Source organism: Tistrella bauzanensis (assembly GCF_014636235.1).
Classification (GTDB): domain Bacteria; phylum Pseudomonadota; class Alphaproteobacteria; order Tistrellales; family Tistrellaceae; genus Tistrella; species Tistrella bauzanensis.
In genome coordinates this window covers 1-55,846 of sequence record NZ_BMDZ01000019.1, presented here as the reverse complement: position 1 = coordinate 55,846, position 55,846 = coordinate 1, and the positions used below count along the sequence as shown (strand labels likewise).

Below are 55,846 nucleotides of genomic sequence, written 5' to 3'. Positions count from 1 at the left end.
GCCGGGCCTCGACGATGGCGCGCCAGATGCGCCGGCGGGTGATGTGCTCGACGTACTGCCTCCCCAGGAGCCGGTGACGCGCTGATCGTCACCGCATGGTCTCATATCCCATGGCGAGCTTCCCCCGGTCGCGATAAACTATGTGCGTCCATTGGCTGAGGCGGGAAATGAGCGGTGATGTATTTCAGCACACAGACCCAGGGCCGGGTGATGATCAGCGGGCCTCTGGTCGATGCCGTCCAGACACTTCTGAACGCCACCGGCGACACGCTGGATGTCGACAGCCGGCTTGGACCGAACAGCTTGAAATGCCTGTGTTCATGGCAGGCGACATGCGGCTTCGGTGCGCCCGGCCTGTTTGATGAGCCGCAATGGGCCAGCCTTTCGGCGCTGCCGCCACTGATTCCCTTCGATCTGCTGGTCAACATCGCGGCCTCGTTCGAAGGCACCTATTTCACCGGCGCGGTCGGTGCCTTCGACAGCGGCGGGCTGACCTGGGGCATTCTGGGCTTCACCCTGTCGTCGGGTGAGATCGAGCGGGTGTTTCAGGATATCGAGGCCCGCGCCCCGGGGCTGATCGCGCGCATCTTCGGACCTGATCATGACACGATCATGCATGCGGTGGCCCTGCGCGGGCAGGCGGCCGTCGACTGGGCGCGAACCATTTCGACCGGGTCGAACAACACTGGCCTGATCAGCCCGTGGGACCGGTATTTCACCGATCTCGGCCGGATCGGCGCCGCAAAGGCCGCGCAGGTGGATCAGGCCTTCAAGACCTATTTCGCCGAGGCTTTGGGCTATGTGCAGGCCTATATGCCCGGCAAGGCGATCACCCTGCTGGATCTGGCGTTCTGGTTTGACGTTGCGATCCAGAATTCGATCGGTCACGACGAAGCGGCGGCATTGCATGCGGTGGATGTGTCTGCGCTCAGCAATATAGACTGTCGGCGCGCCTTCGCCCGGATCATCGCCAGCCACAGCGCGCCAGAATGGCAGGCCGATGTGCTCTCACGCAAGATGACCTTCGCCGAAGGCACCGGCACCGTTCACGGGTCGCACTACGATCTGTCGGATTGGGGGATCGTCGACCAGGTGGTGCCCATGCCGGACATGGCGACCGGGCCGGTTCTCATCGGTGTTTTCGCGCCGGCCACCGCTTGACGGAGGGGTTGCCCGGCGCCGGTGGCAAGACTTTCCGGGTCGATATCGGTCAGCGCGATCGCGCGTGCCAGGGCCGCAATGGCGCGCAGATAGTGTTGCAGAGCAGGATTGCGATCGTCGAAAATCGCGAGCGCCGCCTGGAGGTCGACCAGTTCGCGGTGATCCAGGCCGATATCGACGGCACCGGGTTGGCCAGTGGCACCCGACGGGCAGATGGCTGGCGGTTCGTCGAGCAGCCGGCCCACGGTCACGCCCAGCAGGCGGGCCAACGGCAGCACCATCACCGCAGGCATGCGGTTCACGCCGCGTTCGTATTTCTGAACCTGCTGAAACGACACCCCGATCGCGGCGGCAACATCGCTCTGGCTCAGATCCCGCAGGATCCTGAGCCGGCGGAGCCGGCGGCCAAGCGCCTGATCGTCGGCATTCGCACGTGCTTTGGGCATCAGTCGTCACTCCTGCGGGCGTCGTTGGCGACGCCTGCCATGAATTGGTCGAGCCGCGGGCCCGCTTCCGAGAAGTCCCCCAATGCGGAATAACCGTTGATCGCCTCCAACCTCAGCGCGTCGTCAAGCGGCCGGCCGATCAGATCCAGAATGGTTTCGCGGGCTGACTCGACGGCTGTTCGACCATTGGCCAGGATCATCCGCGCGGTGGTGTCGGCCGTCGCCATCAGCTGATCGCGCGGCACCACCTGCGACACCAGATGCAGCCGGCGCGCCTCGATGGCATCGACCGGCCGGCCGGTGAGGGTCAGGTCCAGCGCCGTGCCGATTCCGGCGACCGCCACCAGCCGCACCAGCCCGCCATCGCCCTGATGCAGCCCATAGCGCAGTTCAAAGACGCCGAACCGGGTGTCCTCGGCCGCAATCCGGATGTCGCAGGCCAGCGCCAGTTCAAAGCCGGCGCCGATGACGTGGCCGTGCAGCGCCGCGATCACCGGCTTGGCCAACCGGTGCCGGCCGCGGGTAAGACCGCCACCCAGCCCCATGCCGGCGTTGCGCCGCGGCGCCATCATGTCGGCGCCCCGCCAGCGCGGGATGAAGCTTTTGAGGTCCGCGCCGGCGCAGAAACTGCGTCCGGCCCCCGATAGAATGGCGACGCCGGCCTCGTCATCGGCGGCGAACCGGTCCCAGATCGCGGCCAGGGCGGTATTCATCCGGTCGTCGATGGCGTTCAGCGCCGCCGGCCGGTTCAGAACCACATGGGCGATCCCGTCGGTGACCGTGTAGCACGCTTCGGCGGCATCGGTGGTCGACATGGTCATGACAGACAGCTCCCCGGTCCTGCTGCGATCGAAACCGGCCGGACGACCGCTGGCCGCCAGACCCTGGCATGATCATAAGAACCGATGCTAATCTATGGAAAATGGATTGTTTGGATGGATAGCATCCAAAAAAACTTCTAACGGACCGGAGGCGGCGGTGAAGATCCGGCAGTTGCGTTATCTGACGGCGGTGGTGGAGGCGGGCAGTATCACGGAAGGGGCCCGGCGGCTGAACGTCTCGCAGCCGGCCCTGTCGGCCGGTCTGGCGGCACTGGAAGACGAATTGGGCGGGCCGCTGGTTGAGCGTCAGCGCGGCGCGGTCAGGTTGACGCCGCTGGGCCGGCGGTTTCATCGTCGCGCGCTGGGCATTCTGCGGGACTGCGATCTGGCGCGGGCCGAGTTCAGGCGCGGGCTCGATCAGCGGGTGCTGACCCTGGGCATGCTGCCGACCATCGCCATGCCGCTGGTGCTGGGTGTGATCGCGGGTGTGAAAGCGCGGGTGCCCGGCATTGAGGTAACGATGCGCGAGGCCCGCGAACCACAGCTGATGGACGCGCTGGGCCTGGGCCGGATGGATGCCGCCCTGACCATTTCAGACCTGAGCGCCGATGACAGCTGGGTGCCGCTGGCAGATGACCCGATGGCGGTGGTCTGCACGCCGGACCATCCATTCGCCCGGCGTGGATCGATCCGGCTGTCGCATCTGGATGGCACGGCCTTCGTGCTGCGGCTGCATTGCGAGCGGGGCACAGACGTACAGGGCCTGTTGCAGGCGCGCGGCGTGCGACCCCGCGCGGTGTTTGGAACCGATCAGGATGATCGGGCGTTTGCTGCCGTGCGCGCTGGAATCGGGATCACCATGGCGCCGCTGAGCCTGACGCCCCCCGGCCTGAGTTTCGTGCCGATCGAGGATCTTGGCCTGACCCGTCGCATCGGAGTGCAGCTTGCGGTAGGATTGGACAGTCGTTTGCATGAAGCCCTGGTTGCCGCGCTGCGGGAGGCAGGTGAGCGGTCCTGCGCGGCAAAGCTTGCGCGGTCCATAGTTAACTGAAAATAAGTTAATTGTTCATACCGCAGCGCAACACAAGGCTTTTCGCGGGTTCTTCACTTGCCAGGAATGGATGTCGCGCTTAGGTTCATCGCCATCCAGGCGCTTCGGGGCCGACCGGCCTGCCGCGCGACAATTCCGGGGAGGACCGCATGGCGACTACGCGCCGCAAAGCCTCGGGCACGCCGAGCAATCAGCTCGCGCCCGAGACGAGCTCCATCGATCAGCTGGTCCACTACTATCGCGAAATGCTGCTGATCCGGCGCTTCGAGGAGAAGGCCGGCCAGATGTATGGCATGGGCCTGATCGGCGGATTCTGCCATCTCTATATCGGCCAGGAAGCGGTCGTCATCGGCATGCAGGCGGGGCTAGAGGACGGCGACAGCGTCGTCACCAGCTATCGCGACCATGGCCATATGCTGGCCTGCGGCATGAGCCCCAAGGGTGTGATGGCCGAGTTGACCGGCCGCCGCGACGGGTATTCCCGCGGCAAGGGCGGGTCGATGCACATGTTCTCGGTCGAAAAAGGTTTCTTCGGCGGCCATGGCATCGTCGGCGCCCAGGTGCCGATCGGTACCGGCCTTGGCTTCGCCCATAAATACAAGAACGACGGCAAGGTCTCGATCACCTATCTGGGCGATGGCGCCGTCAACCAGGGCCAGGTCTATGAGAGCTTCAACATGGCGAGCCTCTGGCACCTGCCGGTGGTCTATGTCATCGAGAACAATCTCTACGGCATGGGCACCTCGGTCGCCCGCGCCAGTGCCGTCACCGAACTGCACCGCCGAGGCGAGAGCTTCGGCATCCCTGGCTATTCGGTCGACGGCATGGATGTGCGCAATGTCCGCGGCGCCGCCGATTTCGCCATCGAACATGCCCGCACCGGCAAGGGTCCGATCCTGCTGGAAATGAAAACCTATCGCTTCCGCGGCCATTCGATGTCCGATCCGGCTAAATACCGGTCGAAGGACGAGTTGAACCGCATGAAGGCCGAGCGCGACCCGATCGAGACGGTCAAGAAGCTGCTGATCGAAAGCGGCGAGTGGGATGAGGCCAAGCTGAAGGCGATCGATCGCGAGATCAAGGACGTGGTGGTCGACGCCGCCGACTTCGCCCAGGAAAACCCCGAGCCCGATCCGTCGGAGCTGTGGACCGACGTGCTGGTCGAAGCCTGATCGCCCGCCGGAGGCCGCGACCACGCCGCCACCGATGCCGCCGTCGAGCGGGCACGGGGCAGGGTGCTGACGCTTCCGGCCGATGCTGCGGATGTCCGACGGACAAGAGAGATACCGACACATGCCGAAGATTACGGTACGAGAAGCCCTCCGGGACGCCATGGCCGAAGAAATGCGTCGCGACGACGCCGTCTTCGTGATGGGCGAGGAGGTCGGGGAATATCAGGGCGCCTATAAGGTGACCCAGGGCCTGCTGGATGAATTCGGCCCCCGCCGGGTGGTCGACACCCCGATCACCGAGCATGGCTTTGCCGGCCTCGCGGTCGGCGCCGCCATGCGTGGCCTGAGGCCGATCGTCGAGTTCATGACCTTCAATTTCGCCATGCAGGCGATCGACCAGATCATCAACTCCGCCGCCAAGACGAACTATATGTCCGGCGGCCAGATGCGCTGCCCGATCGTGTTCCGCGGCCCCAATGGCGCGGCGGCCCGGGTCGGCGCTCAGCACAGCCAGGATTATGCCAGCTGGTATGCCCATGTGCCGGGGCTGATCGTGCTGGCGCCATGGTCGGCGGCCGACGCCAAGGGCCTGCTGAAGGCGGCGATCCGCAATCCGAACCCGGTGATCTTCCTTGAAAACGAGATCCTGTATGGCCAGGGCTTCGAGGTGCCCGAGGATGACGACCATGTGGTCGAGATCGGCAAGGCCAATGTCGTGCGTCAGGGCACCGACGTGACCATCACCGCCTGGTCGATCAATGTCGGCAAGGCCCTGGAAGCGGCCGAGGCGCTGGCGGCCGAGGGTATCGATGCCGAGGTGATCGATCTGCGCACCATCCGGCCGCTGGATGTCGACACCATCGTCGCCTCGGTGAAGAAGACCAACCGGCTGGTGACCGTGGAGGAGGGCTGGCCGACCGCCGGCATGGGTGCCGAACAGGCCGCCCTGATGATGGAGCACGCCTTCGATCATCTGGATGCGCCGGTTATCCGGGTCAGCGGCAAGGATGTGCCGCTGCCCTATGCCGCGAACCTTGAAAAGCTGGCGCTGCCCCAGGCCGACCATATCGTCGAGGCCGCGAAGCGCGCCGTCGGCTACGAATTCTGAGCCGGCATCGCCGGACATCCGATCAAGGACAACCCTGAGGCGGCGGCACCACGGCCGCCCACGGGCAGGAGAGGACCGAACATGGCTCAGACCATCCTGATGCCGGCCCTGTCGCCGACCATGACCGAAGGCACGCTTGCCAAATGGCTGGTCAATGAGGGCGATACGATCGAGAGCGGACAGGCCATCGCCGAAATCGAGACCGACAAGGCGACCATGGAGGTCGAGGCGGTCGAGGAAGGCGTGCTGGCGAAAATCATGGTGCCGGCCGGTACCGAGGCCGTGGCCGTGAATACGGTGATCGCGGTGCTGAAGGAAGAGGGCGACAGCGACGATGCGGTCGCGGCCCTGGCTGGTGGCGACGCCGCCGCCCCGGCTCCGGCCGCGGAGACGCCCGCCGAGGACGATGTCGCCGCCAAGGGCGATGCTGACGATCATGCCGAGGTGACGCCGGCCCCTGCCCCTGCCAGGGGGGAGGCGCCGGCCGCCACTGCCGGCTCCGATGACGGTGACCGGATCAAGGCGAGCCCGCTGGCCCGCCGCATGGCATCGCAGGCCGGGCTGGATCTGACCGGTCTTGCCGGCACCGGCCCCCATGGCCGGATCGTGAAGGCGGATATCGAGGCGGCCCTGGCTGACGGTGGCGCCCCGGCCGCGGCCGAAGTGGCACCGGCGGCAGAGGCGGCACCGACCGCCGCACCCGCAAAGGCGGCAGCGGCACCAGCCGCCGGCGGTGGCGGCTACAGCGTCGCGGCGATTTCGGCCGCGGCATCGGCCCAGACCCGCGATCTGGTCGACAAGCTGGGCATGGCGCATACCGCCGAGCCCAATAACGGCATGCGCAAGACCATCGCCCGCCGCCTGCTCGACGCCAAGCAGACCGTGCCGCATTTCTACCTGACCGTCGATTGCGTGATCGACCGGCTGATGGGTGTGCGCAAGGAGCTGAACGAGCGCGGCGGCGTGAAGGTCAGCGTCAATGATTTCGTGGTCCGCGCCAGCGCGCTGTCGCTGCGCAAGGTGCCGGCCGCCAATGCCGCCTGGACCGACGAGGCGATCCTGCGCTTCCACGATGTCGACGTCTCGGTGGCGGTGGCGATCGATGGCGGGCTGATCACGCCGATCATCAAGAAGGCCGACACTAAGGGTCTGGCCACCATTTCGTCGGAAATGCGCGATCTTGCCGAGCGCGCCCGCGCCGGCAAGCTGAAGCCAGAGGAATATCAGGGCGGCACCTTCTCGGTGTCGAACCTTGGCATGTACGGCATCAAGGAATTCTCGGCGATCATCAATCCGCCGCAATCGGCGATTCTGGCCGTCGGTGCCGCTGAACAGCGGCCGGTGGTGAAGGATGGCGCGCTGGCCGTGGCGACGGTGATGACCGCGACCTTGTCGTGCGACCATCGCGTGGTCGACGGCGCGGTCGGCGCCCAATTCCTGGCCGCCTTCAAGAAGCTGATCGAGGACCCGCTGTCTATGCTGCTCTGAGCGGCATCTGCGGCGACCTCGCGATCATCTCTGAAACACGCAAGACGGACGGGAGACCCAATCCCATGCCGATCAAGGTTCTGATGCCGGCGCTGTCGCCGACCATGACCGAAGGCACGCTGGCCCGCTGGATGGTCAAGGAGGGCGACACGGTCGAAAGCGGCCAGGTGATCGCCGAGATCGAGACCGACAAGGCCACCATGGAGGTCGAGTCGGCCGATGAGGGCATCCTCGCCAAGATCCTGGTACCGGACGGCACCGAGGGTGTGGCGGTCAACAGCCTGATCGCCGTTCTGGCGGAAGAGGGTGAAGACCCGAAGGTCGCCGCCGCCGCGCTCTCAGGTGGCGACGCCGCCAAGGCCGAACCCAAACCGGCGGCGGCGAAGCCGGATGCCAAGCCCGCGCCGAAGACCGAGGCGAAGCCCGCTGCCAAGACTGATGCCAAGACCGGGGCCCCCAAGGCGGCGGTGAAGCCGGCCGGCAGCGGCAAGAGCGGCGATGATTACGACGTGGCGGTCATCGGTGGCGGCCCCGGTGGCTATGTGGCGGCGATCCGTGCCGGTCAGCTTGGCCTGCGCACGGTGGTGATCGAGGAAAAGCACCTGGGCGGCATCTGCCTGAACTGGGGCTGCATTCCGACCAAGGCATTGCTGCGCGCCAGCGAGGTCTGGACGCTGATCAATCACGCCAAGGATTTCGGTATTTCTGTTGAAAAGCCGAGCTTCGACCTGGCCGCGATCGTCAAGCGCAGCCGCGATGTGGCGAAGACCCTGTCGCAGGGCGTGGCGCATCTGCTGAAGAAGAACAAGGTCGAGGTCATCGACGGCCGCGGCCGGCTGAAGGGCCCGGGCAAGGTCGAGGTCGACGGCGCCAAGGGTAAGCGGTCGATCTCCGCCGATCACGTCATTCTGGCGACCGGCGCGCGTCCACGGATCGTGAAAGGACTGGAGCCCGATGGCGAGCGGATCTGGACCTATCGCGAGGCGATGGTGCCGGAAAGCCTGCCGAAATCGCTGCTGGTGGTCGGGTCGGGCGCGATCGGCATCGAGTTCGCGAGCTTCTATCGCGCGCTTGGCGTCGAGGTGACCGTGGTCGAATTGCTGGACCGCATCCTGCCGGTGGAGGATGAGGAAATCTCCGCCATGGCCCGCAAGGCGTTTGAAAAGCAGGGGATCAAGATCCTGACCAGCACCCAGGTCAAGGGCCTTGACAAGAGCCGGGATGGTGTCTCGGCCCGGCTTGAAGACGCGAAGGGCAAGGCGCAGACCCTGACTGTCGACCGGGTGATCGTGGCGATCGGCATTGTCGGCAACACCGACGATCTGGGGCTTGAGACCACGAAGGTCGAGGTCGATCGCGGCCAGATCAAGGTGGGGCCGTATCTTGAGACCGCCGAGCCCGGCATCTATGCGATCGGCGACGTTGCCGGCGCGCCGTGGCTGGCCCATAAGGCGTCGCATGAAGGCGTGATCTGCGTCGAGGCGCTGGCCGGGGGCGAGCATGTCCATCCGATGACCCGCGAGAACATCCCCGGCTGCACCTATGCCACGCCGCAGGTCGCCTCGGTGGGCCTGACCGAGGCCAAGGCGAAGGAGACCGGGCGCGAGATCAAGGTCGGCCGCTTCCCCTATCGCGGTAACGGCAAGGCGCTGGCGATGGGCGAACCCGAGGGCATGGTGAAGACCATTTTCGACGCCGCGACCGGCGAGTTGCTGGGCGCCCATATGATCGGCGCCGAGGTGACCGAGCTGATCCAGGGCTATGTGGTTGCGAAGTCGATGGAAGGCACGGAACTGGATCTGATGCACGCGATCTTCCCGCATCCCACCCTGTCGGAGATGATGCATGAGTCGGTGCTTGACGCATTCGGGCGCGCCATCCATTTCTAAGCCATGAGACCGGTGGCCGGGGCGGCACCCACAGCGTGGGGTGCCGCCCCGGTTTTCCGCGTCGATATCCTGCCACGCCGCCGCCGGCCACCGGCCGCCCGGCGCCGTGACACAAACCCATCAGGCCGGGGACCGTTCAATCGTGGCCGTGATCATCCATCCCGTCGAGACGGCACCATCCGCCGCGAAGCCTTCCGCCATGATCGGCGCAGATGGCACCGCCGCGGCGCCAGCTCTCCGCCAGCGCAAGCCCGACTGGATCCGCGTGAAGGCGCCGACCTCGCCACAGGTGGCCGAGATGCGCCAGCGCATGCGGCGCCTGAACCTGTTCACGGTGTGTGAAGAGGCGGCCTGCCCGAATATCGGCGAGTGCTGGACCCAGAAGCACGCCACGGTGATGATTCTGGGCGATATCTGCACGCGCGCCTGCCGGTTCTGTAACATCGCGACCGGCATGCCGCGCAGCGTCGACCCCCAGGAGCCGGCGCATCTGGCGGAAGCCGTGGCCGAGATGGAACTGGCCCATGTGGTCGTCACCTCGGTCGACCGCGACGATCTGGATGATGGCGGCGCCAGCCAGTTCGTCGAGGTGATCCGCCGTATCCGCGATGCCTCGCCCATGACCACGATCGAGGTGCTGACCCCCGATTTCCAGCGCAAGAAGGGTGCGGTCCAGGCCGTCGCCGAGGCGCGGCCGGATGTGTTCAATCACAACCTGGAAACCGTACCGCGGCTGTATGGCGAGGTGCGGCCCGGCGCGCGCTATTTCCATTCGCTGAAAATTCTGTCGCAGGTCAAGGAGGTCAACCCGACGATCTTCACCAAATCCGGCATCATGGTGGGGTTGGGGGAGAGCAAGGTCGAGGTGCATCAGGTGATGAACGACCTGCGCGCGGCCGATGTCGACTTCATGACCATCGGCCAGTATCTTCAGCCGACACCGAAACATCTGGCCGTCGACCGCTTCGTGACGCCTGAGGAATTCAGCGCCTATGCCACCATGGGCCGGGCCAAGGGCTTCCTTCTGGTCTCGTCGAGCCCGCTGACCCGTTCGTCGCACCATGCCGACAAGGATTTCGCCCGGCTGAAGGCGGCCCGTGAGGCACAGCTTGCAGCCGGACCTGCTGAAATCGTATAGAGACTGCATTCCCGGTCATGCAGCGCCATGGCCGGGAACACCAGCCCGGCGGCATGTCGCCGCCGGCCTGACCGCGGAGATTGCGTTCGACGATGCCGTCCTTCAGCGAAAAGCGCGTATTGCCCTACGCGCCCGACCAGCTTTTCGACCTTGTTGCAGCCGTCGATCGTTACCCCGAATTCCTGCCCTGGTGCATTGCCTCGCGCATTCGCACGCGGGAAAGCTTCGTCGACACCGATGGCCGGGCGCGGGAACGCATGGAGGCCGATCTGGTGATCGGCTTCAAGATGATCCGCGAGCGTTTCACCTCGAAGGTCGAGCTTCTGCGCCCGCATGAGGTGCTGGTCACCGACGTGACCGGGCCGTTCGACCATCTGCGCAACCGGTGGACGTTCGAGCCGCACCCGGAAGGCTGCCTGATCGACTTCGAGGTCGATTTCAAGTTCCGTTCCCGCCTGCTCGACAATGTGATGGGCGCCTTGTTCGGCGAGGCGACCCGACGCATGGTCCGCGCCTTCGAGGCCCGCGCCGCCGATCTGTACGGCCGCCCCGGTCTGCAGCGCGGTCAGGCACCGCGCGCGGCCGAGCCCTGATCGGATCCTCGGAGCCAGGCAGGCCGATCGCATCGGTTGTGACATGATCCGGCTTGATGTCACACATCATGCGCCCCGGGCGTCTTTCCGACAGAATGCCCCTGTCAGAGGAAAGGCGAGGTCCGATGTCTGCAACTGCCATTGCCCCAGGTTTTAGCCGCGTCACGCGCACCGGCTTCACCGTCACCGGCCTGTCGGCCGTGGTGTCAAATGACGACCCGGCCGCGATCGGTGCCCTTTGGGGCCGCTGGTTTGACCGGTGGCCGCTGGCCGGGCTCGCCGACGAGGACGCAGCGACATTCGCGGTCTATGACCGGTATCAAGGCGACCATACCGCGCCCTTCCGGCTGACCATCGGCCGCCGGCTGGTTGCCAGCGTCGCGGTGCGCGCCGGGCTGACGCAAGTGACGGTGCCCGGCGGCGACTTTCTGGAGCTGGTCACGACCGGCGACCAGCCCGCGGCCGTGGCGGCGGGGTGGGCGCGGATCTGGCGCGAGGTGACGGGACGGTGCTTTGTGGCCGATGTCGACCGCTGGCCCGACGCGGCACCCGGCCGGGCCGAGATCCTGGTCGGGGTGTGGCCATGAGTGGCACCGAGGCCTTCCTGACCCATGCGCCGGCAGCCTGGGCACAGGCCTATCGGCTGACCGGCAGCGCCGCCGATGCCGATGACGTGATGCAGGATACCTGGCTGCGCTGGCAGCGGGCCGGCGATGGACCCGAAGAGGGGCGGCCGCGTGAACCCCGGGCTTTTCTGCTGAGTGTCGCCACGCGTCTGGCGCTGGATCGGTTGCGGCATCTGAAGCGTGCCCGTGTCGGCTATCCCGGACCATGGCTGCCGGAGCCGCTGGTGTCGGACATCGCCCTCCCTGAGCCCGGAGGCATCGAGGCGGCGGAGACCCTGTCGCTGGCGCTGTTGCGGCTGATGGAGCGCCTGCCGCCGTCGGAGCGCGCGGCGCTGCTGCTGGTCGAGGTGGCGGAGATGAGCCCGGCCGAGGCGGCTGCAGCACTCGGCATCCGTGATGCCTCGCTGCGCCAGCGCCTGTCGCGGGCGCGCCGCCGGCTGGCGGCGGCGCGGGCAGAGCTGCCGGCGCTGGCCGATCCCTTGCTCGACCGCAGCCCCGGCAGCCCGGCGGCCGACCCGGATGCGGCGCGGCGGCTGGCCGAAGCGGTGCTGGACGCGGTGGCCGCCGGTGACGACGCCGCCCTGCGGCGTCTGTTCGCGGCCGATGTGGTGCTGGAAAGCGATGGCGGCGGCAAGGCTGCGGCGGCCCTGAACCCGATCCGCGGCATCGACAAGGTGATCCGCTTCCTGCTGTCGATCCATCGCAAGAACCCGACCATGATGCTGCGGCTGGCATCGGTCAACGGCCATCCGGGGTTTGTACAGCACCTGACCGACGGCACCATATCGGTGACGGCGCTGGTGCCGGACGGGCAGGGGCGGGTTGGCGCCATTCTGACCATGCGCAATCCCGACAAGCTGACGGCGATCCGTCCCGTGCCGCCAATGGACCCTGTGCCGCCGACTGACTGAACCGGCTGGCCGGTTCAGTCAGTCGGCGCGAGAGCGTCGAGCAGCAGGTCGAGTGCTGCGGCAACACTCTGCAGGCGCACGGCCTGACGGTCGCCGGCGAAAACATGGCGGCGATGCACCACCGTGCCGTTGCGTCGGGCGCAGGCGAAATGCACCAGCCCCACAGGCTTGGTGGCGGTGGCGCCGCCGGGGCCGGCAATGCCGGTGACCGATACCGCCAGATCGGCCAGGGAATTGGCGATGCCGCCGGTGGCCATGGCCTCGGCGACCGGGCGGCTGACGGCACCGTCCGATGCGATCAGCGCCGCCGGCACGCCGACCATGGCGGTCTTGGCGTCATTCGAATAGGTCACGAAACCGCGGTCGACCACGTCGGACGATCCGGCAACCGTGGTCAGCGCGCCGGCGATCAGCCCGCCGGTGCAGCTTTCGACCGTGGCGATGCGCAGGCCTTGCGCGCGGGCGCGATCCAGCACGATGCCGGCGGTCTCGATCAGGTCATCGAAGGTCATGGGGGTGCGGGGCCTCCGGCCGGTGGGGATGAGGGTGGCGATGAGGGGCGACGATCACGGATATGATGATCAGGGAGTGTGCACAAGCGGCGACAGGCCCGCGGCGTCGAGGCCGGTGGCGATCAGCCCCAGCACGATCGCTGCATAGACCCCCGCGATCAGGTCGTCGAGGATCACCCCCAGCGCGCCGCGGACATGGCGATCGGCCCAGCCCACGGGAAAGGGCTTGGCGATATCGAAGGTGCGGAAGGCGATGAAGGCCAGGATCCACCACAGCCAGTCGCCCAGCCGGCCCAGCGGGGCCAGCGCCGCCAGAGTGATCCACAATCCGGCCAGTTCGTCGATGACCACCCGGCCGGGATCGTGGATGCCGTCATGGGCCGTGACCATGCGGATCGCCCACCAGCCGACCAGAATCGCCACCAGCGCCCCCAGCAGCAAGGCTTCGGCGCCCCCCGCCCAGGCGACGGGAATGCCCAGGAAGAGGGCTGCGACCGATCCCACCGTTCCCGGTGCGCGGCGGGCGTTGCCGCTGCCCAGCACGGTTGCGATCAGTTCGGCCGGATGATGTCGGGGCAGATGCTCGCGATGCCGGCGGGGGCTCATGGCGTCCGCTCCCAGATGATGGCTCCAGTGCCGGCTTCGGGTAGCAGCACGGTGGCACTGGCCATGGCGGCCAGCCCCTCGCCGCGGCCGGTGAAGCCCAGCTTTTCGGTGGTCGTTGCCTTTACGCCGATGCGTGTCGGCGGCAGGCCGGTCAGGTCGGCCAGACGCGCCCGCATCGCCGCGCGATGCGGGCCGATCTTCGGCCGTTCGCCGATGATGGTGACATCGCAATGCACCAGCCGTCCACCCATCGCCCCCATCAGGGCCAGCGCATGAACCAGAAACCGGTCCGACGATGCCCCCTTCCAGCGCGGATCGCTGGGCGGGAAATGCCGGCCGATATCGTCGGCGGCGATCGCCCCCAGTACCGCGTCGGTCAGGGCATGCAGCGCCACATCCGCATCGGAATGACCGTTCAGGCCGTGGCTGTGCGGCACCGCAACCCCGCACAGCCAGACATGGTTCCCCGGCCCGAAGCCGTGTACGTCGAAGCCGGTGCCGGTTGCCGGCAGCAGGGTTGCGGCCGGGCGGCTGCCGCTGGCCGCCAGCATCTGCCGCGCCCGATCGAAATCACCGGCGGTGGTGATCTTGAAGGCAGTCTCGCTGCCGGCGACCAGCCGGACGGCATGACCTGCGGCCTCCATCACCGCGGCATCATCCGTCAATGCCAGCCCCGCGACCGCGTGATGCGCCGCCAGCAGCAGATCCAGCCGCGCGCCCTGGGGCGTCTGTGCCCGCCACAATCCGTCACGGGCCATGGTGCCGGCAACCAGAGCCGCGCCATCCGCCGCCGCATCGGCGGCGCGCTTCAGCGTGTCGGTCACCGGCAATGCCGGTAATGCCGCCGGAGCATCGCCCAGCGCATCGATCACCCGGTCGATCATCGCCGCCGGCACGAAGGGCCGCGCCGCGTCATGCACCAGCACCAGATCGATACCGCCCGCCGCCGCCAGCGCCTCCAGGCCCAGCCGAACCGATGCCTGGCGCTCAGCGCCGCCGATCACCGCAGGCGCAAGCTTGCCCGACCGTGGGTCCAGGCCATCTGTGGTCAGATCGTACAGCACCTGATCATCGGCGCCGATCACCACCTGGACCCGGTCGATGCGCGGATGGTCCAGGAAGGCCCGCATCGGGTGACACAACACCGCCTGACCATCCAGTGCCTGATACTGTTTGGGAACCGCGGTGCCGAAGCGCCGGCCGCGACCGGCCGCCACGATCAGGACCGCCACCCGGGGCCGCACGGCCGATGCCGGATCGGCCGGGTCTGCATTGGCCGAAGCGGCATCGAACAAGGTGGCGGTCATCGGCGGATCTCCTCGGATGGCGGGCAGGACGCGCGGCGGCAGGCAGGCCCGCGTCCTTCGATACCGGGACAGGACCGGTCATGCAAGCGCGCCTTCAGCGATCGGCAGGCGCGGCCCCGTGGGGCCACGTCCAGTCCTCGACAGCCTGCCTCGCTTACGGGGCTGTGCGGCCAGAGCGCGCGCGACGCTTGCGCGGCGGGGGCCGGCTCAATACACTTCGCCTAAACTTTATGCACCCGGACAGGGCAACTGCCCACCCCATGATCAGGAACCCGATGACCGACCGGATCGCTTCCCCCGGAAATCCCATCGCCGCGCTGCTGTTTCCGGCCGCCGATGCACGACCGCCGGCGCCGGCGCCCGTGCTTCTGGCGCCGATGGCGGGCGTGACCGACCGGCCGTTCCGGGCAATGGTGCGCCGGTTCGGCGCGTCGATGATGGCATCCGAGATGATCGCCGGCGGCACGTTGGTGGAAGGGCGTGCCCGCACGCTGGCCATGATCGACCTCGACGGCGAGCCGGGGCCCATCGCCATTCAGTTGGCCGGCCGCGACCCGGCCGTGATGGCGGAGGCGGCGGCGCGGGCGGTGGAGGCGGGCGCCGCGATCGTGGATATCAATATGGGCTGTCCCGCCAAGAAGGTCACCAGCGGCGCCTGTGGCGCAGCATTGATGCGCGAGCCGGCGCTTGCCGAAACCATTCTGCGCGCGGTGATCGATGCGGCCGGCCCCGTGCCGGTCACCGTGAAGATGCGCCTGGGGTGGGACGAGGGCAGCCTGACGGCCCCGGACCTGGCTGCACGGCTTGAACAGGCCGGCGCGCGGCTGATCACCGTGCATGGCCGCACGCGCGCCCAGCTCTATCGCGGTGCCGCCGATCCGGCCGGCATCGCCGCCGTCCGCCGGCGTGTCCGGATACCGTTGATCGCCAATGGCGACGTGATCTGTACCGCCGATGCCCGGCGGCTGCTGATGCAGACCGGCGCCGACGGCGTGATGGTGGCCCGCGCGACCATGGGCCGGCCCTGGTTGCCGGCGCAGATCATGGCCGGGCTCAGCGGCATGGATGACGATGCGGTGGTGCCCGATACTGCCGGCATCTGGGCCCTGGCCCGTGATCATTTCGACCTGGCGCTGACGCATTATGGAGAACAGAAGGGCCGGCGGGTGATCCGCAAGCATCTCGATGCCTATGCGACATCGGCCGGTGCCGGGCGGATCGTGCGCGATGCCCTGGTCCGAACCGATGATGCCGGCGCCGTGCGCGACCGGCTGGCGGCATTGGCCGACGGACCGGTGGGCCCGGCCGATCTCGCCCGCATGTTTGGAGCGGCCGCATGACCGAGCGCCGTCGGGCTGTCACACCCGCAGATGATCGACCAACCCCCGACCCCGCCGCCATGGCCGCCGCACCCATGGAGACCGCCCGTGACCGCAATGGCCAGGACGGACCGGCGGAGGAGGGCCTGTCCACGCCAGCCGGAGAGGCCGACGGCCTGTCCGCCCCCCCCCGCCAGCGCATGTGGAAAGGTCTGGCCCAGACCATGGCTCTGACCAGTTTCGGCCGGAAGCGCCGGCCATCGAAATCGCCGGTTCCCGGCGATGCCATCCTCGACGCCTTGCCCCATCCGGTTCTGGTGGTGGCGAGTGACGACCGTATCCTTTATGGCAATCCCGCGGCCGAACAGTTTTTCGGCACCGGCATCTCGGTGCTGATCGGATCGGCGCTGACCGAGTTCATCCGCTATGACAGCCCGCTGATGGAACTGATCCGCAAGGGTCTGGCGGAAGGCGTATCGGGCCTGCATGAGTATGACATCGTGATCGACGGGCCGCGCACCGGCAGCCGGCTGGTCGATGTGCAGGTGGCGCCGATCGTCGACGCCAGCACGGCCGGTCCGGCGGTGCTGCTGTCGCTGATCGAACGCTCCATGGCCCACAAGATCGACCGCCAGTTGACCCATCGCGGCGCCGCGCGCTCGATCACCGGCATGGCCATGGCGCTGGCCCACGAGATCAAGAACCCGCTATCGGGTATCCGGGGCGCCGCACAGCTGCTGGAATACAATGTTCCGGAAGGCGACCGGATGCTGACTCAGCTGATCTGCAAGGAAGCCGACCGGATCGTGAACCTGATCGGCCGCATGGAACAGTTCTCGGACGGCCGGCCGATCGAACGCGAACCGGTGAACATCCATGTGGTTCTGGAACATGTCCGCCGGCTGGCGCAGAACGGCTTCGCCAGCCATGTCCGGTTCATCGAGCATTACGACCCGTCCCTGCCGCCGGTGTTCGGCCACCACGACATGCTGGTGCAGATCTTTCTGAATCTGGTGAAGAATGCCGCCGAGGCAGTGCCGGAGGAGGGTGGCGAGATCACCATGACCACCGCCTTCCAGCACGGTCTGCGGGTTCAGGTGCCCGGCACCCGCGAGCGGCTGGACCTGCCGCTGGTGGTGACAGTGCAGGACAATGGCCAGGGCGTCCCCGAAGACATCCGCGCCAACCTGTTCGATCCGTTCGTGACGACAAAGCCCTCGGGCACCGGCCTTGGCCTGTCGCTGGTCGCCAAGGCGGTCAACGATCATGGCGGGGTGATCGAGGTCGACAGCCGCCCCCGGCGCACCGTGTTCAAGGTGATGCTGCCCATGTACAACTCCAAGGCCTGAAGGAACGCAGACGCGATGGAGCCCGCAACCATCCTGGTCGCCGATGACGACCGCAGCATCTGCACCGTTCTGCATCAGGCGCTGAGCCGTGCCGGCCATACGGTCCGCACCACCGGCACCGCCGCATCCTTGTGGCGGATGGTGGAAGACGGCGACGGCGATCTGGTCATCACCGATGTGGTGATGCCCGACGAGAACGCGCTGGACCTGCTGCCGCGCATCAAACGCCTGCGCCCCAATCTGCCGGTTATCGTGATGACCGCGCAGAAGACCCTGTTGACCGCCGTGAAGGCCACTGAACGCGGCGCGTTCGAATATCTGCCCAAGCCTTTCGATCTGAACGAACTTCTGCGGATCGTGCAGCGGGCGCTGAACACCCGGCGTGGCGATGCGCCGCTGCCGGCGCTGGACCCGCGCAGCCAGCCGCAGGCCGATGAGGAAATGCCGCTGGTCGGCCGCTCGCCGTCGATGCAGGAAGTCTATCGGGTCATGGCCCGGATCATGGGCACCGACCTGACGGTGATGATCACCGGCGAAAGCGGCACCGGCAAAGAACTGGTGGCGCGGGCGCTGCATGACTATGGCAAGCGCCGGGGTGGACCCTTCGTCGCCATCAACATGGCGGCGATCCCGCGTGATCTGATCGAGAGTGAGATGTTCGGTCACGAGAAGGGCGCCTTCACCGGTGCCGCCCAGCGCAAGACCGGCCGCTTCGAACAGGCCCAGGGCGGCACGCTGTTCCTGGACGAGATCGGCGACATGCCGCTGGATGCGCAGACCCGGCTGTTGCGCGTGCTGCAGGAAGGCGAGTTCACCACCGTCGGCGGCCGCACGCCGATCCGGGCCGATGTGCGGATCATCGCCGCCACCCATCGCGATCTGCGCCAGCTGATCCAGCAGGGGCTGTTCCGCGAGGATCTGTTTTATCGCCTGAACGTGGTGCCGGTGCGTCTGCCCCCGTTGCGGGAACGGCGCGAGGACATCGCCGACCTCGCCCGCCATTTCCTGAAGCTGGCCTGCGACCAGGGACTGCCGCTGAAGAGCCTGTCCGCCGATGCAGTCGAGGTTTTGAGCGCCTATCACTGGCCGGGCAATGTCCGCGAGCTGGAAAACCTGATGCGGCGTCTGGCGGCGCTGTCGGCGGAAGACGTGATCTATCGCCCCGATATCGAAGGCGAATTCGCCGAGCCGCTGCCGGCCGACGACGATCGCCGTCGGGGCGGCAGCCTGGGCGAGGCGATCGATTTCCATCTGGCGGAGTATTTCGATGCCCATGACGACGGTCTGCCACCCGCGGGGCTGTATGACCGCATCCTGCGCGAGGTCGAGCGGCCGCTGATCGAACGCACCCTGGTCGCCACCCGCGGCAATCAGATCAAGGCGGCGCAGGTGCTGGGCCTGAACCGCAACACGCTGCGCAAGAAGATCCGCGATCTGGCGATCGAGGTGACCCGCGGGGGCGAGCCAACCCGTATCGGTGGTGGTCCGTCCGGCCGATGAGCGATACCGACCGGCCAGAACCGCACCAGACAGGTCCGGAGGATCAACGACCGGACGGCGCCGCACGTCCGGTATCGCCGCCGTCATCGACTATGCGCAGCAAGGCCGATGACGCGCGCCGCGAACGCTATGCCGGTCGTATCGCCGGCAGTTTCGGCCGACGGATGACCGTGCTGTTCGCCCGTATCCGACCGGGGCGGATCTTCACCATCGCGCTGCTGGTCGCGGCACTGGCATCGGGCGTCGCGACCTATCTGGCATTGACCGGGCTGTCGTTCTTCGGCGGCAACTGGGGCAGCGAGGCCCGTGCCGATGCCAGCACGGTATTCATTCTGCTGAATGTCGATCTGGCATTGCTGCTGCTGCTGGTGGGTGTGCTGGCCCATGGGCTGATCCGACTGTGGCTGCAACGCCGCCGGCGATCGGCGGGATCACGGCTGCAATTGCGGCTGGTGACGCTGTTCGCCTTGGTGGCCGCGCTACCGGCGATCGTGGTGATGGTGTTCTCGGCGCTGTTCTTCGATTTCGGCATCCAGACCTGGTTCAACGAACGGGTGCGCACCGCGCTGAACCAGTCCAATGCCGTGGCGCGCGCCTATCTGCTTGAACATCAGCGCACGATCCGCGCCGATGTCATTGCCATGGCGGCCGATATCGATCGCGAGGCCCTGACCACCTTCGATGCATCAGGGCGGCTGCAACGGCTGCTGGAAATCCAGGCGGCGCTGCGCAATCTGCCGGAGGCCATGGTGTTTCGGGGTGATGGCCGCATCCTGGCCCGCAGTGAATTGAGCTTCAGCCTGGAATTCGCCACCGTGCCCCAGCCGCTGCTGGATCAGGCGCGGCGTGGCGATGTGGTGCTGCTGACCGATCGTCAGGACGACCGGGTGCGGGCGCTGATCCAGGTGCAGAGCCTGGGCGATGTCTTCCTGTATGTCGGCCGCTTCGTCGACAGTGCCGTGCTCGACCACATGGAGCAGGTCAACCGCGCGGTCAGCCAGTATGACGAGGCCGAAAGCCGCAGGTCCGGCATTCAGCTGACCTTCACCGGCCTGTTCGTGCTGATCGCGCTGGTTCTGCTGCTGGCGGCGGTGTGGATCGGCTTTCTGGTCGCCCGTTCGATCGCGCGGCCGATGAGCCAGCTGGTCGGTGCCGCCGAACGCGTGCGCAGCGGCGACCTGCGCGCCCAGGTGCCTGAGGGCCGCGAGGACGACGAGGTCGGCATCCTGGCCCGTGCCTTCAACCGTATGACCCGTCAGTTGGCCGCCCAGCGCGAGGCTCTGCTGGCGGCCAACCGCCAGATCGACACCCGGCGCCGGTTCACCGAGAAGGTGCTGGAAGGGGTGTCGGCGGGGGTGATCGGCCTGGATGCCGATCATCGGGTCAATCTGGCCAACCGGTCGGCGCTGTCGCTGCTTGGCCTCGATTTCGATCAGGCGGTCGACCGGCCGATGGTGGACCTGCTGCCGGCGCTGGAACCGCTGCTGGCGCGGCTGGTCGACCGCCCGGATCGGGTGGTTCAGGCGCAGATCGAAGCCGACCCGGGCGGGCGCCATCGCAATCTGATGGTGCGTCTGGCCGCCGATATCATCTCGACCCGCGACAGCGGGCCGGCCGCCCCGGTCGGCGTGGTCATCACCTTCGACGACATCACCGATCTGATGGTGGCGCAACGCACCGCCGCCTGGTCGGACGTGGCGCGCCGTATCGCTCACGAGATCAAGAACCCGCTGACCCCCATCCAACTGTCGGCCGAACGCCTGAAACGCCGCTACCTGAAAGAGATCACCTCCGATCCCGATACCTTTGTCGCCTGCACTGATACCATCATCCGTCAGGTCGGCGATATCGGCCGCATGGTGAACGAGTTCTCGTCCTTCGCCCGTATGCCCCAGCCGGTGATGACCGACGTCGATCTGGGACCGCTGGTGCGTGAATCTGTGATCACTCAACGCCTTGGCCGCCCCGAACTGGGATTCGAATTCACCCGCCCGGACGTGCCTGTCCTGGTGCGGGCAGACAGCCGGCTGTTGGGACAGGCCCTCACCAATCTTCTGGTGAATGCCGGACAGGCCGTTGATACCATTGCCGAAGCCGAAGGTGTGCCGGCGCGTGATCTGCCCCCGGAGCGGCGGCGCATCGTCGTCGCCATCGAGGCCCGCGACCGGCTGGCACAGATCACCGTCACCGATGCCGGGCGCGGTCTGCCCGAGAGCTTGAAGGGCAGGCTGACTGAGCCCTATGTCACAACGAAGGCCAAGGGAACGGGTTTGGGCCTCGCCATCGTGCGCAAGATCATGGAAGATCACGGCGGCCGCGTGTCGATCGACGACAGGCGGGACAGCGACGGACGCATTCTCGGCGCCGTCGCCACGCTTGAACTGCCTCTGGCTGCCCCGGTCTCCGTCGCCGGTGCGGTTACCCCTGAAATCCGGCCGACCCCGCCAAGCCAAGACGGTCCTATCAGCGAACCTGGTTCTACAAGGCCCTGACGCGATGCCATCGGACATTCTGATCGTCGATGACGAGGACGACATCCGGCACCTCGTCGCCGAACTGCTCCGTGATGAGGGCTATACCGCCCGCACCGCGCGCAACAGCGACGAGGCGCTGGGGGAAGTTGCCGCCCGTCTCCCCGATATGGTGCTGCTCGACATCTGGCTCGACGGCAGCCGGCTCGACGGCATGGAGATTCTGGCCGAGATCGTGCGCGAGCATCCCGGCCTGCCGGTGGTGATGTTCAGCGGCCACGGCACCATCGAGACCGCGGTGACGGCGATCCGCGACGGTGCCTATGATTTCATCGAGAAGCCGTTCAAATCGGACCGGCTGCTGCTGGTGGTCCGCAATGCGATCGAACAGGCGAAGCTGCGCCGCGAGATCGCCGACCTGAAGAAGCGCGCCGGTATCGATGCCGAACTGATCGGCGGATCGGCGGCGATCAGGCAGCTGCGCCACACGATCGAGCGGGTGGCGCCGACGAACAGCCGCGTGCTGGTCACCGGCCCCGCCGGTGCCGGCAAGGAAGTGGCGGCGCGGCGCGTACACATGCAGTCGAAGCGCGCAGAGGCGCCGTTCGTGGTGCTGAACTGCGCGATCATGACCCCCGACCGGGTCGAGGCCGAGCTGTTCGGCGCCGAACCCGGCGCGCTGGGCCCAGAGACGCCACGCAAGCTGGGCCTGTTCGAACAGGCCCATTCGGGCACGTTGTTCCTGGACGAAGTGTCGGACCTGCCGCTCGAAACCCAGGGCAAGGTGGTGCGGGCGCTGCACGAACAGCGTTTCACCCGTCTTGGCGGCGAACGGCCGATCGAGGTGGATGTGCGTGTGGTGGCGGCGACCAACCGCGACCTCGGCACCGAGATCCAGGCCGGACGGTTCCGCGAGGATCTGTTCTATCGCCTGAACGTGGTGCCGTTGCGCGTGCCCAGCCTGAAGGAACGCCGCGACGACATCCCGGATCTGGCGCGCCATTTCATGGTGCGGGCGGCCGGGCTGTCGGGTCTGCCGGCGCGCAGTCTGGGCGCCGATGCGCTGGCCGTGCTTCAGGCCGGCGAGTGGCCGGGCAATGTCAGGCAGTTGCGCAATGTCATCGAATGGCTGCTGATCATGGCACCGGGCGACGTCCAGGCCGAGATCCGGGCCGAAATGCTGCCGCCGGAACTGGGGGCAGGGGCGCCGGCCCTGGTCAATCCGTCGGAAGATGGCGAGATCATGGGCCTGCCGCTGCGCGATGCGCGCGAGGTGTTCGAGCGCAACTATCTGAAGGCACAGGTGGCGCGGTTCAACGGCAATGTGTCGCGCACGGCAAGCTTCGTCGGCATGGAACGTTCGGCCCTGCACCGCAAGCTCAAGAGCCTCGGCATCAACACCTCGTCGTAAATCCCTGTCCTGATCACAGGGTGCGGCCCCCGGAAGGCAGGCGTACATGAAGGTCATCATCTGCGGTGCCGGCCAGGTGGGCTATAACATCGCCCGGTCGCTCGCCCGTGAAGACAATGACATCACGGTCATCGACCAGTCGGAAGATCTGATCCGGAAGCTGTCGGAGAGCCTGGATATCAAGGGGCTGATCGGCTATGCCTCGCATCCGGACGTGCTGGAACAGGCCGGCGCCGCCGATGCCGACATGCTGATCGCGGTGACCGCGTCGGACGAGGTGAACATGGTCGCCTGTCAGGTGGCCCATGCCCTGTTCAACGTGCCGACCAAGATCGCGCGCGTGCGTCATCAGGGCTATCTGCAGCCGATGTGGGCCGACCTGTTCAGCCGCGAGAACCTGCCGATCGACGTGATCATCTCGCCGGAGCTGGAGGTCGCGCGCGCCATCGGCCGGCGGCTGAAGGTGCCGGGTGCCACCGACGTCATCCCATTTGCCGGCGACCGGGTCTATCTGGTCAGCCTGAAGGCCGATGCGGCCTGTCCGGTGGTCAACACGCCGCTGGCGCAGTTGACCGAGCTGTTTCCCGACCTGACCTTGCGTATCGTCGCCATCATCCGCGGCGACCGGATGATGGTGCCGACCCCGCGTGACCAGATCCTGCCCGGCGACCAGATCTATTTCGTCGCCGACCGCGAGCACGTGCCGCGGGCGATGGCGATCTTCGGCTTCGAGGAGCGCGAGGCCCGGCGGATCGTCGTGGTCGGTGGCGGCAATATCGGCCTGTTCCTGACCGTGCAGTTGGAAAAGCTGCAACCACGGCTGAACATCAAGCTGATCGAAGCCGATCGCCACCGCGCCGAGCGCATTGCCGACCGGCTGAGCCATTCGCTGGTGCTGTCGGGCAGCGGGCTGGATCCCGACCTGTTGGGTGACGCCAATATCAGCCATGCCGAAACCATCGTCACCGTCACCAATGACGATGAGTCCAACATCCTGTCGGCGCTGCTGGCCAAGCGGCTGGGCTGCAAACGGGCGATGGCGCTGGTCAACAACCCGACCTATCCGCCGCTGATCAGTTCTCTGGGTGTGGATGTGGTGATCAACCCGCGGGCCGTGACCGTCTCACGCATCCTGCAGCATGTCCGGCGCGGCCGCATTCATGCGGTCTACAGCCTGCATGATGGCGGCGGCGAGATCATTGAGGCGGATGCGCTGGAGACCTCGCCGCTGGTCGGCCGGCCGCTGCGCGACACCGCGCTGCCCCCGGGCGTGATCATCGGTGCCGTGGTTCGCGACGGCAAGGTGATGGCGCCGGATGGCGACACCATCATCAAGGTGCGCGACCGCATCGTGCTGTTCGCCCTGGCCGACAGCATCCGCAAGGTGGAGAAGCTGTTCTCGGTGCGGTTGGAATTCTTCTGAGCCCGGCCGGGCCGCCCGGACCCAGGCCCCCAATGCCATGAACCGACATCAGGAGCATCGCGCATGACCGCGATCGACGACGCCACGGCCTTCGCCCGGCTGCCGCTGCCGGCTGCCGTGCTGTTCGACTGGGATCACACCCTGGTCGACGCCTGGGGCGCGATTCTGGCGGCCTATAACGACGTGATGATCGCCTTTGGTCAGCCACCGGTGCTGACGCCGGAAGAGGGCCGGCTGCGCATCCGACGGTCGATGCGCGACACCTTTCCCGATCTGTTCGGCGATCGCTGGCAGGAAGCGGCCTTGTATTTCAAATCGGCCTATGCCGCGCGCCATCTGGATCTGCTGACCGCCATGGACGGTGCCGCCGATCTGCTGGACCTGCTGGCACGGGCCGGGGTGCCGGTCGGCGTGGTCAGCAACAAGCAGGGGCCATTCCTGCGTGCGGAAGCCGGGCATCTGGGCTGGACCAGCCGCTTCACGGCACTGGTGGGGGCGGGCGATGCCGCGCGGGACAAGCCCGATGCGGCACCGGTTGCCATGGCCCTGGCGCCGATGGCGGTCGCGGCCGGGCCGGATGTGTGGTTCGTGGGCGATGCGCTGGTGGATATGGACTGTGCCACGGCCGCCGGCTGCACCGGCATTCTGCTGGTCCATGATGGCGCGAGCCTCGATGACGGGGCGCTTGCCCGCGCATCGATCAGGGTTGTCGATTGCCGCCACCTGCATGACCTTGTAACTTCGGCGATGGGTCTTACCTGATCGGTCGGTCCGATATGGCAAGGCCCGGGCCGGCGTGTGATGGCACGCGGTAACTGGACGGGGGACGTCCGGCACCGGCTCGACAAAGATCCCGGCTAAGGCCCAGAAAGCGGCCGCGGCGGCCGGGAGATAGATCAAACTCGCCGCATGATAACAAGAAGGGGTGCCTCCATGGCGTCTGAGAAGAACCAGAATCTCCAGGATGTGTTTCTGAATTACATCCGGAAGAACAAGACTCCCGTGACCGTCTTCCTGGTCAATGGTGTCAAGCTTCAGGGTGTTGTGACCTGGTTCGACAACTTCTCCGTGCTTTTGCGGAGGGACGGGCACAGTCAGCTCGTCTATAAGCATGCGATCTCGACCGTGATGCCGACTGTACCGGTGCAGTTGTTCGACCCCCAGGCCCAGGGCGAACGTGACAAGGAGCACGGGGACCACTGACCCGGCCGCAGACAGCGCCACCGTTGCTGGCGGCGGTGGCGCCCTCCGGCTGGTCGACCAATATCTAACAGACTGGGGCCGCCGCGGTATCGCTGGCGGCCTTTCCTGATGACATCGACGTCTGATGACATCAACCTTGAGCGACGTTCTGTCGCGATCACGCCTTGCGCATGGCGCATGAAGGAGCGGCTTGTCCGACGATCAGATCAAATTGAGAACCGGTGACGACGGTATGGGCGATGGACCGGCCCGGGCACTGGTGCTCCAACCGGACATCAAGCAACAACGCCGCAGCCGTGGCCCGGCGCCGGCTGCCGCTCTGGTGGATGACGATCCCGACGCGATCCGCGGCATGCGTGCGCGACTGGACGAGGGCATGGCCCTGACCACGGCCCTTGGGCTTGAGGTCGCCGAGGGCGTCGTGGTGTCGGTGGCGCGGGCGCGCCCGGCCACCTTGTTCGGCTCCGGTAAGGTCGACGAGATCAAGGCACAGCTTGAGGCCGCCCCGGTCGATCTGGTGGTGATCAACCGGCCGCTGACACCGATCCAGCAGCGCAATCTTGAAAAGGCCTGGAACGTCAAGGTCATCGACCGGATCTGGCTGATCCTGGAAATCTTCGCCGATCGGGCACGGACCCGGGAAGGCCGGCTTCAGGTGGAGCTGGCGCGGCTCGGATATCAGCGCAGCCGTCTGGTGCGCAGCTGGACCCATCTTGAACGCCAGCGCGGTGGCCGCGGCTTCCTGGCCGGCCCCGGTGAAAGCCAGATCGAGACCGACCGCCGGATCATCGACGACAAGGTCGCGAAGCTGAAGCTGCAACTGATCGAGGTGGTCCGTACCCGTGAACTGCACCGAAAGAACCGCCGTGAGGTGCCCTATCCGGTGGTGGCGCTGGTCGGTTATACCAATGCCGGCAAGTCGACCCTGTTCAACCGGGTGACCGGTGCGGCGGTGGTCGCCAAGGATATGCTGTTCGCGACCCTGGATCCGACCATGCGGGCCCTGGAACTGCCCTCAGGCCGCAGGATCATCCTGTCCGACACGGTGGGCTTCGTATCCGAATTGCCGACCGGCCTGATCGCCGCCTTCCGCGCGACGCTGGAAGAGGTGAAGGAAGCGGCGCTGATCATCCATGTCCGCGACATCGCCGACCCCGATACCGCGGCCCAGCGCCGCGACGTGCTTCAGGTGCTGGGCGAGCTGGGCCTGGGACATCGCCTGCCGCATGACGTTCTGGAATTCCGCAACAAGCTGGACCTGCTCGATGGCGATGCACGCGATCAGGTTCTGAACGAAGCGGCGCGTGCCGACGACGCGGTCGCAGGATCGTCGATGACCGGCGAGGGGCTCGACGGGCTGCTGCGCGCCATCGATGCAAGGCTCGCGGTCGGCGACGAACTGGCCGATTTCGACGTGCCGCACAGCGATGGCCAGGCGCTGGCCTGGCTCTATGCCCATGGCGAAGTGGCGGCACGCGCGGATGACGAGGCGGCAGCCCATGTCTCGGTCCGCCTGAAACCCCAGGACATCTCCCGCTTTCAGGCCCGCTGGCCCCATCTTTCCGCGCCGGATTCCGACACATGATTTTTTTCGGCCGGCCGGTGATTTTTTTCGGCCGGCCGTCCTTGAACGAATTGCTAGCACTCTTACCTGAGGAGTGCTAAACAGCCCGCGTGATGCTGGCGATAACCGCATCCCCGCGGGCCGGCACATCCTCAGAGAACCGCTCAGACTGGAGAGATTACCCATGGCGATTCGTCCGCTGCATGATCGCGTCGTTGTGCGCCCGATCGAGCAGGAGCAGAAGACGGCCGGCGGCATCATTATCCCCGACACCGCCAAGGAGAAGCCGCAGCAGGGCGAAGTTGTTGCGGTGGGCAATGGCACCCGCGGCGACGACGGCAAGCTGGTGGCGCTCGACGTGAAGGTCGGCGATCGCGTGCTTTACGGCAAGTGGTCGGGCACCGAGGTGAAGGTCGATGGCCAGGACGTTCTGATCCTGAAGGAGCAGGACATTTTCGGCGTGATCGAGGGCTGATCCCTCTCAACGGCCGCATCTCTGGCCCCGGGTGACCGGGGCCAATGACGATCTTCAGGGATGCCGCGCCCATACGGGTGCGCCCCTGTCACAATTCGAGCTTTCGAGGAACGAACATGGCTGCCAAGGAAATCAAGTTTGGTAATGACGCCCGCGTCAAGATTCAGCGCGGTGTCGACGCCCTTGCCAATGCCGTGAAGGTGACGCTGGGCCCCAAGGGCCGCAACGTCGTGATCGAGAAGTCCTTCGGTGCGCCACGCATCACCAAGGACGGCGTCTCGGTCGCCAAGGAAATCGAGCTGTCGGACAAGTTCGAGAACATGGGCGCCCAGCTCGTTCGCGAAGTTGCCTCGCGCACGGCCGACAATGCCGGTGACGGCACCACCACCGCCACCGTCCTCGCCCAGGCGATCTTCAACGAGGGCCTCAAGTCGGTTGCCGCCGGCATGAACCCGATGGATCTGAAGCGCGGCATCGATCAGGCGGTGATCAAGGTCGTCGAGACCCTGAAGACCCGGTCGAGCCCGATCAACACCTCGGACGAGATTTCGCAGGTCGGCACGATTTCGGCCAATGGCGAGCGTGAGATCGGCGAGATGATCGCCGAGGCCATGCAGAAGGTTGGCAAGGAAGGCGTCATCACGGTCGAGGAGGCGAAGAGCCTGCTGACCGAGCTGGACGTGGTCGAGGGCATGCAGTTCGATCGCGGCTATGTCTCGCCGTATTTCGTCACCAATGCCGAGAAGATGGAAGCCGAGCTTGAGAGCCCGCTGATCCTTCTCTACGAGAAGAAGCTGTCGAGCCTCCAGCCGATGCTGCCGGTGCTTGAGTCGGTGGTTCAGCAGAACCGCCCGCTGCTGATCATCGCCGAGGACGTCGAAGGCGAGGCCATGGCCACCTTGGTGGTCAACAAGCTGCGCGGCGGCCTGCGCGTCGCGGCCGTCAAGGCCCCCGGCTTCGGCGATCGCCGCAAGGCCATGCTGCAGGACATCGCGATCCTGACCGGCGGCCAGGTGATCTCGGAAGATCTGGGCATCAAGCTTGAGACTGTCACCATCGACATGCTCGGCACCGCCAAGATGGTCCGCATCACCAAGGACGACACCACCATCGTCGACGGTGCGGGCGAGAAGGACGAGATCCAGGGCCGCGTGGCGCAGATCAAGGCGCAGATCGAGGAGACCACCTCGGACTACGACCGTGAGAAGCTCCAGGAGCGTCTGGCGAAGCTGGCCGGCGGCGTCGCGGTGATCCGCGTCGGTGGCGCCAGCGAGACCGAGGTGAAGGAGCGCAAGGACCGCGTCGACGACGCGCTGCATGCAACCCGCGCCGCGGTCGAAGAGGGCATCGTTCCCGGCGGCGGTACCGCGCTGCTGTATGCCATCTCGGCGCTCGAAGGCCTGGCTGGCGCCAATGCCGACCAGACCACCGGCATCGACATCGTCCGCCGTGCGCTGAGCCGTCCGGTTCGCCAGATCGCCGACAATGCCGGCGTCGATGGCGCGGTGATCGCCGGCAAGCTGCTGGAGAGCACCGACACCAACTGGGGCTTCGACGCCCAGAAGGGCGAGTATACCGACCTGGTGAAGGCCGGCATCATCGACCCGGTGAAGGTTGTCCGCAGCGCCCTGCAGGACGCTGCATCGGTTGTCGGTCTGCTGATCACCACCGAGGCGATGATCGCCGAGAAGCCCGAGAAGAAGGACTCCGCTCCGGCCGGTGGCATGGGCGGCATGGGTGGCATGGGCGGCATGGATTTCTGATCCAGCCAAACCCGGTCCACCCTGGCCGGAGCCTTCTGGTTCCGGGCAGGATACAAGATCAGGCTGCGGTCCCGGAAACGGGGCCGCAGCCTTTTCTTTTTCAGGTGCGAGCGACCATCTGCCATGCCAACGGTTCGTCGCTCCGCCGCATGCCCACGAAAAATGTCCGCCCGGCACATGCCGGGCGGACGTCTCTTCAGATGATCGTTGCCTGATGCGTCAGCCGCGCTTGATCGCGAAATTGTTGAACGCCTGCATCACCGGCATCAGTTCCAGCGTGTTGACATTCACATGCCGCGGCATCTTGGTCACCCAATGGATGACGCCGGCAATGTCGTCGGCGCTCATCGGGGTCATGCCCTCATAGACCTTCGAGGCACGGCTGTCGTCGCCCGAAAACCGCACCAGACTGAATTCGGTTTCCGCCATGCCCGGCTCGATGCAGGTGACGCGGACGTTGGAGCCCAGAAGGTCGGCGCGCAGGTTAAGCGAGAACTGATGCACGAAGGCCTTGGTGCCGCCATAGACATTGCCGCCCGGATAGGGATAGGTGCCGGCGACCGAGCCCAGATTGATGATGTGGCCGCGATCGCGCGCCACCATGCCCAGCAGCACCGCGCGGGCCATGTAGGTGACGCCCTTGATGTTGGTGTCGATCATGGTGTCCCAGTCGTCCAGATCCGCCGACTGGGCCGGGTTGAGGCCGCGGGCGAGACCGGCATTGTTGATCAGGACGTCGACGGCATCGAACGGTGCGGGCAGGGCGGCGATTGCGGTTTCCACCGCCGCACGGTCGCGGACGTCGAGGGTGACGACGTGAACCTCGCCGCCAAGCTCGGCCTTCAGCGCCTCAAGCCGCTCGGTCCGCCGCCCGATCAGGACGAGGCGATCGCCCGATGCCGCATAGGCGCGGGCGAGGGCGGCACCGAAGCCGGCAGTGGCGCCGGTGATCAGTACGGTCAGACGGTCGGTCATCAAGAAATCTCCCTGGGGGATCTGGTCGGGTGGGTGATGGTCGGGTGGTCAGGTGGCGGCATTGGTGCGAGCCTTTGCCATCTGCCACAAAGCCTCCAGCCGATCGGCATCGACTGGGGCGGATCGTTCTTGCGGATCAAGCTGTTGCTCGACAGACCGGAATCGACGCTCGAACTTGGCATTGGCCAGTCGGAGCGCATCTTCGGCATCCATGTCGAGCTTGCGGGCGAGCTGGGCGACGGTGAACAGCAGGTCGCCGACCTCTTCGCGCATCGCATCGGTCGGGCCGGCAGCCATCGCTTCGCGCAGTTCCGCGGCCTCTTCCTCGACCTTGTCGAGAATGCCGCCGGCATCGGGCCAGTCGAAGCCGATCCGGCCGGCACGCTTGCCGAGTTTGGTGGCTCGCATCAAGGCGGGCAGGGCGCGGCCGACATCGTCCATCAGGCTGGCCGGCTCTGTGGCGACGCCCTTGGCGGCGCGTTCTTCGGCCTTGATATCTTCCCAGCGCCGCTTCACCTGCGGAATGCCGGCTGCATCCGGCGCGGCATCATCGGCAAACACATGCGGATGCCGGCGGATCATCTTGGTGACGATCGCCTCGACCACGTCGGGGAATGCAAAAGCGCCGGCCTCTTCGGCCATGCGCGCGTGGAACACCACCTGAAGCAGCAGGTCGCCAAGTTCGTCGGCGAGATCGGCCATGGCGCCCCGGTCGATGGCGTCGGCGACCTCGTATGCCTCTTCGATGGTATAGGGCGCGATGGTCGAGAAATCCTGCGCCAGATCCCATGGGCATCCGGTGTTCGGATCGCGCAGCCGCGCCATTACCGCGATCAGGGCATCGATCTGGCGGCGGTTGCGGAGGAATGCGGCATCATCGGTCATGACGGGCAGGGCCTTAGGCCTTGAGCGGGTGAGGTCGGAGCGCGGGCGGCCTGGCCCCGGACGGGCACCATCCTCCGGCGCTCCTTTCTACCGCTCCCTCGCCGACCGGTCCATGATGAACCACCTCTGGCCCATGGTGTGGACCGGACGTGGCCCGGTAGATCGATGGATCAGGCCGCGTTGGCGGCGTGATCCCGCAGCTCGGCCACGATGCCGTATGAGCGCTGGCGCGCGGCCTGATCATAGACGGCGGCGTTGATCATGACTTCATTGGCGCCGGTGGCGTCCAGCAGGTGTTCCAGCCCGGCGGCCACCGTCTCACGGCCACCAATGACCGAGGCGCCGAGGAAACTGGCCACAGCCTCGGCCTCACGGGCTGTCCACAGTGCATCCATGCTGTCGACAGGCGGCTGCATCGGCTTCATATCATTGCGGATCAGGTTCAGAATATGCTGCTTGGCCGATGTCGAGAGATAGTCGGCCTCGGCATCGGTTTCGGCGGCGATGACATTGGTGCCGATCATCGCGTATGGCGCGTCCAGCACCTCCGATGGCTCGAAAACGTGACGATAGATCGCCAGGGCCTGCATCATATAGCGTGGCGCGAACTGGCCGGCGAAGGCAAATGGCAGACCAAGACGGCCGGCAAGTTCGGCGCTATAGCCGCTGGAGCCCAGCAGCCAGATCGGCACATTGGTGCCTTCGCCCGGAATCGCGCGCACGGCGTAAGGCGAGGGTGCCTCCGGCGTGCGGAGGTAATTGCGCAGCTCTGCCAGCAGCGGCTGGAAATCGTCGCCCTGAGCGGTCAGGTCACGGCGCAGCGCCCGTGCGGTCATGCCGTCGGTACCCGGCGCCCGGCCAAGCCCCAGATCGATGCGGCCGGGATACAGCGTCTCAAGCGTGCCGAACTGCTCGGCCACGATCAGCGGCGCGTGGTTCGGCAGCATGATGCCACCAGATCCGACTCGGATCGTCGACGTGCCGCCGGCAATATAACCGATCAGCACCGCGGTCGCCGAACTGGCGACACCGGGAATGTTGTGGTGCTCAGCAAGCCAATAGCGGGTGTAACCCAGCCGCTCGACATGGCGGGCCAGCGCCAGGCTGTCGGTGAAGGACTGGGCGATGGTCTGTCCGGCCCGGATCGGCGACAGGTCCAGGACGGAAATCGGGGTTTGGGCAAGCAGGCTCATGAGATCGACTGGCTCCGTATCGGGGCGACCTTGTACAGGCCCCATATATAAGACCGATCCGGTCGGGATTGCACCATCCCGCCGTAATGATTTTCAATCGGTAAATCGCATAAGCTATATTATGGAAAATAAGGTTTGGCTCGATATCCAGGACATTCCGTCTTTCCAGTGGCTTCGCAGAGATATGTCATGTCGTCCAACCACAGGCCCTTTGCCATCCATCGGTATATCTTCATGGATACGGCTGCATGGTGCGGTGATATCGGCACTCCCTGGAATGGTCGCGACGCCGACGCCGGACAGGCCGTTGGCCTCTTCCTGACTGAACTGACTGGCCTGCCCTTCCCGGGCTCGCGAGACTTCAGCACCAGCAGGCATTGCATAAAAAAAGCCGGGGAACGGTCTTCGAACCGTTCCCCGGGAGATAGTCACGTCCGCATCGGCGACCGATCCGGGGGCAGCCGGATCGGATGGGCAGGCCTTCGGAGGTCAGGGCGGACCGCCGAAGGCACGACCGGCAAGCGGGCAAAGGTCGATGCTTGGCCGGTCGGTGGTCGATGGTCGGCATCATCGTGCCGGCCATCGAACCTGGTGTGGCTGCCCCGGGGCATAATAGCGATCAGCGCTCGGGGTGGCCGAAATTCCGGTCTCGTCAGAACAGCTCTTCGTCGCCACCGAAGAAGCCGCCGTCATCCGCCGCCATGTCGGCGGCGGGATCCATCTCTTCAGGCATCGGCTCTTCCGGTGCGGCCGCCATGGCCTCATCGGGGCTGAGCATGCCGGCGATCATGTTGCCGAGCACGACACCGCCCGCAACACCCATAGCGGTCTGTGCGGCACCGGCCAGAAAGCCACCGCCACGGCGGTGCTGCTGAGCCTGCGCGCCCCAGGGAGCGCCGCCCGGCTGCTGCTGTTGATATCCCGGCGCCCCGCCCGGCTGCTGCTGGCCATAGCCGGCAGCCGCGCGTGGCTGCGGTGCCGGCTGCGGTCCGCGGTTGCCGCCACCGAACAGGCTGGACAGAAACCCGCCGCTGGCCGGCCGCGATGCCAGCGTCTGTTCAAGCTCTTGAATCCGCTGCTGGGCTGCGTTCAGCGCATGTTCCTGAACCACGATGGTCTGCGCCATGTAATAGGGCGCCGCCGGGTGGCTCGATACCTGCTGGCGGATCACCGCGTCGGCCTCGGCATCACGCGGGCCGGCATTCTGCTCGACCTGTCCCAGCCTGGCGAAAAGGTCGTCGATGGCTTTGCGGTCCTGAGCGTCCATGACGTCAATGGTTCCCTGATGAAGAGAGACTTGGATGGTTGTTGCGGGTGGAAGGTGCCGCCCCCTGCCCCTGCATGGCGCAGAGGCAGGGGCGGACGATCGTTGGATCATTCCTCGCGCTGGCCGGTCAGGCTCAGCAGAAGCTGGAACAGGTTGACGAAGTTGAGATACAGCGAGAACGCCCCGAACACGGCCAGCTTCTGGGTCGATTCCGCGTCCCAGTTTTCCGAGTACTGTTCCTTGATCGACTGGGTGTCCCAGGCGGTCAGACCGACGAAGACCAGCACACCGATCACGGAGACCGCGAACTGAAGCATGGTCGAGCCGACGAAAATGTTGACCAGGCTGGCGATCACCACACCGATCAGGCCCATGATCAGGAACGAGCCGAACTTCGACAGGTCACGCTTGGTGGTATAGCCATACAGGCTGGTGGCACCGAACATGGCAGCGGCGATGAAGAAGGTGCGCGCGATGCTGGCCCCGGTGAACACCAGGAAGATCGACGACAGCGACAGACCCATCACCGCACAGAAGGCCCAGAACGCCATCTGGGCGCCGGCGGCCGACATCTTGTGCATGCGGAACGAGAACACCAGCACGAAGGCCAGCGGCGCCAGCATCACCACCCATTTGAGCGGGGTGCTGAAGATCGGCACATACAAGGCCGGCGTGGTGCCGACCAGGAAGGCGACGATGCCGGTCAGGACCAGGCCCAGGCCCATATAGTTATAGACCCGGAGCATGTGCCGCCGGAGGCCCTCGTCGTAAACGGCGCCGCGGGTCTGGCCCTGGACGGCTTCGCGGGCGAAGGGAGGCAGGTTCATATGCGTTCAGTCCCCGTTGCAGGACCGCTTTCAGGGCCATGCCCGCCATGATGGCGGGCACATGACACCTGTGGGTCCGGATCGTTTGTGGTCGTCTTTGAAGGGCAGGACGCCCGGCGCCGGCCGCCCTGCCCTTCGCCATGTTCTCAGTACAGACTGCGGGCTAGGCGGTCCGCAGCCGCCCCCAGATCCCGCAGATCGGCGGCACTGGCGGTCAGCACATAAGCCTGATCGCCGATCTGCCAGAAGGCGGCAGTGGCGGCATCGGCCTTCACTTCCTGCGGCCAGGAGACGGCGAAATCGTCGACCCTGACCGCGAACAACGACATCCGGCCCAGCTTGCGATCATCCAGGGTCAATTCGACGCTGGGGCCATCGCCAGCCGGGAAAACCTGCACATCCACCACCTGCCAGTCAGCGGGAAGCTGCGGCAGCGCGATCCGGGTCACGGCGCGGATCTCGTCGGCATCAAGATGCGCCGCCACCACCGCCGAACTCATCGACTGACGCAGCAGGGCCACCTGATGGGCAACCAGCGCCTCATCGACGAAAGCCGGCGGAGTCGGCGCCGCCTCGCTGGTGGAAATGCCGCCGAACTGGCCATGGGCCGCCCAGCCGATCGACAGCAGAGCCACGATGGCGGCAGCGCGCTGGAAACGGCGGGCAACGCCGGTGAAGGCGAGGCCACGCTCCAGTCGTCGGCCGGCTTCCAGCAGCCGCGGCGTAGACCGGCCGGACGGGGCCGCGAAGGCAATCCGCAGGGCATCGCGGGTGCGCAGATCGGCCATCACCTGGGCAGCAACATCCGGATGGCGGGACAGATAATCCTCCACGTCCATCCGCCGTGCGATGTCTAACTGGCCGTCGACATAGGCGTGCAGGTCGAAATCGGGGATGCGTTCAGTTGGCACGGTCATCCGATCCTCCCACCACACGCAGATGCGGTATCACATCGCCGGCGGCTGTCGTCGCGGCGTCGGCTGCGTCTTCCATCGCCCGCAAGGCCGCACGGGCGCGGCCGATCCGTGACATCAGTGTCCCCACCGGCACATCCAGTGTGGCCGCCGCATCCTGATAGGACATGCCTTCGATGGCGACCAGATGCAGGGCTTCGCGCTGTTCGTCAGGCAGGCGCAGAAACGCCCGCCGCACCTGATCCAGGCGCACGACGCCATCCTGCGACGGCTCGACATGCAGCGGATCCAGGCTGGCGGCGTGATTGTCGCGCGTGGCGCGGGCACGGCTGGCGCGTCGCGCCGAGATGAAGGTGTTGTGCACGATCGCCAGCAGCCAGGCCTTCAGATTGCCGCCGCTGCGAAAGCTGCCGCGGCGCTCATAGGCCCGCACCAGCGCATCGTGAACGAGATCCTCGGCCTCGGCCTCGTCGCGGGTCAGCACCCGGGCGTAACGCCGAAGCGCGCCCAGTTCCCCCACCACATCGAAGCCACTGCGATTTGTGTTCATATCCTGTATACGCAGCAACGGCCGGGTTTCATCCCGGCCGTTGACGATTTTTATCGAGGGGGTGGCTTTTCAGGGCGGGTGGGCCGGTCAGAACCGCCGGCTGCCGGCGTCGGCCGGGGCGTTGGAGGGGCCGAACCAGCGGTCCAGCACCCGGTCGACCCGGCCACGGTGATCAGCCATCACGTGTTCGGGCGTGCGACGACGCGCCCAGCGCATTCCGAAGCCCACCACCGCCAGATCATCGATCACGCCGATGATCATCAGGAAGTCGGGGATCAGATCCAGCGGGCTGATCGCGTAAAGCAGCACGCCCAGAATGGCCATGCGCGCCGACCAGCTCTGCCGGCGGTCACGAAGGCTGGAGATCAGGGCAAGGGCATCGCGCCCGAGCAGGGCAGCGATGCGAAACAGGCGCAGTCTGGCCATGGCTGGCTGCGTCTCCCATGATGCGACACGGGCAAGACAATCTTCCCGTCTGACGCACAAATGGGCATGCCGGCGCCGGTTGCCAAGGGGGGCGATCAGCCCCGGTCGCGACGCCCCTGCCCGCCCTGACCAGGGCTTCCCCGATTCTGGCCGCCCTGACCAGGGCCACCCTGCTTTCCGCGACGGCCGGCACGGTCGTCGCGGCGGCTGGCGGGGCCGGCCTTGCTTGCCGGCGTTCCACCATTGGCGCCCGTACCGGTGTCATGCGTGGTCGAGGTACCGCGACCCGCCGCCAGCATGCGCAGACCATGAACTGCGATGCCGCCGGCCAGGGTCAGGATCAGAGCTGACGCAACCACGATGCCGAAGGCGCCGCCTTCCAGCGGTTCATTGAAGGCCACCCGATAGATCATGCCCCGGAACAGGCCGAAGAACAGGCCGCCGGCGGTGAGCATCCACAACAGCGTGATCAGCGGCCGCTTCAGCCGCCAACCGATGGCGATACACAAGACCCACAGAATCGGATCACGCATGGTTGCATAGACAATGGTCTGAATGGCCGTCTGGTCCATGGGGCGAGGCCTTCAAGGCGGGGGCGGTCAGGCCGCGCTGTGGGGCAGGTCGAGGCTGAGGCCGTCATGGCCGGGAACGACCCCGTCCGGCAGGCGCGCCGCCAGACCGGCATAGCCGATCTCGTGATTCATATGGGTCAGAACCGCCTGTTCGGGCCCGACCCGGCCGATCCATTCCAGGGTCTGGTCCAGCCAGGAATGGGTCATATGCGGCCGTTCCCGCAGACAATCGACGATCCATAACCGGGTGCCGGCCAGCACGTCGAAGGCGGCGTCGTCCAATGCGTTGACATCGGTCGAATAGGCGATCGGCCCGAAGCGGAATCCCAGGCTGGTGACCCGGCCATGGGTCTGGGGGAAGGCCCGCACCGGAATGTCGCCGATGGTGAACATCCCGTCCGGCGCGATCCGCATCGCCTGCGCCGTCGGCGGATACAGCGGATTGGGCCGGGCCGGGTTGGGGAATACATAGCGGAAGCCGTCATGCAGCCGGTCCATGGTGACATCGTCGGCATAGACCGGCATCGGCCGGTCGGTGCGGAAGGCGAACGGCCGCAGATCGTCGATGCCATGGATATGATCGGCATGGGCATGGGTGTAGAGCACGCCATCCAGCCGGTCGACCCGCTCGCTCAACATCTGGGCGCGGAAATCGGGGCCGGTATCGACCACGATGCGGGTGGTGGCGGTCTCCACCATGATCGAGGCCCGCCGCCGCGTGTCGCGCGGGTCGGTCGACAGGCAGACCGGGCAGCCGCAGCCGATCACCGGCACGCCGGTGGATGTGCCGCAGCCCAGCACCACCACCCGGATGCGGCCCGGATCGGGCGGCGTGCGCGGGTGCGGATATGCGGGCATCGGCGACAGCATCGTTCAGCCCGCCGCCGCGGACAGGGCCGGTCGCACGGCCTTCGAGAACAGCCGGTAGAAATTGTCGGTGGTCGCCATGGCCAGATCCCCGGCCGATACGCCCTTCAAATCTGCCAGGAATGCCGCGGTATGGGCAACAAAGGCCGGTTCGTTGCGTTTGCCGCGCTTCGGGACCGGCGCCAGATAGGGCGCATCGGTTTCCACCAGCAGCTTGTCCAGCGGCAAGCGCTTCACGGTCTGGCGCAGCTCCTCGGCATTGCGGAAGGTGATGATGCCCGAAATCGAGATCGACAGCCCCATCGCCAGTGCCGCATCGGCCAGCCGGTCGGTGCCGGTGAAACAGTGGATCAGGCCGGGGAAGACCCCCTGCCCCATCTGGCGTTCCAGCACCGCGATGGTGTCGTCATCGGCATCGCGGGTGTGGATGATCACCGGCAGACCGGTGGCGCGTGATGCGGCGCAATGGGCCTCGAAGGTGCGGATCTGGTCCTCGCGCGGGCTCTTGCCGTAATAGTAATCAAGCCCGGTCTCGCCGATGCCGATGACCTTGGGATCATCGGCCGCCAGCCCGATCAGGGTTTCGGCCGCGACCGGGCCTTCAGGGCCGGCCTCATGGGGATGAATACCGACCGAGCACCAGACATCGTCATGGGCGGCGGCAACCGCCCGCACGCGCTGATAGGTCGACAGCCGGGTGGAGATGGTCTGGAAGGCCCGCACACCCTGGGCGCGGGCGGCATCCAGAATGGTGTTCAGCTCGCCGTCGAAATCGGCGAAATCCAGATGGCAGTGACTGTCGACCAGCATGATATCCGTCACGGTTCCTGTTGGCAGGGTGGCTCAGCCGGCGCCGGGCGCCGGTGCCGAGGTATCGATACGGGGGAAGATGGGCTGCGGCTGGGCGATGTCACGGCCCGGCAGCAGCGCATGGGCGGTGCCGACGGCCTTGAAATCCCGGTCATCGGCGGCGACGCCCAGGAAATCCAGCACACGTGCCGCCGATGTCGGCAGGAAGGGCTGCACCACCAGCGCCAGATGGCGGATGGTCTCCATCAGGATGTACAGCACCCGCGCCATGGCATCGGGATCGGTCTTCCGCAGGGTCCAGGGCGCTTCCCGGTCGATATAGCGGTTGGCGGCACCGACAGTGGCCCAGATTTCTTCCAGCGCCTTGTGATAGCTCTGCGCCACGATCAGCGGCCGCACCCGTTCGACCAGCCCGTGGGCATCGGCGATCAGCGGTTCCTGAGCCAGAAGCGAGGCGTCAACACCCGGCGAGGGCACCTTGCCGCCGCAATTCTTCTGCACCATCGACAGCACGCGCTGCACCAGATTGCCGAAATCATTGGCGAGGTCGTTGTTGATCCGGCCGATCATCGCCTGGCGCGAGAAATCGCCGTCATTGCCGAAAGGCACTTCGCGCATCAGGAAATAGCGGGTCTGATCAAGACCATAGGTCGACACCAGATCATGCGGATCAATGGTGTTTCCGATGCTCTTCGACATCTTCTCGCCCTCGATCGTCCACCAGCCATGGGCGAAGACCCGGCGCGGCGGCGTCAGGCCGGCGGCCATCAGGAAGGCGGGCCAATAGACCGCGTGGAAGCGCACGATGTCCTTGCCGACGGTGTGATGCACGGTCGGCCAGAACACCTTGAACCGGTCGTCGGTGGTGTCGGGATAGCCGATCGCGGTGAGATAGTTGGTCAGCGCGTCGATCCAGACATACATGACATGCGCCGGATCGCCCGGCACCGGCACGCCCCACGAAAACGTCGTGCGCGATACCGACAGGTCATGCAGGCCGCCACGGATGAAGCTCAGCACCTCATTGCGGCGGCTGGCGGGCTGGATGGCCTCCGGGTTGCGTTCGTAATGCGCCAGCAGACGATCGGCCCAGGCGGACAGACGGAAGAAATAGCTGGGCTCCTCCACCCATTCCACCTCGGCGCCGGTCGGGGCCTTGCCGCCGACCAACTCGCTTTCCTGATAGAACGCCTCGTCGCGCACCGAATACCAGCCGGCATAGGAGCCCAGATAGATTTCACCCTTGTCGACCAGGGTCTTCCACAGGGCCTGACAGGCGTCCCGGTGACGCGGCTCGGTGGTGCGGATGAAATCGTCATTGCTGATGTTCAGCAGCTTGGTCAGCTCGCGGAAACGCTCCGACACGTCATCGGTGAACGCCTGCGGGTCGATGCCCTTCGACTCGGCCGATTTGGCGACTTTCTGGCCGTGCTCGTCGGTGCCGGTCAGGAACATCACCCGCTTGCCGTCGAGCCGCATGAACCGGGCTATCACGTCGCATGAAATCGTCGTATAGGCATGCCCGATATGGGGCTTGTCGTTGACGTAATAGATCGGCGTGGTGATGTAAAACGCGTCGGCCGCGGACATCGGCTGGCTCTCCAGATCCCGGACAGGGGCATGCCGGCCGCTCGCGGGACAGCGGGGCCGGGTCAGGTCGTGATACGAGGCGTCGTCAACCGCCCGCCGCCGCGAACTCGGCAACGACGGTGATCAGCACCTGCTTGCGATCGAGATTGGCAGAGAGCGCCTGGCGAAGCCGCGCGCTCAACCTATCCCACAGCTCGATCCATTGTTCAAGGGGACGCGCCGCGGCCAGCCGCGCCGCAAGCCGGGCCTCACCGGTGATGACCTCGGCCGCGATCCGGCCATGACGGGCATGGGCGCGCAGCCAGCGTGCCATCCACCAGCCCCAGGCCTCGACCAGCCCTTCATAGGCCTCCAGCGCGTCGGGCCGGCCGACCAGTTCGCCAAGGGCGATCAGGGCCCGCCAGTCGGGCTCGCGGCGATCGGTGTTCAGGCAGGCGATCAGGGCGGTCAGCAAAGCGGGCCCCTCGCCCTCGGCCAGGGTCAGTGCCCGGCCGGGGGCACCACCGGCCATGGCACGGGCAATCATACGTCTGGCTTCCGGCACATCTGCGGCCCGTGCCGCCAGGAAATGGTCGATGGCGACGTCATCCAGCGGTGTCAGCGCCAGACGCCGGGCGCGCGAGCGGATGGTCGGCAGCAGTCGCCCCGGCGCATGAGCAACCATCAGGATCAGCGCCCGTGACGGCGGTTCCTCCAGCAGTTTCAGCACCGCGTTGGCGGCATTGCGGTTCATCTCGTCGGCGGCATCGATAATTGCGACGCGCCAACCGCCGGCGGCCGATGTCTGGCCCAGAAACGGCCTCAGCGCCCGCGCCTCGCCCACGGTAATCTCGGCCCGCGGCCGGCCGCGATCGTCAAGGCCGCGTTCCAGCACCAGCAGATCGGGATGACTGCCGGCCGCCAGCCGGCGCGCGGCTGGATGCGTGGCCGCGATATCCAGCGTTGCCGCCGGCCCGCCGTCATCGTGGCCGGCAGCACCGAACAGGGCTGGCCCGGCCTCGGCCGCCGCGGCATCACCGCTGACGGCCAGCACGAAGCGGGCGACACGATAGGCGAGTGTCGCCTTGCCCAGGCCCTTGGGGCCGGTGATCATCCAGGCATGGGGCAGGCGGCCGCCGTTCCAGGCATCCAGGAATGCCTGTTCCGCCGCCTGGTGGCCCACCAGCACGGCGGCGGTCCGGGGATGCCCGGCAAGGTCGCCGGCGGCCTGCATGCCACCATCATCGCGCTTCATCAGCCCCGATCCGCCGCCGGCAGAAGCCGCGCGATCACCAGATCTCTGATCCGGGCCTCGACCACATCGGCCGTGTCCCCGGCATCGACCACGGCGCATCGGCCGGGCTCGGCGGCGGCGATGTCGAGAAACGCCGCGCGCAAGCTCTGGTGAAAGGCCAGCCCCATCCGTTCGAACCGGTCCTCGCCCGCCCCCGGCGATGCCGGGGCGGATGTCTCGATCCGCCGCCCGGCCCGATCCAGGCCGATGGCCGGGTCGATATCCAGAATGATGGTCAGATCGGGCATCAGCCCGTCCAGAACCCAGGCCTCCAGCGTCGAGATGATGGCGGTGTCCAGCCCGCGGGCCGCCCCCTGATAGGCGCGGGTGCTGTCGATGAACCGGTCCGACACCACCCACTGGCCCGCATCCAGCGCCGGGCGGATGGTCTCGACCAGATGATTGCGCCGCGCCGCCGCCAGCAGCAGGGTTTCGGACAAGACGTCCCAGCGGGCCGTGTCGCCCTGGGTCAACAGCGGCCGGATCGCCTCGGCTCCCGGTGCGCCGCCGGGCTCGCGGGTCTCGATCACCTCCAGCCCCCGCTCCCGCAGCGACCGGGCCAGGCGGCGCAACTGGGTCGATTTTCCCCCGCCCTCGCCGCCTTCCAGGGTGATGAACCGGCCGCGCTGGGTCACGGCTGTTTCTGCGGCTCGCCGCCCTCGGCCACGCCCGACACGAAATGCGAGATAGCAGCCAGGATGCGGCCGATCGGTCCGGCTTCGGTCACCGTCTGGGCGGCAACCAGCGGTATCGCCAGGGGTTCGATGCCCGGGGCATCGACCACCAGTTTCGCGATTTCCTGGCCTTCGGCGATCGGCGCAGGTACCGGGCCGTCATACACCACCTTGGCGGTCAGGCTGTTGCGGTCGGCAACCGGGATCGTGACCACCAGATCGCGCGCCGGCACCAGCGGCACCGTGCCGGTATCGCCCAGCCAGACCTCGGCGGTCTCGACCACCTCACCGGCTGAAAACAGCTTGCGGTTCTCGAATTCGCGCATGCCCCAGGACAGCAGACGTTCGCTTTCGTTCGAGCGTTCGTTCACGCCGCTGAGCCCGTTGACCACCATGATCAGCCGTCGGTCACCCTGCTTCATCGAGGCGGTCAGGCCATAGCCGCCAGCCTCGGTATGACCGGTCTTCATGCCGTCGACGCCGATATCCTTGTACAGCAGCGGGTTGCGGTTGCCCTGCTTGATGCCGCCATAGGTGTATTCGGTCTGCGAGTAGTACTTATAGAACTCGGGAAACTCGTCGATGATGTGGCGGGCCAGGGTCGCCAGATCGCGCGCGGTCATGTAGTGCTCAGGATCGGGCCAGCCCGAGGCGTTGGTGAAATGGCTGCCGGTCATGCCAAGCTCGCGGGCGGTGTCGTTCATGACCCGTGCGAAGGCGTCCTCGCTGCCGGCCAGCGCCTCGGCGACCACCACGCAGGCATCATTGCCCGACTGCACGATGATGCCCTGGATCAGATCCTCGACCTTCACCCGGCTGTTCAGCTCGACGAACATCTTCGAGCCCCCCATCCGCCAGGCCTTCTCGCTGACCGGGAACTCGTCTGAAATCGATACCCGGCCCGATTTGAGACGATCGAACAGGACATAGGCGGTCATCAGCTTGCTCATCGACGACGGCGCCATGCGTTCGTCGGCATTCTTGGCGTAAAGAACACTCCCCGTCAGGTCATCGACCAGGATCGCCTGCTTACCGGCGCTCTCGAAGGTCGGCGCTGCCGCAAGCGCGGTGCCGGACGCCACGAGCATGGCACCGGGGGCCAGCAGGGCCGCCATCAGGGCGACAGCGACGCCCCGGGGCGCGATGCCGCTTCGGATGTCGCGGCAACGGCCGAAGGCGGCCATGCCACTGCGCAAGCTCTGTGCGATCACCGTCATACTCTTTCGATTGCTCGTCATGTTCACGCGAGGCTGTCAGTCGACCACCAGCGATCCACGACCATACCCGTCGCGGCTGAGTTTCGCGACCACCTGTTCCGCGTCACGCGTGGCGCCGAACGGGCCGATGCGCACGCGATAGAACCGCTGACCATCGACATCGGCCGTGGCGATGACCGTGCGGCCATAGTCCAGCAGGCGGTTTTCCAGCGCCCGCGCGTTCTCGGCTTCGCGGAAAGCACCCACCTGAATATAGGTTCGCGCCGACCCGGGCGTGGTGCGGGTGCCCGAGGGCGGCTCGATCGGCGTGGCATACACCTGGCCTGTGGGCACCGCCTCGACCTGTTCGTCGACGATGCTGGCGGTGGCGACGACCGGGCCGCGTGGCGACGAGGCCGGCGGCTGGGCGGTCGCGGTGGCGCCAAGCGATGCCAGCATCACGCCGTCGGCTTCCGGCAGATAGTCCAGCCCGACCTGATCGGTGACATTCTCGACCCGCACCCGCGCCGTGCCCTTCTGGATCACGCCCAGAAGCTGCGCCGAGCGCTTGGACAGATCCAGAATACGGTCGCCGACGAACGGTCCGCGGTCGTTGACCCGAACCATCAGCACCCGGCCGTTCTCAAGATTGGTCACCCGCAGGATCGATGGCAGCGGCAGCGTCTTGTGGGCGGCCGACAAGGCGTTCTGGTCGTAGACCTCGCCATTGGCGGTGTATTTGCCATGGAAGGTCGGGCCATACCAGGATGTCAGCCCCTCTTCAGTATAGTCCGGGTCGGCGGAGGGATAATACCAGTTGCCCATCACCTGATAGGGCTTGCCGATCTTCTGGTTCGGCAGGCCCGGCGACGATGTCGCCTGGGAGGTGCCGGCCGTCGGTGCCGACGTGACCGGACCGCTCGTCGGGCGCCCGGCACAGGCGCCCAGCATCAGCGTCGCGGCGGCGATGCCGGTCAGCATCAGTCTGCGGCGGTTGGCGCGGATGACGCTGCCGTCGACGGATGGAGCCATGGACGTGTCGTCTCCTTGACGAAATGCAGGCGCTGCGGATGTTACCGGCCGGCAATGCGGTCGGCAAGCGTGCCCACCGCGGTTGCGAAATACTGCGAGCGGTTCCAGCGCAGAATGACCTCGTAATTGTCGGTGGCCAGGAAGGCCGGGCCGTTCTGCTTGCCGGGCAGCACGATGCGCGCGGAAACATTGGCCGGTGCCGGCAGCGGCGTGCCACCCTTGCCGGTCACGCCCGCGGCCGCCCATTGCGCGACCGTGCGGGTCTCGCCTTTCAGGCCGATGCGGCTGCGGTCGAAACCGGCCGGCAGATCGACAGGGCCGCCCCAGCCGAAGCCGCGCTCCCAGCCCCGGCTCGACAGATAATTGGCCGCGGAGGCGAACACGTCCTTGCGGGTGCCCCAGATATCCTTGCGGCCGTCGCCGTCGCCGTCGATGGCATAGGATACGAAGCTCGACGGCATGAACTGGCTCTGGCCCATGGCGCCGGCCCAGGAGCCGCGCATCTGATCGGGTGAGATATGGCCTTCGTCGAGAATCTTCAGCGCGTGCATCAACTCGCCGCGGAAGAACTTGGCGCGGCGCCCTTCATAGGCCAGTGTCGCCAGCGATGCGATCACCGGATAATTGCCGGTCACACGGCCGAAATCGGTCTCGACCCCCCACAGCGCCACCACCACCTCGGCCGGTACCCCGAAGCGCGCCTCGACATCGGCCAGATCCGACTGGAACTCGGCCATCATCCGCCGACCCTGGTCGATGCGCCGCTGCGGCACCACCCGGGTCATGTACTGCTCGAAGGTGATGGTCGATTCCGGCTGCGACCGATCGAGTTCGATCACCCGCGGGATCGGCTTCACGTCGCGGAAGGCTGCATCCAGAATGTCCTGCGAGATGCCTTTGCCGCGGGCTTCGGTCTTCACGCCCTGCACCCAGGCATCGAAGGCGGGATCGTCGGGGCTGACGCTGCGCGCATGGGCCAGTGACACCGGCACCGGTGCGGCGGGCGCCGCCGGCGCCGGCACGGGCGCCACCTGCGGCTGCACCGATGCGACGGCGGTTTCGGCGACCGGCGCGCTGGCGCAGGCGGCAAGCAGGGCGGCCAGGCCGCCGGCTGCCACAAGACGGGCAGCAGCCTGCGGACGACGGGCCTTGCGGGCGCGGGCGGCGGGAAGGCCGATCTGGCGGGTCATGCCGTTCTCCGGAATGTCAGGGGCGATCGGCCGGGTCGGGCCGGTCGGGGTCACGCATCGGGCACCCCATATGGATGCCTGTTGCATCCGGTTGTGCCACAGGCTTCGACGGCCCGGCAAGTCCAGCCACCGTCACATATCGCGGGAACAGGACTATAGACTGCCGGATCAGGGCATATGGCACCGCAAACCCGGCCGCCACTGCAATCGCGGCCGCCCCGGAAGGCTCTCGGCCCTTGAAAAAAATCATCCGCCACCCGCTTGACCCGGATCGGGATCGACGCCAATCCAAATAACAGGACGCATGATGGCGCTCAGGGCCGGGCCGATGACATAGCCCCGCCTGATGCCGAAAGCCATCATGCAACAAGACGCGGGTGCGCGGACAGGCGGCCGGAGTGATCCTCCGCCAGCCTGCCAGAGGGCCACCCGCATGAACGGTCGGAGTTGTCAGCGGCACACGCGCGTGCGGCTGCGGCCCGAACAGCGGCGACGGCGCCCCCCGCCTGAGGGACGCGTCGGCGGTGCGGCCAGGGCGCCCAGCCCGGCCCCACACCCGACGTGCCATGATCCCGACGGGAACGCGACAGCCCGCAATGTCGGCCCGCCCCGCAAGACCCGTCGCCGATGCGATGCGGTCACCTCGATGAGCAGGCGCGCGGCTCGCCCCGTCCGACTGTCGGGCCCGGCGGCGCCGGTGCGGGGGACATTCCCGTCCACCCCGCCCGTCGCTGCCGGCGCCCCCTCCTCCACGCCCGGCCCAACCCGGACGCCTCCCATCGCCCCAGCCTCACACCGCGCCAGATTTCCACGCAAGACCACGCCACCATCTTGCCCGCCCGGGCGCCATCTGCTACCCATGGCCCATTCCTTCCAAGGATGGGTGGCCGAGCGGTTTAAGGCACCGGTCTTGAAAACCGGCGTGGGGTTAAACCCACCGTGGGTTCGAATCCCACCCCATCCGCCACTTCAGTCCCTGAGTGGGCACTGCGTTTACGCCACTTCCCGCCACCAGCGTCTGTAGTAGCCGGGACTTCGATCCCATGATGCGGACCTCGCCCTCGGCAACCTCGACACGCTGGGCAAGCGCGCGTAGGTGGTCGCGACGATAACCGCCACCTTCCAGCCGGATACGGTCGCGGGCAGTTGAGGCAAACGTGCGCAGCATCTGCGTCGTTACCGCCCTCTGGCCTGAGTTTTGAAGCATGGCCTGCGCCCGCTCGGCGTCAGCTTTGGCCTGATCGCGGATGGCCTTGAGTCCGTCGATGCGGTCTTTCAGCGCCGGGTCGTCCAGATCGGCAACACCTGCCTCAATGGCGTCATAGAGCCGCTTGAGCCGCAGTTCCGATTCGGCGGCGCGCTTGTTCAACTCGGCGATATGCTCTTGGCGGCGCTCGGCGTGCTCTTCCCTGCGGTCGAGTGCGGCGGAAAGGACGGTTTCCAGCCGCTCGGGTTGGAGTAGCTGTTTCTCAAGATGATTGACGACCAGATTGTCCAGCTTTTCCATCGGCACGGCCATGCCTTCGCAGGCGGTCGGCCCCTGCCGCGCCTTGATCGAACAGGCATAATAGCGATAGCGCCCGCCCTTGCCGGTGCGGATGGTCATGGCCCCGCCGCACTTGGCGCAATGGATCAGGCCGGTCAGCATGGTCGGGCCGCTGATGACGGCGGAAGGGATGACCTTGGGGCTGCGAGCCTTCAAGAGCGCCTGCACCGTTTCGAACGTCTCCCGGTCGATGATCGGCGGCACCGGAACCGTGACGATCTCGCTGACGGGTTTCAGCTCCTTGGTCTTGCTGCGCTTGTTGAACTCGTGCTCGCCCATATAGGTGCGGCGGGTCAGGATACGGTGAACCTGGCCGATGCCCCAGCGCCCGCCGTCGCGGGTGAAGATGCGGTTACGGTTGAGATAGCTGACGATGTTCTTCACGCCCATCTGTCCCTTCGTGCCGTCACCCTCCAGCGCCAAGCGATAGATCAGCCGCACCGTGTCGGCATGAAGCGGGTCGATCTCCAGCTTCTTCTTGGTCTTCGCGCCGCGCTGCTCGGCCGCGACGACGCGGTAGCCGATGGGCGGCAGTGAGCCGTTCCAGAAGCCTTGCCGGGCATTCTCCTTCAAGGCGCGGATGACGTGCTTGGCGTTTTCCTTCGATTGGTATTCGTCGAACAACGCCATGATCTGCCGCATCATGACGTGCATCGGGTCGTCGCCTATCTCCTGCGTGATGGAGACGAGCTTGACGCCGTTCTTGGCCAACTTCCTGACGTAGAACTCAAGCTCGAAATGGTCGCGGAAAAAGCGCGAGAAGCTGTGGACCACCACAACGTCGAACGGCGCGGGCTTGCTGGTTCCCGCTTCGATCATGCGCTGGAACTCGGGGCGGCGGTCGTTGGTCGCCGATGCGCCAGGCTCCACATAGGTCTCGACAAGCTGATAGCCGCGCGAGGCGCAATAGGCTTCGCCTTGCCGTTTCTGGTCGGGGATCGAGACATCATGCTCAGCCTGCCGCGCCGTCGAGACGCGCAGGTAGAGGGCGGCGCGTAGTGGAATTGCGGAAGAGGAAGCGCTCATGCCCGGTCTCCTTCGGCAGCCGCCTCGTCAGGCGACAACGCGGCGATATCGAACGGCAGAAAATGCTTCGTGTTGCGGGTGACGATGACGAGTTCATGCGCTGCGGCGATACCGGCAATCACGGCATCGGCCATGCCGGGGTCCTGACCGGCTGCAAGCGCCTTCGCTTCCAGTCGCCCGCCGATTGCGGCAGCCTGCGCGTCGACGCCAATGATCTTGTCATCGTATGTGGAGACGAGACCATTGAGCCATGCTTTCAGGCTCGCGGCCTTCGCCGTTGCCCCCTTATGGTCGAGGAGCGCGATCCCCTTCTCGATTTCATGGATGGAGACGACCGACAGGAATAACCGGCCGTCGCTGTCCATGCGGTCCAGCCAGGTGAGGAAGTCGCCGGATGCTTCCGCCTTGGACGGCGCCAACATGGAAATGACGTTGGTGTCAAGAAGAAAGCCGCTCAAAGCTCGACATCTCGCGATGGCTTGCGGTTACGCGGGAACTCTCCGCCTGGGAACGTCCTGAGATAGCTGACAAGACCCGCCCGTTTGCGTTCGAGCGCCTTGCGCGCGATCTCCGCCGCCTCGACCGAGACCAAGGCCGCGACAGGCTTGCCATGACGGGTGATGGTCACGATCTCTCCTTTGATGGCTTCATCAACAAGGCTGGAAAATCCAGCCTTGGCGTCTCTAAGGTTGATGGTCAGCATATCGCCCTCCATTTGTGGCCATATATGACTACATGTAATCTAATGAAGGACGGATTTCAACGCCGATTTCGATGCCAGAGGCATCAACCTTCGGGCTTGAACAGTTCATCGAACAGATCACCGAACCACCGCTCGAAGGCCTCGATCTCGGCCTGCGTAACCGGAACGGGATGGGGCCAGTCGTCGGTGACGGTCCATGTGGACAGGTCGTGCCTGGGCGGTCTGCCGTGAAACGGCCACGGATAGCCCAGCAGTTCCTCAAGCTGCTCCGACGCCGTGGGCGACCTGACGCGCTGGGAGCGGGACAACGCCCCGCGATCAGACGCCATCGAGGCCGCGCCCGCTTCCGGGCCGCCACGCCACGGGATCGGCGACCCAACGGTCGATGTCGGATTCCCGCCATCCCGCGCCGTTGACGCTGATCTTGATCTGGGGCGGGAACGTGCCCTCGGCGATCTTGCGGTAGATGGTGGACCGGGACAGGCCGGTGCGGTCGAGCACGGTGTTCAGGCGGATGATACGGTCTGGCTGGCGCATGGCCGCGATGCCTCCTGCTGGCTGTTTCCGGGAACTGCCAGGACAGGCAAAGACAATGATTTGTTGTTGTGCAATAGATAGTTAGGCGTCGTAGGGCTGTGGCGAAGAGGCGGCGGTAAATAGGATGGTTCTACAGCCCGAGACCCCGGCCCCGGCCGAGCCCAAAGGTGAGGGTGAGGTCTCGGCCGACGCCCATTCCCGAATCGAATGAGATGCCGAGTTCGCGCTTGCGGCCCGCCAGAAGGGACTCCATCTGCGGGTCGCGTCCGAGGCTGTGCGCCATGTTCCCCATCTCCGTCCGCGCGGCCCTGTGACCGGCATAGTCGCCGGCCGCATACCGTTCGTCGCTGGCCCTGTGGAGGCTCTGCCAGCGTTCCACGAAACGGTCGGCGCGCAGGCCGGGATCGGTGCGCAGCTCGGTTTCCAGTTGCAGGGCGCGGATTGCGCGCCGGGCGTCGCCGGACGCCGCCTCAGCCGCAAGCTCCGGGTTTTTCTTGTAGGCCGCTTCGGCGTCGTGCGAGCCGTGGGGGCGCACCTCCTCGAACCGCTGGCGCGCCTCCTGCAATTCCCTGATCTGATCGGGGCTGGCTTTGCCGCCCTGGTCCTGCGCCGCGAAGATCGCATCGACGGCGCGGGCATGACGGACGAGCGCCCGGCCACGAGCGCGGCGCAACGCCGCCTCCGGGTCTTCCTCCTCCTTCCTTTCCGGCCCCTGTCCGCCCTCGGCGGGCAGGCGCAGCCCGTCGAACATGCCGCGCACCTTTTCGGGAACCTGCCTGACGATCTCGACAACCCGTTCCACGCGCTCACGGAAGGTGATGCCGCGCCGTTCGGCGTAGTCGCGGGCGGGTTCGTAGTCGCTCGCCATGTCCTTAGCGCGGTCGCGCGACAGGACACCGACAAGCCGGTCCTGACTGGCGAAGTCGTCGCGGCCATAGTGCAGGTCCATGCCGTCGCGGTGCCGGGACAGGGCGACATAGCTGCCGTGGGTGTCCATGCCCGGCGTCGCCAGAATATGGGTGCGATCCACGGTCATGCCCTGCGCCTTGTGGATCGTGGCGGCATAGCCGTGGTCGATCTTGTTGTAGTCCTTCAGGTCGAACGCGACATCGCGGCCGTCGTCGGTGCGGACGATCATGGACTGCGGACTGACCTGCTCGATGGTCCCAAGCGTGCCGTTCTTCACACCAAGGCCGCGCTCGTTTTGCAAGAACATCACGCGGTCGCCGGGGGCGAAGTTCCGCGCGCCACGATCGGCAGCGACATGCACGTCCGCGCCAAGTTCGCCCGCGGCGCGCATCTTCTGGCGGGCCGCCTCGTTCAATTCCCGCACCTCCGCATTGGTGTGGGTCAAGATGATGCGGGAGGTGTCGGGGCTGGCCTGCCGGTCACGGTCCCAACGGTCGATCAACTCGCCGCGCGCCTGTGCGCGGGTTTCGGCGGAATGCACCATGCCGTTGCGTTCGTAAGCATGGATCGCATCGGCAGTTCTGTCGGTTGCCAGGTCGCGCGTGGTGTCCCGTTGCCAGTCCTCGCGCTGGCGGCGCACCTCGCTGATCTCCGCGCCGCCGTGGCGCTCGTGGATCGAACGGAACGCCGCGCCCGCCTCGATGGATTGCAACTGCTGCGGATCGCCGACCAACACAACCTTCGCGCCAGCGTCGGCGGCATGGGACAGCACGCGCTCCAACTGCCGCGTGCCGACCATGCCCGCCTCGTCGATCACCAGTACGTCGCGGGACGTGAGCATGTCGCGGCCCTGCGCCCAACCATGCTCCATGCTGGCGATGGTGCGGGACGCGATGCCCGATCCGCCTTCCAGATTCTCGGCGGCGATGCCGGACAGGGCCGCGCCGCGCACGGTGTAACCGGCATCCTCCCAGGCTTCGCGCGCCACACCCAGCATCGCGCTCTTTCCCGTCCCGGCATAGCCGACGACAATGCCGAGACCGCGCCCGTCCGTGACATGCGCCAGCGCATCGGCCTGCTCGCCGGACAGGACAAGGCCGCGCTGTTCGGCGCGGGCCAATGCGGCTTCGTGGTCCCTGTCGTTCACCTCATGGCGTTCGCGTTCGGCCATCATCGCGGCGGCGCGGTGCAGGCGCTGTTCGGCCTCGATCATGTCGCGGGTGGTGAAGCGGTCCTGACCGGCATCGTCCTTGCCGAGTTCGACAAGATCGGGCGCGCTGCGCATCGCGCCCATCACCTGGTTGAACTGGTCGATCCCGTCGCTGTGCCGATGCGCGAACATCGCCATGTCGCGCCGGGTGAAGGTCGATTGCTGCTGCGTCATCGCGTCGAGAGCGGTGGAAGGATCGGCGACGATCCGCGCGCCGTTCTCGCGGGCGATGCGCCGGTGATCCTCGGCGCGGTCAGCCTCGATCCCGGCGGCCTCCATGCGCTGCGCGGGCGCGCCGATCTTCGTCTGCGGCTCCAGCGCGACGCCCTGCGCCTCAAGGCTGCGATGGTCGATCCGCGCGTCAATGTCGAGTTCGGCCAGCCGCTCGTTGACATGATCGGCCCACCGTTCGCGCCAACGCTCCACCAACTCCGTCCGGTTCCAGTCCCTCGCCTTCGGACCGAAACCATTCTCGTCCACTGACCGCATGGTGAGCATGACATGGGCGTGAGGCTTGGGCAGCCCGTCCGCGCCGATGTCCCAATGCACATTGAGGTCGGCGATCATGCCCCGATCGACGAACTCGGCCTGCACGAAGTCGCGGGCCAGTTCGATGCCTTGGCGCTCCGTCATCTCGCGCGGAATGGCGAACTCCACCTCGCGGCAAAGCTGCGCGTCCTTCCGCTTCTCGAACGCCTCGACATCGTTCCAAAGCTTTTCGCGGTCGTTCCATTGCTCCGGGGCGTTCTCCGGCAGCATGACCTCGGAATGGACGACATCGCGCTTGGCGGAAAAGTCCTGATCGCGGCCCAGTCGGTCGTCGCGCAACCGCGATGCCGAGCGGTAGGCGGCGGCAGCGACCGCGCTGCGGCCTGCCGCACGTCCGATGACCTGAACGGAGAAATGGTAGATCGCCATGGCGACCGACCAGATACTGCCCTCAAGCGCACGTCGGAACGACGTATAAGCGCGCCCTCAAAATGAATTTCTCGGGATGATCCGCGCCGTTCCAGACCGTCCCGGTAACATAGAAGCATTCCGACCAGTGCGAAACTATCATCGCTCCATCGACAGCTTATGGAGGACATGATGCGCAAGCCACGGGACTACGATGCGGAACTAAAGGCGCTGGAGGAGAAGACGCGAGACCTGAAAAATCGAAAGGCGCAGCAACTCGGCGAGTTGGTCATCTCGACCGGAGCCGACGCCCTCACCGCCGACGAACTGGCGGGCGCGCTGATCGTGCTGGCCGAAACCAAGGATGCCGGAAAGAGAGAGGCGTGGGCGAAGCGCGGGGCCGCGTTCTTTCAAAGCCGGGCGCGGCGATCTGCGCCATCGGCTGGCCGCGACGCTGGCGGCGCTCAACCGCAACCGGACGGCGCGCAACCGGCATCAAGCGGCGCGAGCGCGGCATGACATGCGCACCTGGCAGGTCGAACGTCGCAAGCGGACGCGGCATCTGATCGAACTCGGCGGCCTCGTCGTCAAGGCCGGGATCGTGGACCTGACTGGCGATGATCGCGCCATGATCTACGGCGCGCTGCTCTGGATAGCCGATAAGCTCAAAAGCGATGAACGCGAGAAGGCGGTGACGCTCTGGGCGACGAGGGGGAAGCAGGCGTTCGCGGCTGAGCGCGACGCCTGGAATCTCACCGCCGCGCAGGACCGCCGTGATGGGGCGTGAGCGATGGCGGGCGGCGCGGAGACCCCACATATCGCAGCGCTGCCCGCCATCGCGCGGCTTGCCGCGCAAATACGGATTTTCCCGCGCTAATTACCCTTGGCAAAAAGAGCCATTTCGCCCTAAATGGCGCAAGCGAATGTCACGGGATTCGGCCATGAAAGCCATGTCTGCACGTGAGGCCAAGAACGGTTTTGGCCTGATGATCGATACTGCGCGCGTAGCGCCTGTGCTGATTGAAAAGCATGGGCGCGGCGTCGTGGTCGTTATGTCGGTGGAAGAATACGAGCGGCTGTCCCTTCTGGCGGGTGATCTAACAAGGGGCAAAGGGAAGGTTGGGGAGGTATCCAAACGTGGCTGACCGTCACGCGCTGCTGGCCGAGATGACAGGTCACGATTCATGAATCTGATTAAGTCCAAGAAGCGCGTCGCCGATCACGGAGAGGTATTCACCCCGCCGTGGCTGGTTGAAAAGATGCTCGATCTTGTCAAGGGCGAGACCGAGCGCATTGATTCCCGCTTTCTGGAGCCAGCCTGCGGCAGCGGAAATTTTCTGGTCCCGGTCCTGCAACGCAAGCTGGCCGCCGTCGAGAAAAAATTTGGCAAGTCCGCCTTCGAGAAGCGGCACTACGCGCTGCTTGCGCTGATGTGCTGCTACGGGATCGAATTGCTGCCGGACAATATCGCCGAATGCCGGGCGAACATGCTGGAAGTGTTCGCCGAATATCTCAATCTGGTGGACGATGCGGATGACTTGTATCGCGCGGCGTTCTTCGTGCTGTCGCTCAATGTCGTTCATGGCGATGCCATGACCATGCGCGACATGAACGGCGCGCCGATCAGCATGGTGGAGTGGGGATACCTCGGCAAAGGCAAGTTTCAGCGACGCGATTTCCGGTTGGACGTGCTGACCGGCATGGCGGGCTTCAGCGCCGAAGACTCGTTGTTTTCCCAACTCGGCAGGCACGAGATATTTACGCCCACCAAAGTATATCCGCCGATGACGCCGCGTGATCTGGCTGGATTTGCCAGCGGCGAGACGGGGGAAGCCGTATGAACGAGCAGGTGGGGTTTACGCTGCGGGGGCGCAATCCCGATGTTCTTACCTGCATTGCCAACCTCTCCAACGACGAGGTGTTCACTCCGCCGGAGTTTGCCAACCGTATGCTCGATACACTGGCGGAGGCATGGGCCACCAGTAACGGCGGCGCAAATATCTGGGCGGATAGCACGGTCACGTTCCTTGACCCGTTCACGAAATCCGGCGTGTTCCTGCGGGAGATCACCACGCGGCTGATCACCGGGCTGGCGGCGGAAATCCCCGATCTGCAAACTCGGGTCGATCATATCTTGATGCGGCAAATATTTGGCGTCGGCATCACCAAGCTAACCAGCCTGCTTGCGCGGCGCAGCCTATATTGTTCGAAACACGCCAATGGCGAACATTCAGTGGCGAAGGGGTTTGCCACCGAGAGCGGCAATATTTGGTTCGAGCGCACTGAACACACATGGATGGCCGGGAAGTGCAAATTCTGCGGCGCGAGCAAAGAAACATTAGACCGAGGCGAGGGATTTGAAACCCACGCCTATGCGTTCATCCATACCAACGATATCAAGTCTCGGATCGCCGAGATTTTTGGGGGCGACATGCAATTCGACGTGATCATAGGAAATCCGCCATATCAGTTGGAGACTGATGGACATGGCAAGCAGGCGCGCCCCATTTACCACCAGTTCGTCCAACAAGCCAAAGAACTTGAGCCACGCTATCTCTCGATGATCATTCCTGCGCGATGGTTTGCTGGTGGCATGGGTCTGGATGAATTCAGGGAATCCATGCTTTCTGACGACCGCTTACGTTCGATTGACGACTATCTTAGCGCATCGGATGTGTTTCCGGGTGTAGGCCTGAAAGGTGGGGTTTGCTACTTCCTCTGGAAAAGGGGAAATTCCGGCCAATGCCGCGTCACTACCCATTTCAAAGATTGGCCAGTTTCTACAGCCGAGCGGCCGTTACTTGAAGAAGGGGCCGACATCTTCATTCGCTTCAATGAAGGTTTGTCAATCCTTAAAAAAGTAGTGGCCGTTGAGACTGGACAATCTGTGTCGGTGTCGCTGCCCGCAAGCAAGCGTTTTGACCAACTTGTCAGCTCAATTGGCGCATTCGGTCTAGATAGCACATTTAAGGGAAAACCGAATCAGTCGGGTGATGCTCTCAAGGTTTATAGAAATGGCGGGGTTGGATATATCGCGCGCGCTGAGGTTACGAAGGAGCGCCATTCTTTCGATAAATGGAAAGTATTTATTGGGCGCGCCGCGCCAGGAACAGGAAACCGAGATACTTACCCTCATCGAATCATCAGTACGCCATTTATTGGGGAACCCGGCAGTATCTCATCATGGACATACATGTACATCGGGCCATTTGACGAAAGAAGCGAGGCCGAAAGTGTTCTGAGTTACCTCACGTGCCGGCTAACTCGATTTCTGATTCTGTTACATAAACCCTCACAGGACACCACTCGCAAGGTCTACACCTTTGTTCCTGCGCAGAGTTGGACGCAGCGATGGACAGACGCAGAACTCTACCAAAAATACGGTCTCACTGAGCCTGTTGCAGAATGGGCTCCAACCCTGTCGATGTCCGCTTGCCCCCGCGCTGCGGGGCTGATTCCCTCGGGTGAGG

General features: G+C 65.9%; 54 protein-coding genes, 1 tRNA gene and 2 pseudogenes (1 of these 57 cut by a window edge). 29 read left to right on the top strand and 28 right to left on the bottom strand.

The annotated features are described in order from the left end of the window. Together IEW15_RS10050 and IEW15_RS10045 are read left to right on the top strand one after the other, a co-directional pair. On the top strand, positions 1-85 hold the end of the coding sequence (locus tag IEW15_RS10050; RefSeq protein WP_188577389.1) for an FtsB family cell division protein. Its footprint begins 323 nt before the window's first position; only the last 85 of its 408 coding nucleotides appear in the window; the start codon falls outside the window, past its left edge; its stop codon occupies positions 83-85. A 92-nt stretch (positions 86-177) separates the two neighbouring features. Continuing rightward, positions 178-1,161, top strand: coding sequence for a hypothetical protein (locus tag IEW15_RS10045; protein WP_188577388.1), 984 nt, complete (start codon positions 178-180; stop codon positions 1,159-1,161). Here the strand turns inward: IEW15_RS10045 and IEW15_RS10040 are convergent. Together IEW15_RS10040 and IEW15_RS10035 are read right to left on the bottom strand one after the other, a co-directional pair. Continuing rightward, a complete protein-coding gene (locus IEW15_RS10040) occupies positions 1,059-1,607 on the bottom strand; it encodes a helix-turn-helix domain-containing protein (protein ID WP_188577386.1) in 549 nt (182 codons plus the stop codon). The two genes, IEW15_RS10045 and IEW15_RS10040, sit on opposite strands and share 103 nt — an antisense overlap. After that, positions 1,607-2,428 carry an enoyl-CoA hydratase/isomerase family protein gene (locus tag IEW15_RS10035; RefSeq protein ID WP_229707979.1) on the bottom strand — a complete coding sequence of 274 codons (822 nt, stop codon included), beginning with the start codon at positions 2,426-2,428 and terminating at the stop codon, positions 1,607-1,609. The genes IEW15_RS10040 and IEW15_RS10035 overlap by 1 nt, the downstream gene beginning before the upstream one ends. Before the next feature lie 157 nt (positions 2,429-2,585). Between IEW15_RS10035 and IEW15_RS10030 the strand changes: the two genes are divergently transcribed. From IEW15_RS10030 to IEW15_RS09990, 10 genes and pseudogenes are all read left to right on the top strand, one after another. Beyond that, positions 2,586-3,479, top strand: coding sequence for a LysR family transcriptional regulator (locus IEW15_RS10030; protein ID WP_188577384.1), 894 nt, complete (start codon positions 2,586-2,588; stop codon positions 3,477-3,479). Positions 3,480-3,628: 149 nt separating this feature from the next. After that, entirely contained in the window at positions 3,629-4,651 is a 1,023-nt protein-coding gene (pdhA, locus tag IEW15_RS10025) for a pyruvate dehydrogenase (acetyl-transferring) E1 component subunit alpha (RefSeq protein ID WP_188577382.1), read from the top strand. Between the two features lie 121 nt (positions 4,652-4,772). Continuing rightward, positions 4,773-5,759 (top strand): annotated as a pseudogene (locus IEW15_RS10020) (pyruvate dehydrogenase complex E1 component subunit beta); the annotation flags it as partial. 81 nt (positions 5,760-5,840) lie between these two features. Further along, the gene (locus IEW15_RS10015; protein ID WP_188577378.1) at positions 5,841-7,247 is read left to right on the top strand and encodes a pyruvate dehydrogenase complex dihydrolipoamide acetyltransferase; all 1,407 of its coding nucleotides are present in this window, start codon (positions 5,841-5,843) and stop codon (positions 7,245-7,247) included. Positions 7,248-7,312: 65 nt separating this feature from the next. Further along, positions 7,313-7,483: pseudogene (locus IEW15_RS26335) on the top strand (biotin/lipoyl-containing protein); the annotation flags it as partial. A gap of 231 nt (positions 7,484-7,714) precedes the next feature. After that, on the top strand, positions 7,715-9,136 hold the full coding sequence (gene lpdA / locus IEW15_RS10010) for a dihydrolipoyl dehydrogenase (RefSeq protein ID WP_229707983.1): 1,422 nt from the start codon (positions 7,715-7,717) through the stop codon (positions 9,134-9,136). 199 nt (positions 9,137-9,335) lie between these two features. Next, complete coding sequence (gene lipA / locus IEW15_RS10005; protein WP_188577422.1) at positions 9,336-10,274, top strand: lipoyl synthase; 939 nt, start codon at positions 9,336-9,338, stop codon at positions 10,272-10,274. A 92-nt stretch (positions 10,275-10,366) separates the two neighbouring features. Continuing rightward, on the top strand, positions 10,367-10,867 hold the full coding sequence (locus IEW15_RS10000; RefSeq protein WP_188577374.1) for a type II toxin-antitoxin system RatA family toxin: 501 nt from the start codon (positions 10,367-10,369) through the stop codon (positions 10,865-10,867). 125 nt (positions 10,868-10,992) lie between these two features. Next, positions 10,993-11,454: a GyrI-like domain-containing protein gene (locus IEW15_RS09995; protein ID WP_188577372.1), complete on the top strand. Its 462-nt coding sequence runs from the start codon at positions 10,993-10,995 to the stop codon at positions 11,452-11,454. Further along, entirely contained in the window at positions 11,451-12,404 is a 954-nt protein-coding gene (locus IEW15_RS09990; protein ID WP_188577370.1) for a sigma-70 family RNA polymerase sigma factor, read from the top strand. The genes IEW15_RS09995 and IEW15_RS09990 overlap by 4 nt, the downstream gene beginning before the upstream one ends. A gap of 14 nt (positions 12,405-12,418) precedes the next feature. Here IEW15_RS09990 and IEW15_RS09985 read toward each other — a convergent pair whose 3' ends face one another. The 3 genes from IEW15_RS09985 to IEW15_RS09975 all read right to left on the bottom strand — a co-directional run bounded on the left by IEW15_RS09985 (position 12,419) and on the right by IEW15_RS09975 (position 14,829). Beyond that, positions 12,419-12,916, bottom strand: coding sequence for a CinA family protein (locus IEW15_RS09985; RefSeq protein ID WP_188577368.1), 498 nt, complete (start codon positions 12,914-12,916; stop codon positions 12,419-12,421). 69 nt (positions 12,917-12,985) lie between these two features. Further along, positions 12,986-13,522 carry a phosphatidylglycerophosphatase A family protein gene (locus tag IEW15_RS09980; RefSeq protein WP_188577366.1) on the bottom strand — a complete coding sequence of 179 codons (537 nt, stop codon included), beginning with the start codon at positions 13,520-13,522 and terminating at the stop codon, positions 12,986-12,988. Further along, the gene (locus IEW15_RS09975; protein WP_188577364.1) at positions 13,519-14,829 is read right to left on the bottom strand and encodes a bifunctional 2-C-methyl-D-erythritol 4-phosphate cytidylyltransferase/2-C-methyl-D-erythritol 2,4-cyclodiphosphate synthase; all 1,311 of its coding nucleotides are present in this window, start codon (positions 14,827-14,829) and stop codon (positions 13,519-13,521) included. Before IEW15_RS09975 ends, IEW15_RS09980 begins: the two co-directional genes overlap by 4 nt. A 275-nt stretch (positions 14,830-15,104) precedes the next feature. Here IEW15_RS09975 and dusB point away from each other — a divergent pair, with 275 nt between their 5' ends. From dusB to groL, 11 genes are all read left to right on the top strand, one after another. Then, positions 15,105-16,169 carry a tRNA dihydrouridine synthase DusB gene (dusB, locus tag IEW15_RS09970; protein WP_188577362.1) on the top strand — a complete coding sequence of 355 codons (1,065 nt, stop codon included), beginning with the start codon at positions 15,105-15,107 and terminating at the stop codon, positions 16,167-16,169. A 179-nt stretch (positions 16,170-16,348) separates the two neighbouring features. Beyond that, a complete protein-coding gene (locus IEW15_RS09965) occupies positions 16,349-17,497 on the top strand; it encodes a two-component system sensor histidine kinase NtrB (protein WP_188577420.1) in 1,149 nt (382 codons plus the stop codon). Positions 17,498-17,512: 15 nt separating this feature from the next. Then, the gene (gene ntrC / locus IEW15_RS09960) at positions 17,513-18,997 is read left to right on the top strand and encodes a nitrogen regulation protein NR(I) (protein WP_188577360.1); all 1,485 of its coding nucleotides are present in this window, start codon (positions 17,513-17,515) and stop codon (positions 18,995-18,997) included. A 92-nt stretch (positions 18,998-19,089) separates the two neighbouring features. After that, on the top strand, positions 19,090-21,489 hold the full coding sequence (locus tag IEW15_RS09955; RefSeq protein ID WP_188577358.1) for a sensor histidine kinase NtrY-like: 2,400 nt from the start codon (positions 19,090-19,092) through the stop codon (positions 21,487-21,489). A 4-nt stretch (positions 21,490-21,493) separates the two neighbouring features. After that, complete coding sequence (gene ntrX, locus IEW15_RS09950; RefSeq protein ID WP_188577356.1) at positions 21,494-22,879, top strand: nitrogen assimilation response regulator NtrX; 1,386 nt, start codon at positions 21,494-21,496, stop codon at positions 22,877-22,879. Between the two features lie 46 nt (positions 22,880-22,925). Then, entirely contained in the window at positions 22,926-24,302 is a 1,377-nt protein-coding gene (gene trkA, locus IEW15_RS09945) for a Trk system potassium transporter TrkA (protein ID WP_188577354.1), read from the top strand. Between the two features lie 63 nt (positions 24,303-24,365). Further along, complete coding sequence (locus tag IEW15_RS09940) at positions 24,366-25,064, top strand: HAD family hydrolase (RefSeq protein ID WP_188577352.1); 699 nt, start codon at positions 24,366-24,368, stop codon at positions 25,062-25,064. 171 nt (positions 25,065-25,235) lie between these two features. Beyond that, entirely contained in the window at positions 25,236-25,505 is a 270-nt protein-coding gene (hfq, locus tag IEW15_RS09935; protein WP_188577350.1) for an RNA chaperone Hfq, read from the top strand. Between the two features lie 232 nt (positions 25,506-25,737). Next, complete coding sequence (hflX, locus tag IEW15_RS09930; RefSeq protein WP_188577418.1) at positions 25,738-27,090, top strand: GTPase HflX; 1,353 nt, start codon at positions 25,738-25,740, stop codon at positions 27,088-27,090. A gap of 163 nt (positions 27,091-27,253) precedes the next feature. Then, positions 27,254-27,544 (top strand): co-chaperone GroES, encoded by a 291-nt coding sequence (gene groES / locus IEW15_RS09925; RefSeq protein WP_188577348.1) that lies wholly within the window; start codon positions 27,254-27,256, stop codon positions 27,542-27,544. Between the two features lie 116 nt (positions 27,545-27,660). Beyond that, positions 27,661-29,307 carry a chaperonin GroEL gene (gene groL / locus IEW15_RS09920; protein WP_188577345.1) on the top strand — a complete coding sequence of 549 codons (1,647 nt, stop codon included), beginning with the start codon at positions 27,661-27,663 and terminating at the stop codon, positions 29,305-29,307. Positions 29,308-29,526: 219 nt separating this feature from the next. On the opposite strand, the gene IEW15_RS09915 is transcribed toward groL, so the two are convergent. From IEW15_RS09915 to IEW15_RS09835, 17 genes are all read right to left on the bottom strand, one after another. Beyond that, the gene (locus IEW15_RS09915; RefSeq protein WP_188577344.1) at positions 29,527-30,282 is read right to left on the bottom strand and encodes an SDR family NAD(P)-dependent oxidoreductase; all 756 of its coding nucleotides are present in this window, start codon (positions 30,280-30,282) and stop codon (positions 29,527-29,529) included. Between the two features lie 48 nt (positions 30,283-30,330). Further along, a complete protein-coding gene (gene mazG, locus IEW15_RS09910) occupies positions 30,331-31,167 on the bottom strand; it encodes a nucleoside triphosphate pyrophosphohydrolase (protein WP_188577342.1) in 837 nt (278 codons plus the stop codon). 170 nt (positions 31,168-31,337) lie between these two features. Beyond that, positions 31,338-32,360, bottom strand: a complete 1,023-nt coding sequence (locus IEW15_RS09905) for an LLM class flavin-dependent oxidoreductase (protein ID WP_188577340.1) — start codon at positions 32,358-32,360, stop codon at positions 31,338-31,340. A gap of 652 nt (positions 32,361-33,012) precedes the next feature. Continuing rightward, complete coding sequence (locus IEW15_RS09900; protein WP_188577338.1) at positions 33,013-33,627, bottom strand: DUF2076 domain-containing protein; 615 nt, start codon at positions 33,625-33,627, stop codon at positions 33,013-33,015. Positions 33,628-33,734: 107 nt separating this feature from the next. Continuing rightward, on the bottom strand, positions 33,735-34,454 hold the full coding sequence (locus IEW15_RS09895) for a Bax inhibitor-1/YccA family protein (RefSeq protein ID WP_188577336.1): 720 nt from the start codon (positions 34,452-34,454) through the stop codon (positions 33,735-33,737). 146 nt (positions 34,455-34,600) lie between these two features. Continuing rightward, positions 34,601-35,371: an anti-sigma factor gene (locus IEW15_RS09890; protein WP_188577334.1), complete on the bottom strand. Its 771-nt coding sequence runs from the start codon at positions 35,369-35,371 to the stop codon at positions 34,601-34,603. Beyond that, positions 35,355-35,918 (bottom strand): sigma-70 family RNA polymerase sigma factor, encoded by a 564-nt coding sequence (locus IEW15_RS09885; RefSeq protein ID WP_188577332.1) that lies wholly within the window; start codon positions 35,916-35,918, stop codon positions 35,355-35,357. The genes IEW15_RS09890 and IEW15_RS09885 overlap by 17 nt, the downstream gene beginning before the upstream one ends. Before the next feature lie 87 nt (positions 35,919-36,005). Continuing rightward, positions 36,006-36,344 (bottom strand): YkvA family protein, encoded by a 339-nt coding sequence (locus tag IEW15_RS09880; RefSeq protein WP_188577330.1) that lies wholly within the window; start codon positions 36,342-36,344, stop codon positions 36,006-36,008. A 95-nt stretch (positions 36,345-36,439) separates the two neighbouring features. Beyond that, positions 36,440-36,916 carry a hypothetical protein gene (locus IEW15_RS09875; RefSeq protein ID WP_188577329.1) on the bottom strand — a complete coding sequence of 159 codons (477 nt, stop codon included), beginning with the start codon at positions 36,914-36,916 and terminating at the stop codon, positions 36,440-36,442. 27 nt (positions 36,917-36,943) lie between these two features. Continuing rightward, on the bottom strand, positions 36,944-37,774 hold the full coding sequence (locus IEW15_RS09870; RefSeq protein WP_229707978.1) for an MBL fold metallo-hydrolase: 831 nt from the start codon (positions 37,772-37,774) through the stop codon (positions 36,944-36,946). Between the two features lie 15 nt (positions 37,775-37,789). Continuing rightward, positions 37,790-38,593 (bottom strand): TatD family hydrolase, encoded by an 804-nt coding sequence (locus IEW15_RS09865; protein WP_188577327.1) that lies wholly within the window; start codon positions 38,591-38,593, stop codon positions 37,790-37,792. A 33-nt stretch (positions 38,594-38,626) separates the two neighbouring features. After that, on the bottom strand, positions 38,627-40,183 hold the full coding sequence (metG, locus tag IEW15_RS09860; protein WP_188577325.1) for a methionine--tRNA ligase: 1,557 nt from the start codon (positions 40,181-40,183) through the stop codon (positions 38,627-38,629). An 85-nt stretch (positions 40,184-40,268) separates the two neighbouring features. Beyond that, on the bottom strand, positions 40,269-41,417 hold the full coding sequence (locus IEW15_RS09855; RefSeq protein WP_229707977.1) for a DNA polymerase III subunit delta': 1,149 nt from the start codon (positions 41,415-41,417) through the stop codon (positions 40,269-40,271). Further along, the gene (gene tmk / locus IEW15_RS09850) at positions 41,417-42,091 is read right to left on the bottom strand and encodes a dTMP kinase (protein WP_188577323.1); all 675 of its coding nucleotides are present in this window, start codon (positions 42,089-42,091) and stop codon (positions 41,417-41,419) included. Before tmk ends, IEW15_RS09855 begins: the two co-directional genes overlap by 1 nt. Then, positions 42,088-43,347, bottom strand: coding sequence for a D-alanyl-D-alanine carboxypeptidase family protein (locus tag IEW15_RS09845; RefSeq protein WP_188577321.1), 1,260 nt, complete (start codon positions 43,345-43,347; stop codon positions 42,088-42,090). Before IEW15_RS09845 ends, tmk begins: the two co-directional genes overlap by 4 nt. Before the next feature lie 36 nt (positions 43,348-43,383). Next, positions 43,384-44,358, bottom strand: coding sequence for a septal ring lytic transglycosylase RlpA family protein (locus tag IEW15_RS09840; protein WP_188577319.1), 975 nt, complete (start codon positions 44,356-44,358; stop codon positions 43,384-43,386). A gap of 41 nt (positions 44,359-44,399) precedes the next feature. After that, positions 44,400-45,548: a lytic murein transglycosylase gene (locus IEW15_RS09835; RefSeq protein WP_188577316.1), complete on the bottom strand. Its 1,149-nt coding sequence runs from the start codon at positions 45,546-45,548 to the stop codon at positions 44,400-44,402. 877 nt (positions 45,549-46,425) lie between these two features. Here IEW15_RS09835 and IEW15_RS09830 point away from each other — a divergent pair. Continuing rightward, positions 46,426-46,515: transfer RNA gene (locus IEW15_RS09830), tRNA-Ser, on the top strand. Here IEW15_RS09830 and IEW15_RS09825 read toward each other — a convergent pair. From IEW15_RS09825 to traA, 6 genes are all read right to left on the bottom strand, one after another. Next, a complete protein-coding gene (locus tag IEW15_RS09825) occupies positions 46,477-48,120 on the bottom strand; it encodes a recombinase family protein (RefSeq protein WP_188577314.1) in 1,644 nt (547 codons plus the stop codon). The two genes, IEW15_RS09830 and IEW15_RS09825, sit on opposite strands and share 39 nt — an antisense overlap. Then, positions 48,117-48,578: a type II toxin-antitoxin system VapC family toxin gene (locus IEW15_RS09820; RefSeq protein WP_188577312.1), complete on the bottom strand. Its 462-nt coding sequence runs from the start codon at positions 48,576-48,578 to the stop codon at positions 48,117-48,119. The genes IEW15_RS09825 and IEW15_RS09820 overlap by 4 nt, the downstream gene beginning before the upstream one ends. After that, complete coding sequence (locus tag IEW15_RS09815) at positions 48,575-48,823, bottom strand: type II toxin-antitoxin system Phd/YefM family antitoxin (RefSeq protein ID WP_188577310.1); 249 nt, start codon at positions 48,821-48,823, stop codon at positions 48,575-48,577. The genes IEW15_RS09820 and IEW15_RS09815 overlap by 4 nt, the downstream gene beginning before the upstream one ends. Positions 48,824-48,906: 83 nt before the next feature. Further along, positions 48,907-49,131 (bottom strand): hypothetical protein, encoded by a 225-nt coding sequence (locus tag IEW15_RS09810; RefSeq protein ID WP_188577437.1) that lies wholly within the window; start codon positions 49,129-49,131, stop codon positions 48,907-48,909. A 10-nt stretch (positions 49,132-49,141) separates the two neighbouring features. Beyond that, entirely contained in the window at positions 49,142-49,360 is a 219-nt protein-coding gene (locus IEW15_RS09805) for a helix-turn-helix transcriptional regulator (RefSeq protein ID WP_188577308.1), read from the bottom strand. Positions 49,361-49,490: 130 nt separating this feature from the next. Further along, positions 49,491-52,397 carry a Ti-type conjugative transfer relaxase TraA gene (gene traA / locus IEW15_RS09800; RefSeq protein ID WP_188577306.1) on the bottom strand — a complete coding sequence of 969 codons (2,907 nt, stop codon included), beginning with the start codon at positions 52,395-52,397 and terminating at the stop codon, positions 49,491-49,493. 159 nt (positions 52,398-52,556) lie between these two features. Here traA and IEW15_RS09795 point away from each other — a divergent pair, with 159 nt between their 5' ends. The 5 genes from IEW15_RS09795 to IEW15_RS09775 form a co-directional block, all read left to right on the top strand. Continuing rightward, positions 52,557-52,895, top strand: coding sequence for a conjugal transfer protein TraD (locus tag IEW15_RS09795; RefSeq protein ID WP_188577304.1), 339 nt, complete (start codon positions 52,557-52,559; stop codon positions 52,893-52,895). 1 nt (position 52,896) lies between these two features. After that, on the top strand, positions 52,897-53,163 hold the full coding sequence (locus IEW15_RS09790; protein ID WP_188577302.1) for a conjugal transfer protein TraD: 267 nt from the start codon (positions 52,897-52,899) through the stop codon (positions 53,161-53,163). Positions 53,164-53,317: 154 nt separating this feature from the next. Beyond that, entirely contained in the window at positions 53,318-53,521 is a 204-nt protein-coding gene (locus IEW15_RS09785) for a type II toxin-antitoxin system Phd/YefM family antitoxin (RefSeq protein WP_188577300.1), read from the top strand. 39 nt (positions 53,522-53,560) lie between these two features. Further along, on the top strand, positions 53,561-54,217 hold the full coding sequence (locus tag IEW15_RS09780; RefSeq protein ID WP_188577298.1) for an N-6 DNA methylase: 657 nt from the start codon (positions 53,561-53,563) through the stop codon (positions 54,215-54,217). Further along, the coding region (locus IEW15_RS09775; protein WP_188577296.1) for an Eco57I restriction-modification methylase domain-containing protein at positions 54,214-55,846 on the top strand (1,633 nt) is incomplete at its 3' end. The genes IEW15_RS09780 and IEW15_RS09775, both read left to right, overlap by 4 nt.

What these genes read in the sequence shown, in the direction of transcription:
- IEW15_RS10045 (WP_188577388.1), top strand. Translation starts at nt 178, where the DNA reads ATGTATTTCAGCACACAGACCCAGGGCCGGGTGATGATCAGCGGGCCT.
- IEW15_RS10040 (WP_188577386.1), bottom strand. Translation starts at nt 1,607, where the DNA reads ATGCCCAAAGCACGTGCGAATGCCGACGATCAGGCGCTTGGCCGCCGG.
- IEW15_RS10035 (WP_229707979.1), bottom strand. Translation starts at nt 2,428, where the DNA reads ATGACCATGTCGACCACCGATGCCGCCGAAGCGTGCTACACGGTCACC.
- pdhA (WP_188577382.1), top strand. Translation starts at nt 3,629, where the DNA reads ATGGCGACTACGCGCCGCAAAGCCTCGGGCACGCCGAGCAATCAGCTC.
- IEW15_RS10015 (WP_188577378.1), top strand. Translation starts at nt 5,841, where the DNA reads ATGGCTCAGACCATCCTGATGCCGGCCCTGTCGCCGACCATGACCGAA.
- lipA (WP_188577422.1), top strand. Translation starts at nt 9,336, where the DNA reads ATGATCGGCGCAGATGGCACCGCCGCGGCGCCAGCTCTCCGCCAGCGC.
- IEW15_RS10000 (WP_188577374.1), top strand. Translation starts at nt 10,367, where the DNA reads ATGCCGTCCTTCAGCGAAAAGCGCGTATTGCCCTACGCGCCCGACCAG.
- IEW15_RS09995 (WP_188577372.1), top strand. Translation starts at nt 10,993, where the DNA reads ATGTCTGCAACTGCCATTGCCCCAGGTTTTAGCCGCGTCACGCGCACC.
- IEW15_RS09990 (WP_188577370.1), top strand. Translation starts at nt 11,451, where the DNA reads ATGAGTGGCACCGAGGCCTTCCTGACCCATGCGCCGGCAGCCTGGGCA.
- IEW15_RS09985 (WP_188577368.1), bottom strand. Translation starts at nt 12,916, where the DNA reads ATGACCTTCGATGACCTGATCGAGACCGCCGGCATCGTGCTGGATCGC.
- IEW15_RS09980 (WP_188577366.1), bottom strand. Translation starts at nt 13,522, where the DNA reads ATGAGCCCCCGCCGGCATCGCGAGCATCTGCCCCGACATCATCCGGCC.
- IEW15_RS09975 (WP_188577364.1), bottom strand. Translation starts at nt 14,829, where the DNA reads ATGACCGCCACCTTGTTCGATGCCGCTTCGGCCAATGCAGACCCGGCC.
- dusB (WP_188577362.1), top strand. Translation starts at nt 15,105, where the DNA reads ATGACCGACCGGATCGCTTCCCCCGGAAATCCCATCGCCGCGCTGCTG.
- IEW15_RS09965 (WP_188577420.1), top strand. Translation starts at nt 16,349, where the DNA reads ATGTGGAAAGGTCTGGCCCAGACCATGGCTCTGACCAGTTTCGGCCGG.
- ntrC (WP_188577360.1), top strand. Translation starts at nt 17,513, where the DNA reads ATGGAGCCCGCAACCATCCTGGTCGCCGATGACGACCGCAGCATCTGC.
- IEW15_RS09955 (WP_188577358.1), top strand. Translation starts at nt 19,090, where the DNA reads ATGCGCAGCAAGGCCGATGACGCGCGCCGCGAACGCTATGCCGGTCGT.
- ntrX (WP_188577356.1), top strand. Translation starts at nt 21,494, where the DNA reads ATGCCATCGGACATTCTGATCGTCGATGACGAGGACGACATCCGGCAC.
- trkA (WP_188577354.1), top strand. Translation starts at nt 22,926, where the DNA reads ATGAAGGTCATCATCTGCGGTGCCGGCCAGGTGGGCTATAACATCGCC.
- IEW15_RS09940 (WP_188577352.1), top strand. Translation starts at nt 24,366, where the DNA reads ATGACCGCGATCGACGACGCCACGGCCTTCGCCCGGCTGCCGCTGCCG.
- hfq (WP_188577350.1), top strand. Translation starts at nt 25,236, where the DNA reads ATGGCGTCTGAGAAGAACCAGAATCTCCAGGATGTGTTTCTGAATTAC.
- hflX (WP_188577418.1), top strand. Translation starts at nt 25,738, where the DNA reads ATGGGCGATGGACCGGCCCGGGCACTGGTGCTCCAACCGGACATCAAG.
- groES (WP_188577348.1), top strand. Translation starts at nt 27,254, where the DNA reads ATGGCGATTCGTCCGCTGCATGATCGCGTCGTTGTGCGCCCGATCGAG.
- groL (WP_188577345.1), top strand. Translation starts at nt 27,661, where the DNA reads ATGGCTGCCAAGGAAATCAAGTTTGGTAATGACGCCCGCGTCAAGATT.
- IEW15_RS09915 (WP_188577344.1), bottom strand. Translation starts at nt 30,282, where the DNA reads ATGACCGACCGTCTGACCGTACTGATCACCGGCGCCACTGCCGGCTTC.
- mazG (WP_188577342.1), bottom strand. Translation starts at nt 31,167, where the DNA reads ATGACCGATGATGCCGCATTCCTCCGCAACCGCCGCCAGATCGATGCC.
- IEW15_RS09905 (WP_188577340.1), bottom strand. Translation starts at nt 32,360, where the DNA reads ATGAGCCTGCTTGCCCAAACCCCGATTTCCGTCCTGGACCTGTCGCCG.
- IEW15_RS09900 (WP_188577338.1), bottom strand. Translation starts at nt 33,627, where the DNA reads ATGGACGCTCAGGACCGCAAAGCCATCGACGACCTTTTCGCCAGGCTG.
- IEW15_RS09895 (WP_188577336.1), bottom strand. Translation starts at nt 34,454, where the DNA reads ATGAACCTGCCTCCCTTCGCCCGCGAAGCCGTCCAGGGCCAGACCCGC.
- IEW15_RS09890 (WP_188577334.1), bottom strand. Translation starts at nt 35,371, where the DNA reads ATGACCGTGCCAACTGAACGCATCCCCGATTTCGACCTGCACGCCTAT.
- IEW15_RS09885 (WP_188577332.1), bottom strand. Translation starts at nt 35,918, where the DNA reads ATGAACACAAATCGCAGTGGCTTCGATGTGGTGGGGGAACTGGGCGCG.
- IEW15_RS09880 (WP_188577330.1), bottom strand. Translation starts at nt 36,344, where the DNA reads ATGGCCAGACTGCGCCTGTTTCGCATCGCTGCCCTGCTCGGGCGCGAT.
- IEW15_RS09875 (WP_188577329.1), bottom strand. Translation starts at nt 36,916, where the DNA reads ATGGACCAGACGGCCATTCAGACCATTGTCTATGCAACCATGCGTGAT.
- IEW15_RS09870 (WP_229707978.1), bottom strand. Translation starts at nt 37,774, where the DNA reads ATGCCCGCATATCCGCACCCGCGCACGCCGCCCGATCCGGGCCGCATC.
- IEW15_RS09865 (WP_188577327.1), bottom strand. Translation starts at nt 38,593, where the DNA reads ATGCTGGTCGACAGTCACTGCCATCTGGATTTCGCCGATTTCGACGGC.
- metG (WP_188577325.1), bottom strand. Translation starts at nt 40,183, where the DNA reads ATGTCCGCGGCCGACGCGTTTTACATCACCACGCCGATCTATTACGTC.
- IEW15_RS09855 (WP_229707977.1), bottom strand. Translation starts at nt 41,417, where the DNA reads ATGAAGCGCGATGATGGTGGCATGCAGGCCGCCGGCGACCTTGCCGGG.
- IEW15_RS09845 (WP_188577321.1), bottom strand. Translation starts at nt 43,347, where the DNA reads ATGACGGTGATCGCACAGAGCTTGCGCAGTGGCATGGCCGCCTTCGGC.
- IEW15_RS09840 (WP_188577319.1), bottom strand. Translation starts at nt 44,358, where the DNA reads ATGGCTCCATCCGTCGACGGCAGCGTCATCCGCGCCAACCGCCGCAGA.
- IEW15_RS09835 (WP_188577316.1), bottom strand. Translation starts at nt 45,548, where the DNA reads ATGACCCGCCAGATCGGCCTTCCCGCCGCCCGCGCCCGCAAGGCCCGT.
- IEW15_RS09825 (WP_188577314.1), bottom strand. Translation starts at nt 48,120, where the DNA reads ATGAGCGCTTCCTCTTCCGCAATTCCACTACGCGCCGCCCTCTACCTG.
- IEW15_RS09815 (WP_188577310.1), bottom strand. Translation starts at nt 48,823, where the DNA reads ATGCTGACCATCAACCTTAGAGACGCCAAGGCTGGATTTTCCAGCCTT.
- IEW15_RS09805 (WP_188577308.1), bottom strand. Translation starts at nt 49,360, where the DNA reads ATGCGCCAGCCAGACCGTATCATCCGCCTGAACACCGTGCTCGACCGC.
- traA (WP_188577306.1), bottom strand. Translation starts at nt 52,397, where the DNA reads ATGGCGATCTACCATTTCTCCGTTCAGGTCATCGGACGTGCGGCAGGC.
- IEW15_RS09795 (WP_188577304.1), top strand. Translation starts at nt 52,557, where the DNA reads ATGGAGGACATGATGCGCAAGCCACGGGACTACGATGCGGAACTAAAG.
- IEW15_RS09790 (WP_188577302.1), top strand. Translation starts at nt 52,897, where the DNA reads ATGCGCACCTGGCAGGTCGAACGTCGCAAGCGGACGCGGCATCTGATC.
- IEW15_RS09785 (WP_188577300.1), top strand. Translation starts at nt 53,318, where the DNA reads ATGAAAGCCATGTCTGCACGTGAGGCCAAGAACGGTTTTGGCCTGATG.
- IEW15_RS09780 (WP_188577298.1), top strand. Translation starts at nt 53,561, where the DNA reads ATGAATCTGATTAAGTCCAAGAAGCGCGTCGCCGATCACGGAGAGGTA.